The 56,942-nt window shown below is 71.9% G+C and carries 49 protein-coding genes (2 of these 49 cut by a window edge); 21 read left to right on the forward strand and 28 right to left on the reverse strand.

What is annotated here, in order from left to right:
- Positions 1-702, reverse strand: the 5' portion of a protein-coding gene (locus tag ACZ6NZ_RS31390; RefSeq protein WP_366613139.1) for a DUF3097 domain-containing protein. 111 nt of this gene lie to the left of the window's left edge; 702 of the gene's 813 nt are visible here — the first part of the coding sequence; it begins with the start codon at positions 700-702; the stop codon falls past the left edge of the window.
- Between the two features lie 306 nt (positions 703-1,008).
- Between ACZ6NZ_RS31390 and ACZ6NZ_RS31395 the strand changes: the two genes are divergently transcribed.
- Positions 1,009-1,803 (forward strand): hypothetical protein, encoded by a 795-nt coding sequence (locus ACZ6NZ_RS31395; protein WP_366613137.1) that lies wholly within the window; start codon positions 1,009-1,011, stop codon positions 1,801-1,803.
- A 120-nt stretch (positions 1,804-1,923) separates the two neighbouring features.
- Here ACZ6NZ_RS31395 and ACZ6NZ_RS31400 read toward each other — a convergent pair whose 3' ends face one another.
- From ACZ6NZ_RS31400 to fabG, 4 genes are all read right to left on the reverse strand, one after another.
- A complete protein-coding gene (locus ACZ6NZ_RS31400) occupies positions 1,924-2,703 on the reverse strand; it encodes an HAD-IIA family hydrolase (protein ID WP_357558003.1) in 780 nt (259 codons plus the stop codon).
- Positions 2,696-3,748 (reverse strand): ferrochelatase, encoded by a 1,053-nt coding sequence (locus ACZ6NZ_RS31405; RefSeq protein WP_465861475.1) that lies wholly within the window; start codon positions 3,746-3,748, stop codon positions 2,696-2,698. Before ACZ6NZ_RS31405 ends, ACZ6NZ_RS31400 begins: the two co-directional genes overlap by 8 nt.
- Positions 3,749-3,847: 99 nt before the next feature.
- The gene (fabI, locus tag ACZ6NZ_RS31410) at positions 3,848-4,615 is read right to left on the reverse strand and encodes an enoyl-ACP reductase FabI (protein WP_366613132.1); all 768 of its coding nucleotides are present in this window, start codon (positions 4,613-4,615) and stop codon (positions 3,848-3,850) included.
- 28 nt (positions 4,616-4,643) lie between these two features.
- Positions 4,644-5,348, reverse strand: coding sequence for a 3-oxoacyl-ACP reductase FabG (gene fabG / locus ACZ6NZ_RS31415; protein WP_355009692.1), 705 nt, complete (start codon positions 5,346-5,348; stop codon positions 4,644-4,646).
- Positions 5,349-5,502: 154 nt separating this feature from the next.
- Between fabG and ACZ6NZ_RS31420 the strand changes: the two genes are divergently transcribed.
- The 5 genes from ACZ6NZ_RS31420 to ACZ6NZ_RS31440 all read left to right on the forward strand — a co-directional run bounded on the left by ACZ6NZ_RS31420 (position 5,503) and on the right by ACZ6NZ_RS31440 (position 9,925).
- Complete coding sequence (locus ACZ6NZ_RS31420) at positions 5,503-6,729, forward strand: sensor histidine kinase (protein ID WP_465861477.1); 1,227 nt, start codon at positions 5,503-5,505, stop codon at positions 6,727-6,729.
- Entirely contained in the window at positions 6,726-7,388 is a 663-nt protein-coding gene (locus tag ACZ6NZ_RS31425; protein WP_357194423.1) for a response regulator transcription factor, read from the forward strand. The genes ACZ6NZ_RS31420 and ACZ6NZ_RS31425 overlap by 4 nt, the downstream gene beginning before the upstream one ends.
- A 99-nt stretch (positions 7,389-7,487) precedes the next feature.
- Positions 7,488-8,393: an alpha/beta hydrolase gene (locus ACZ6NZ_RS31430; RefSeq protein ID WP_465861478.1), complete on the forward strand. Its 906-nt coding sequence runs from the start codon at positions 7,488-7,490 to the stop codon at positions 8,391-8,393.
- Positions 8,390-9,646: an acyltransferase family protein gene (locus ACZ6NZ_RS31435; protein WP_465861480.1), complete on the forward strand. Its 1,257-nt coding sequence runs from the start codon at positions 8,390-8,392 to the stop codon at positions 9,644-9,646. The genes ACZ6NZ_RS31430 and ACZ6NZ_RS31435 overlap by 4 nt, the downstream gene beginning before the upstream one ends.
- Positions 9,647-9,709: 63 nt before the next feature.
- The gene (locus ACZ6NZ_RS31440) at positions 9,710-9,925 is read left to right on the forward strand and encodes a hypothetical protein (RefSeq protein WP_465861482.1); all 216 of its coding nucleotides are present in this window, start codon (positions 9,710-9,712) and stop codon (positions 9,923-9,925) included.
- A gap of 69 nt (positions 9,926-9,994) precedes the next feature.
- Here the strand turns inward: ACZ6NZ_RS31440 and ACZ6NZ_RS31445 are convergent, their stop codons facing one another.
- From ACZ6NZ_RS31445 to ACZ6NZ_RS31455, 3 genes are read right to left on the reverse strand one after another with little or no spacing between them, the layout of a single operon-like run.
- Positions 9,995-10,945, reverse strand: a complete 951-nt coding sequence (locus ACZ6NZ_RS31445; protein WP_366613120.1) for a VWA domain-containing protein — start codon at positions 10,943-10,945, stop codon at positions 9,995-9,997.
- Positions 10,942-11,943 carry a DUF58 domain-containing protein gene (locus tag ACZ6NZ_RS31450; protein WP_465861543.1) on the reverse strand — a complete coding sequence of 334 codons (1,002 nt, stop codon included), beginning with the start codon at positions 11,941-11,943 and terminating at the stop codon, positions 10,942-10,944. The genes ACZ6NZ_RS31445 and ACZ6NZ_RS31450 overlap by 4 nt, the downstream gene beginning before the upstream one ends.
- Positions 11,922-13,019 carry an AAA family ATPase gene (locus tag ACZ6NZ_RS31455; RefSeq protein WP_196924350.1) on the reverse strand — a complete coding sequence of 366 codons (1,098 nt, stop codon included), beginning with the start codon at positions 13,017-13,019 and terminating at the stop codon, positions 11,922-11,924. Before ACZ6NZ_RS31455 ends, ACZ6NZ_RS31450 begins: the two co-directional genes overlap by 22 nt.
- 241 nt (positions 13,020-13,260) lie before the next feature.
- Here ACZ6NZ_RS31455 and ACZ6NZ_RS31460 point away from each other — a divergent pair, with 241 nt between their 5' ends.
- The 3 genes from ACZ6NZ_RS31460 (at position 13,261) to ACZ6NZ_RS31470 (ending at position 15,795) form a co-directional block, all read left to right on the forward strand.
- Positions 13,261-13,491, forward strand: coding sequence for a hypothetical protein (locus ACZ6NZ_RS31460; RefSeq protein ID WP_465861483.1), 231 nt, complete (start codon positions 13,261-13,263; stop codon positions 13,489-13,491).
- A 224-nt stretch (positions 13,492-13,715) separates the two neighbouring features.
- Complete coding sequence (locus ACZ6NZ_RS31465) at positions 13,716-14,267, forward strand: PH domain-containing protein (protein ID WP_465861544.1); 552 nt, start codon at positions 13,716-13,718, stop codon at positions 14,265-14,267.
- Between the two features lie 43 nt (positions 14,268-14,310).
- Positions 14,311-15,795 (forward strand): PH domain-containing protein, encoded by a 1,485-nt coding sequence (locus ACZ6NZ_RS31470; protein WP_465861484.1) that lies wholly within the window; start codon positions 14,311-14,313, stop codon positions 15,793-15,795.
- A 154-nt stretch (positions 15,796-15,949) separates the two neighbouring features.
- Here ACZ6NZ_RS31470 and ACZ6NZ_RS31475 read toward each other — a convergent pair whose 3' ends face one another.
- Positions 15,950-17,017 (reverse strand): phosphatase PAP2 family protein, encoded by a 1,068-nt coding sequence (locus ACZ6NZ_RS31475; RefSeq protein ID WP_465861486.1) that lies wholly within the window; start codon positions 17,015-17,017, stop codon positions 15,950-15,952.
- Between the two features lie 128 nt (positions 17,018-17,145).
- On the opposite strand from ACZ6NZ_RS31475, the gene ACZ6NZ_RS31480 reads away from it, so the two are divergent.
- Both ACZ6NZ_RS31480 and ACZ6NZ_RS31485 read left to right on the forward strand, forming a co-directional pair.
- Positions 17,146-17,550, forward strand: coding sequence for a thioesterase family protein (locus ACZ6NZ_RS31480; RefSeq protein WP_030488289.1), 405 nt, complete (start codon positions 17,146-17,148; stop codon positions 17,548-17,550).
- Complete coding sequence (locus ACZ6NZ_RS31485) at positions 17,547-18,377, forward strand: MBL fold metallo-hydrolase (protein WP_465861489.1); 831 nt, start codon at positions 17,547-17,549, stop codon at positions 18,375-18,377. The genes ACZ6NZ_RS31480 and ACZ6NZ_RS31485 overlap by 4 nt, the downstream gene beginning before the upstream one ends.
- Before the next feature lie 4 nt (positions 18,378-18,381).
- Here ACZ6NZ_RS31485 and ACZ6NZ_RS31490 read toward each other — a convergent pair whose 3' ends face one another.
- The 3 genes from ACZ6NZ_RS31490 to ACZ6NZ_RS31500 all read right to left on the reverse strand — a co-directional run bounded on the left by ACZ6NZ_RS31490 (position 18,382) and on the right by ACZ6NZ_RS31500 (position 23,061).
- Positions 18,382-20,208, reverse strand: coding sequence for an alpha-galactosidase (locus tag ACZ6NZ_RS31490; protein WP_465861490.1), 1,827 nt, complete (start codon positions 20,206-20,208; stop codon positions 18,382-18,384).
- 627 nt (positions 20,209-20,835) lie between these two features.
- Positions 20,836-21,771, reverse strand: coding sequence for a PfkB family carbohydrate kinase (locus ACZ6NZ_RS31495; protein ID WP_465861491.1), 936 nt, complete (start codon positions 21,769-21,771; stop codon positions 20,836-20,838).
- Between the two features lie 114 nt (positions 21,772-21,885).
- On the reverse strand, positions 21,886-23,061 hold the full coding sequence (locus ACZ6NZ_RS31500) for an XdhC family protein (protein ID WP_465861493.1): 1,176 nt from the start codon (positions 23,059-23,061) through the stop codon (positions 21,886-21,888).
- Between the two features lie 368 nt (positions 23,062-23,429).
- Here ACZ6NZ_RS31500 and ACZ6NZ_RS31505 point away from each other — a divergent pair, with 368 nt between their 5' ends.
- Positions 23,430-24,509, forward strand: a complete 1,080-nt coding sequence (locus tag ACZ6NZ_RS31505; RefSeq protein WP_366613149.1) for a lytic polysaccharide monooxygenase auxiliary activity family 9 protein — start codon at positions 23,430-23,432, stop codon at positions 24,507-24,509.
- Positions 24,510-24,633: 124 nt separating this feature from the next.
- On the opposite strand, the gene asnB is transcribed toward ACZ6NZ_RS31505, so the two are convergent.
- Positions 24,634-26,595: an asparagine synthase (glutamine-hydrolyzing) gene (gene asnB, locus ACZ6NZ_RS31510; protein WP_366613104.1), complete on the reverse strand. Its 1,962-nt coding sequence runs from the start codon at positions 26,593-26,595 to the stop codon at positions 24,634-24,636.
- 132 nt (positions 26,596-26,727) lie between these two features.
- Between asnB and ACZ6NZ_RS31515 the strand changes: the two genes are divergently transcribed.
- The 3 genes from ACZ6NZ_RS31515 to ACZ6NZ_RS31525 all read left to right on the forward strand — a co-directional run bounded on the left by ACZ6NZ_RS31515 (position 26,728) and on the right by ACZ6NZ_RS31525 (position 32,646).
- Positions 26,728-28,209, forward strand: coding sequence for an aminopeptidase P family protein (locus ACZ6NZ_RS31515; protein WP_465861495.1), 1,482 nt, complete (start codon positions 26,728-26,730; stop codon positions 28,207-28,209).
- Positions 28,210-28,775: 566 nt separating this feature from the next.
- On the forward strand, positions 28,776-30,713 hold the full coding sequence (locus ACZ6NZ_RS31520) for a hypothetical protein (protein WP_465861496.1): 1,938 nt from the start codon (positions 28,776-28,778) through the stop codon (positions 30,711-30,713).
- Positions 30,714-31,005: 292 nt separating this feature from the next.
- A complete protein-coding gene (locus ACZ6NZ_RS31525) occupies positions 31,006-32,646 on the forward strand; it encodes a hypothetical protein (RefSeq protein WP_465861498.1) in 1,641 nt (546 codons plus the stop codon).
- Positions 32,647-32,727: 81 nt separating this feature from the next.
- Here the strand turns inward: ACZ6NZ_RS31525 and pulA are convergent, their stop codons facing one another.
- The 5 genes from pulA to ACZ6NZ_RS31550 all read right to left on the reverse strand — a co-directional run bounded on the left by pulA (position 32,728) and on the right by ACZ6NZ_RS31550 (position 41,200).
- Complete coding sequence (pulA, locus tag ACZ6NZ_RS31530; protein WP_465861500.1) at positions 32,728-38,223, reverse strand: pullulanase-type alpha-1,6-glucosidase; 5,496 nt, start codon at positions 38,221-38,223, stop codon at positions 32,728-32,730.
- A 108-nt stretch (positions 38,224-38,331) separates the two neighbouring features.
- Complete coding sequence (locus ACZ6NZ_RS31535; RefSeq protein ID WP_465861501.1) at positions 38,332-39,033, reverse strand: cellulose binding domain-containing protein; 702 nt, start codon at positions 39,031-39,033, stop codon at positions 38,332-38,334.
- Positions 39,034-39,175: 142 nt separating this feature from the next.
- Entirely contained in the window at positions 39,176-39,850 is a 675-nt protein-coding gene (locus ACZ6NZ_RS31540) for a hypothetical protein (RefSeq protein ID WP_366613092.1), read from the reverse strand.
- A 98-nt stretch (positions 39,851-39,948) separates the two neighbouring features.
- Positions 39,949-40,338, reverse strand: a complete 390-nt coding sequence (locus ACZ6NZ_RS31545; protein WP_357234833.1) for a hypothetical protein — start codon at positions 40,336-40,338, stop codon at positions 39,949-39,951.
- Positions 40,339-40,375: 37 nt separating this feature from the next.
- Positions 40,376-41,200, reverse strand: a complete 825-nt coding sequence (locus tag ACZ6NZ_RS31550; RefSeq protein WP_465861502.1) for a hypothetical protein — start codon at positions 41,198-41,200, stop codon at positions 40,376-40,378.
- A gap of 19 nt (positions 41,201-41,219) precedes the next feature.
- Between ACZ6NZ_RS31550 and ACZ6NZ_RS31555 the strand changes: the two genes are divergently transcribed.
- The 3 genes from ACZ6NZ_RS31555 (at position 41,220) to ACZ6NZ_RS31565 (ending at position 43,570) form a co-directional block, all read left to right on the forward strand.
- A complete protein-coding gene (locus tag ACZ6NZ_RS31555; protein ID WP_366613155.1) occupies positions 41,220-41,408 on the forward strand; it encodes a hypothetical protein in 189 nt (62 codons plus the stop codon).
- Positions 41,409-41,473: 65 nt separating this feature from the next.
- Positions 41,474-42,196, forward strand: coding sequence for an alpha/beta hydrolase (locus ACZ6NZ_RS31560; RefSeq protein ID WP_465861503.1), 723 nt, complete (start codon positions 41,474-41,476; stop codon positions 42,194-42,196).
- A gap of 714 nt (positions 42,197-42,910) precedes the next feature.
- Positions 42,911-43,570, forward strand: coding sequence for a C39 family peptidase (locus tag ACZ6NZ_RS31565; protein ID WP_465861504.1), 660 nt, complete (start codon positions 42,911-42,913; stop codon positions 43,568-43,570).
- A 91-nt stretch (positions 43,571-43,661) separates the two neighbouring features.
- Here ACZ6NZ_RS31565 and ACZ6NZ_RS31570 read toward each other — a convergent pair whose 3' ends face one another.
- The gene (locus ACZ6NZ_RS31570) at positions 43,662-44,363 is read right to left on the reverse strand and encodes a DedA family protein (RefSeq protein WP_465861505.1); all 702 of its coding nucleotides are present in this window, start codon (positions 44,361-44,363) and stop codon (positions 43,662-43,664) included.
- Positions 44,364-44,756: 393 nt separating this feature from the next.
- On the opposite strand from ACZ6NZ_RS31570, the gene ACZ6NZ_RS31575 reads away from it, so the two are divergent.
- On the forward strand, positions 44,757-47,609 hold the full coding sequence (locus ACZ6NZ_RS31575) for an aconitate hydratase (protein WP_465861506.1): 2,853 nt from the start codon (positions 44,757-44,759) through the stop codon (positions 47,607-47,609).
- A gap of 77 nt (positions 47,610-47,686) precedes the next feature.
- Here ACZ6NZ_RS31575 and ACZ6NZ_RS31580 read toward each other — a convergent pair whose 3' ends face one another.
- Both ACZ6NZ_RS31580 and ACZ6NZ_RS31585 read right to left on the reverse strand, forming a co-directional pair.
- Complete coding sequence (locus ACZ6NZ_RS31580) at positions 47,687-47,902, reverse strand: hypothetical protein (protein WP_465861507.1); 216 nt, start codon at positions 47,900-47,902, stop codon at positions 47,687-47,689.
- Positions 47,903-47,946: 44 nt separating this feature from the next.
- The gene (locus ACZ6NZ_RS31585) at positions 47,947-48,141 is read right to left on the reverse strand and encodes a hypothetical protein (RefSeq protein WP_278147061.1); all 195 of its coding nucleotides are present in this window, start codon (positions 48,139-48,141) and stop codon (positions 47,947-47,949) included.
- A 351-nt stretch (positions 48,142-48,492) separates the two neighbouring features.
- On the opposite strand from ACZ6NZ_RS31585, the gene ACZ6NZ_RS31590 reads away from it, so the two are divergent.
- Together ACZ6NZ_RS31590 and ACZ6NZ_RS31595 are read left to right on the forward strand one after the other, a co-directional pair.
- The gene (locus ACZ6NZ_RS31590; protein ID WP_465861508.1) at positions 48,493-49,260 is read left to right on the forward strand and encodes a Scr1 family TA system antitoxin-like transcriptional regulator; all 768 of its coding nucleotides are present in this window, start codon (positions 48,493-48,495) and stop codon (positions 49,258-49,260) included.
- Positions 49,251-49,439 carry a DUF397 domain-containing protein gene (locus ACZ6NZ_RS31595; protein WP_357717589.1) on the forward strand — a complete coding sequence of 63 codons (189 nt, stop codon included), beginning with the start codon at positions 49,251-49,253 and terminating at the stop codon, positions 49,437-49,439. Before ACZ6NZ_RS31590 ends, ACZ6NZ_RS31595 begins: the two co-directional genes overlap by 10 nt.
- Before the next feature lie 147 nt (positions 49,440-49,586).
- Here the strand turns inward: ACZ6NZ_RS31595 and ACZ6NZ_RS31600 are convergent, their stop codons facing one another.
- The 7 genes from ACZ6NZ_RS31600 to ACZ6NZ_RS31630 all read right to left on the reverse strand — a co-directional run.
- The gene (locus ACZ6NZ_RS31600) at positions 49,587-50,819 is read right to left on the reverse strand and encodes an RNA polymerase sigma factor (RefSeq protein ID WP_465861509.1); all 1,233 of its coding nucleotides are present in this window, start codon (positions 50,817-50,819) and stop codon (positions 49,587-49,589) included.
- Positions 50,820-50,848: 29 nt separating this feature from the next.
- On the reverse strand, positions 50,849-51,175 hold the full coding sequence (locus tag ACZ6NZ_RS31605) for a YciI family protein (RefSeq protein ID WP_465861545.1): 327 nt from the start codon (positions 51,173-51,175) through the stop codon (positions 50,849-50,851).
- A 95-nt stretch (positions 51,176-51,270) separates the two neighbouring features.
- Positions 51,271-51,882, reverse strand: coding sequence for a GTP-binding protein (locus ACZ6NZ_RS31610; protein WP_366613171.1), 612 nt, complete (start codon positions 51,880-51,882; stop codon positions 51,271-51,273).
- Positions 51,863-52,249: a DUF742 domain-containing protein gene (locus ACZ6NZ_RS31615; RefSeq protein WP_030337267.1), complete on the reverse strand. Its 387-nt coding sequence runs from the start codon at positions 52,247-52,249 to the stop codon at positions 51,863-51,865. Before ACZ6NZ_RS31615 ends, ACZ6NZ_RS31610 begins: the two co-directional genes overlap by 20 nt.
- A 5-nt stretch (positions 52,250-52,254) precedes the next feature.
- Complete coding sequence (locus ACZ6NZ_RS31620; RefSeq protein ID WP_091403761.1) at positions 52,255-52,677, reverse strand: roadblock/LC7 domain-containing protein; 423 nt, start codon at positions 52,675-52,677, stop codon at positions 52,255-52,257.
- An 81-nt stretch (positions 52,678-52,758) separates the two neighbouring features.
- Positions 52,759-55,302, reverse strand: coding sequence for a sensor histidine kinase (locus ACZ6NZ_RS31625; protein ID WP_465861510.1), 2,544 nt, complete (start codon positions 55,300-55,302; stop codon positions 52,759-52,761).
- A 124-nt stretch (positions 55,303-55,426) separates the two neighbouring features.
- Positions 55,427-56,942, reverse strand: partial view of a prenyltransferase/squalene oxidase repeat-containing protein gene (locus ACZ6NZ_RS31630; protein WP_465861511.1) — the 3' portion only. 101 nt of this gene lie beyond the right edge of the window; 1,516 of the gene's 1,617 nt are visible here — the last part of the coding sequence; its start codon lies off the right edge, out of view; the stop codon is at positions 55,427-55,429.

The following is a 56,942-nucleotide window of genomic DNA, read 5'->3' on the forward strand; positions in this document are numbered from 1 at the left end:
CGGCTCGGCCACCCCGAGGGCCGCGCAGACCCCCTCCTTCCACGGCCGCCCCGGTGGCACCACCGGCCAGGCCGCGATGCCCAGCGCGGCCGGCTTGACCGCCTGCCACACGTCCACGTAGGGGTGCCCGGTCACCAGCACGTGCGGGGAGTTCACCCGGGCGACGATCCGGCTCTCCTTGCTGCCCGGCACCAGGTGGTCGACGAGCACGCCGAGTCGTCGGGTCGGGCCGGGGCCGAAGTCGCGTACCTCGGCGTCGAGGGCGTCGATGCCGTCCAACGGCTCGACCACCACGCCCTCGATCCGCAGGTCGTCGCCCCAGATCCGCTCGACCAGCGCGGCGTCGTGGATGCCCTCCACCCAGATCCGGCTGGCCTTCGCCACCTGGGCCCGCACGTTGTCCACCGCGACCGAGCCGGACGCGGTCCGGCGGCGGGCCGTCGGCACCGTCGCCCGGCTGGGGCGGCGCAGCGTCACCGGGCGGCCGTCGAGCAGGAACGCCGCCGGCAGCAGCGGGAAGTTGCGCCGTTTACCGTGCCGGTCCTCCAACACGACCGCGCCGGCCTCGAAGCCCACGACCGCTCCACAGAACCCGGAGTCGGCATCTTCGACCACGAGATCCGCTTCGGCGTCCACCTCGGGGGTGACCTTGCGCCGTCGCCAGTCGCCCGCCAACACGTCCTCGCCGTATCGCCCCGCCATGTCGATCACGCTAGACCCAGCCCCCTCCCACCCCACCCCCGACACACCCCCCACCCCACCCCACCGAACCCCGCCCCAACCCCAACCCCCAACCCCGCCGCTGTCGATCATGGAGTTGTGGTGCTCCACGAAACGGCGTCAACCGGTGCCGATCACCCACCACGACTGCATGATCGACGCGACCCGGGGGGTGGAGGCAGGGGTGCGCGGGGGCGGGGATCGGGGCGAACAGGGCAGTTGGGGGCAGGCCGGGCGACCGGAGCGGCAGCCGAGACAGGGCCGGTCGTGACCACGTACCCTTTCGGCATGTCCACCCCCGCAACGGGCGCGGTCACACTCGCGCCGCGCCGGTCCAGCCGGTTCGTTGCCTGGGTGCGCGCGTGGCGCGCCGGGTTGGTGCCCTTCGACGAGGTCGCCGACGCCATCGCCGGCGACGAGGAACACCTCGTTGCGGACGCCCCGGGCACCTGGACCGACGTCCCGCTGGGCGCCGCGCTGCCCACCCTGGCCAAGCTCTCCCCGGACGAGATCCGCCTGGTGCTGCCCGCGCCGGGTGACCCGAGGGGTCTGCCCGGCCCCGGCGACTTCGCCGGTGCGGCGCTGGTCACGGGTGAGGCGGTGGTCGCCGGCGGGCTCGGGTTGATTCCCCAGGTGCGGCTGCACACCTCCGGCTCGGGAGACTGTTTCGAGACGGTGCTCTGGCGGGTCTACCCGCTGCCGGCCAATGCCCCCGCCGCCTCACTCTCGTTGCCCGGCGCCGCCGAGGCGGAGGCCGAGCTGGCCGCCGCGCTGGCCGAGACGACAGCCGTGCTGACCCGGCTCGACGTCGCCCAGTGGCGGCCCGAGTTGGCCGGTGCGCTGGCCGCGCTCCGCCGCCCGGACGGCACCACCGACCTCCCACCGGGCTTCGACCCGCGGGCCCGTCGGCTCTTCGCCCGGGCCGCGGTGCTCGACCGGGTGCTGGCGTTGGCCGGGCACGCCGCCCCCGGGGGCGCGATCAACAACTACGAGGCGCAGCAACGCGACGCGGCACTTCGCCCCCTGACCGCAGCCTGCCGGCAGGCGCTGGTGGCCGCCTGCAACGCCCCCCTGCGCCCCTGACCGGAGCCCCACAACCCCAGCCCTCGCCGATCTTGCAGTTTCGGTTGTCGACATGAGGGGGAATGCCCTTTATGTAACGACAGAAAGTGCAAGATCGCGGGACAGGACGGGTGGGGTAGGTCAGATCTCGTCTAGGAGGTCCGCGACGGAGTTGATGATGCGCGACGGGCGGTACGGGTAACGCTCCGCCTCGGTGCGGCTGCTGATCCCGGTGAGCACCAGGATGGTCTCCAGCCCAGCCTCCAGGCCGCACAGGATGTCGGTGTCCATCCGGTCACCGATCATCGCGGTGCTCTCCGAGTGGGCGTTGATGGTGTTGAGCGCCGAGCGCATCATCATCGGGTTGGGCTTGCCGACGAAGTACGGCTCGACCCCGGTCGCCTTGGAGATCATGGCGGCAACCGAGCCGGCGGCGGGTAGCGCGCCCTCCACGGACGGGCCGGTCACGTCGGGGTTGGTGCAGATGAACCGGGCGCCGTCGTTGATCAGGCGGACGGCCTTGGTGATCGCCTCGAAGCTGTAGGTGCGAGTCTCGCCGAGCACCACGTAGTCGGGGGCGAAGTCGGTCAGCACGTAGCCCACGGCGTGCAACGCCGTGGTCAGCCCGGCCTCACCGATGACGTACGCGGTGCCACCCGGGCGCTGGTCGGCGAGGAACTGGCCGGTGGCCAGGGCGGAGGACCAGATCGACTCCTCCGGCACGTCCAGCCCCATCCGGCTGAGCCGGGCCGTCAGGTCCCGGGGGGTGTAGATCGAGTTGTTGGTCAGCACCAGGAACGGCTTGCCGGAGGAGCGCATCCGGTTGATGAACTCCGGCGCGCCGGGCACCGGCTGGCCCTCGTGCACCAGCACGCCGTCCATGTCGGTCAGCCAACTCTGCACGGGCTTACGGTCATGCATCGGTTCCCCCAGCAGGCGTCGGACGACGGGTCGGCACACAACAGACGGTGGGGCAGGTGTCCCACATGGGCAGCTCGCCCAGGCGGCGGCGCAGCTGCGCGCCGTCCGGGTCGGTCCGCTCGGTGACCAGCTCCCGCACCATGGTCACGAAACGCGGGTCGGTGCCCGGCGTACCGGCCCGGACGAAGTCCAGGCCGAGCTGCTTCGCCGTCTCCAGCGCCTCGGTGTCCAGGTCCCACACGACCTCCAGGTGATCGGAGACGAACCCGATCGGGCTGACCACCACACCGGTGGTGCCGCCCTGCGCGAGGGCGGCCAGGTGGTCGTTGATGTCCGGTTCCAGCCACGGCACCTGCGGCGGGCCGGAGCGGCTCTGCCAGACCAGGTCGTACCCCAGGTCGGGTGCGGCGGCAGCGGCGACGAGCCGGGCGGTCTCGTGCAGCTGCGCCTCGTACCGGCCGCCGTGCGGGCCGGCGTTGGCCGCCATCGAGTTGGGGATGGAGTGGGCGGTGAAGACCAGCCGGGTGGTGTCCCGCTTTGCCGGGTCGAGCTGGCTCAACGCCGCCCGGACCGCGTCGACGTGCGGCTCGACGAAGCCGGGGTGGTCCCAGAACTGACGCAGCTTCTCGATCACCGGGGCGTCCGGGCCGACGGCGGCACGAGCGGCGGCGATGTCCTCCTGGTACTGCCGGCAGGAGGAGTAGCCGCCGTACGCGCTGGTGACGAAGGCCAACGCCCGGGTGACCCCGTCGTCGCGCATCTGGGTCACGGTGTCGGCGAGCATCGGGTCCCAGTTGCGGTTGCCCCAGTAGATGGGCAGGTCGACACCGTGCGCGGCGAAGTCGGCGCGGACGGCGGCCAGGAGGTCCCGGCACTGCTGGTTGATCGGGGACACCCCACCGAAGTGCTGGTAGTGCTCGGCGACCTCGGCCAGCCGCTCGGGAGGCACACCCCGGCCCCGGGTCACGTTCTGCAGGAACGGCATCACGTCTTCGGGCCGCTCGGGCCCGCCGAAGGACACCAGCACCACCGCGTCGTACGACATGGGGTCATTCTCGCCCCTCGGCCTCGACGCCCGGGCGACGCCCCCTGGTCCGGACGTGTGGGTCACGCGGACGGTGGCCAGGGGGCGACGTGGGAAGCGTCAGGCGCCGATGGCGTGGTAACCGCCGTCGACGTGCACGATCTCGCCGGTGGTGGCCGGGAACCAGTCGGAGAGCAGCGCCAGGCAGGCCTTCGCGGCGGGCTCCTGGTCGGTGAGGCTCCAGCCCAGCGGGGCCCGCTCGGTCCAGGCGTCCTCGAACTGGTCGAAGCCGGGGATCGACTTCGCGGCGATGGTACGCAGCGGCCCGGCGGCTACCAGGTTGCTACGGATGCCCTGCTTGCCCAGGTGCAGCGCCAGGTAGCGGGAGGCGGACTCCAGGCCGGCCTTGGCCACGCCCATCCAGTCGTAGACCGGCCACGCCTTCGTCGCGTCGAAGGTCAGGCCGACCACCGCGCCGCCGGGCGACATCAGCGGCAGCGCCGCCATCGCGAGAGACTTGTACGAGAAGGTGGAGACGTGCAGGGCGGTCGCCACGTCCTCCCAGGGCGCGTCGAGGAAGCCGCCACCGAGGCAGCTCTGCGGGGCGAAGCCGATCGAGTGCACGACACCGTCGAGGCCGTCGACGTGCTCGCGTACCCGGTCGGCGAGGCCGGCCAGGTGCTCGGTGTTGGTGACGTCGACCTCGATGACCGGCGCGGGCTCGGGCAGCCGCTTGGCGATCCGCTCGACCAGGGAGAGCCGGCCGTAGCCGGTGAGCACGACCTGCGCGCCGTTCTCCTGAGCGAGCTTCGCCACCGAGAAGGCGATCGAGGCGTCGGTGATGACACCGGTGACGAGCAGCCGCTTACCGGCGAGCAGTCCGGACATCGCTGATTTCCTCCGTAGTCAAAAGGGGTTAGTGGCCCATGCCGAGGCCGCCGTCGACCGGGATGACGGCGCCGGAGACGTACCCGGCGCTGTCCGACGCCAGCCAGGTGACCACGTCGGCGACCTCGTCCGGGCTGGCCATCCGGCCGGCCGGGATGGACTTGAGGATCTCCGCCTTGCGGTCGTCGGTGAGGCCGGCGGTCATGTCGGTGTCGATGAAGCCGGGCGCCACCACGTTCGCGGTGATGTTGCGGCTGCCCAGCTCCCGGGTGATCGAGCGGGCGACGCCGACGAGGCCGGCCTTGCTGGCGGCGTAGTTGACCTGCCCGGCACCGCCGGCGAGGCCGACCACCGAGGAGATGAAGATCATGCGACCCCACTTGGCGCGGAGCATCTTGCCCGAGGCCCGCTTCGCGACCCGGAACGCCCCGGTGAGGTTGGTGTCCACCACGTCGGTGAACTGCTCCTCGGTCATCCGCAGCAGCAGCGTGTCGGCGGTCATGCCGGCGTTGGCGACCAGCACCTCGACCGGCCCCAGCTCGGCCTCGACGGCGGCGAAGGCGGCGTCGATCGAGGCGGCGTCGGTGACGTCGGCGCGGACGCCGAACAGCCCCTCGGGCGCCTCGCCGCTGCGGTGGGTGACCGCCACCCGGTCGCCCTGCTTGGCGAAGGCCTGCGCGATGGCCAGGCCGATCCCCCGGTTGCCCCCGGTCACCAGCACGGTGCGAGCCACTGTTCCCCCTTGCTCAGCTGATCTCAGTCGCAGGCGAGCCTAGGCGTTACCGGCAGGTAAGCGCTAACGGGAGCCGTGTCACACCGGGGTACGACACCGGAATCAACCCCTGGTGGCACGCCCTGCGGCGGGGTCGCCCCGTAGCCTCCGGGTGGTGAACTGGCGACCGATCACCGTGGCCCTCGGGGGCCTCGGGCAAGCCCTGTGGGGCCGGGACGCCCCGCCCGGTCGGCCGCTGCTGGCCCGCTGGCCCAGGCTGGCCCCGTACGCCGCGCCGGTCGGCCTGCTCGCCGCGCTCGGCCTCTTCCTGATCACGCTGACCGTGGAGACCGAGTGGGGCCTGCCGACGCCGATCGCGGTGCTGTTCGCGGCGATGACCGTGGCGCCGCTGCTGGCGCTGCCCCGGCGTCCGCTGCTGGCCTGGCGGCTGACGGTGCTGGCCCTGCTGATCTGTACGTTCGACGCCCCAGCGGATCAGGACTGGCGGTGGACCCCGCCGCTGGCGCTCGGCTCGATCGCGGTGCTGGCGGTGGTCGTCGCACGGGTCGACCGCCCGGCGCTGGCCTGGGTGGTGCTGATCAGCACGGTGCCGGTGCTCACCATGGTGCACCCGGACAACCGGGTTCCGGTCCTGCTGCTGCTCGGCGCGCTGGCGATCGCCGGCGACCTGATCCGGCGCAACCGGCTGTCCCGGAGCGCGCTGGCCGCGCAGACCGAGCTGAGCGAACGCGAGCAGGAACGTCGGGCGGTGCTGGAGGAACGCACCCGGATCGCCCGGGAACTGCACGACGTGGTGGCCCACCACATGTCGCTGATCGCGGTGCAGGCGGAGACCGCCCCGTACCGGCTGACGGACGTGCCGGCCCCGGCAGCCGCGGAGTTCGTCGCCATCGCCGCGTCGGCCCGTGACGCGCTGACCGACATGCGACGGCTGCTGGGAGTGCTGCGCAGCGAGACGAGCGACCCGCAGACCGCGCCGCAGCCGGACCTCACCGACCTGGGCGCGATGGTGGACGCGGCCCGCCGGGCCGGGCTGCCGGTGACCCTGGACGTCGAGCCCGTGGACGACGACCGGGTGCCCGCGCCGGTCGGGCTGGCCGCGTACCGCATCGTGCAGGAGGGCCTGGCCAACGCGGCCCGGCACGCGGCCGGCGCCGCGGTGCGGGTCACCGTCCGCGCCGGTCCGTCCGGTCTGGGGGTACGCGTCGAAAACTCCCCGGCCGACGTCCGACCGACCGCCGGGGGCTCCGGGCACGGGCTGACCGGTATGCGGGAGCGGGCCACCTCGCTGGGCGGTACGTTCACCGCCGGGCCGCTGCCCGACGGGGGTTACGCGGTGGCGGCCGAGTTGCCGTACGACGCGGAGGGCGGGGACCGATGATCCGGGTGCTGATCGCCGACGACCAGGCGATGGTCCGGCAGGGTTTCGGCGCGCTGCTCGCCGCCCAACCGGATCTGCTGGTGGTGGGGGACGCCGCCGACGGCGCGCAGGCGGTGGCCGCCGCCCGTCACCTCGACCCGGACGTGGTGCTGATGGACGTGCGGATGCCGGTGATGGACGGGCTGGAGGCCACCCGCAAGCTGCTCGGTGACCGGTCGACGCAGCGGCCCCGGGTGCTCATCCTCACCACCTTCGACCTGGACGACTACGTGTACGAGGCGCTGCGCGCCGGGGCCAGCGGGTTCCTGCTCAAGGACGCCCCGGCGGCCGACCTGGTGCAGGCGGTGCGGGTGGTGGCGGCCGGGGACGCGCTGCTCGCCCCGGGGGTGACCCGCCGGCTGATCGCCGAGTTCGCGGCCCGTCCGGACCGCCGCAGCCCGCGCCCCACCGACCTGGCCGGGCTCACCCCACGCGAGACCGAGGTGCTGCGGTTGATCGCCCGGGGCCGCAACAACGCGGAGATCGCGGGCGACCTGGTGGTGGCCGAGCAGACGGTGAAGACGCACGTCGGGCGGATCCTGGCCAAGCTGGGTCTGCGCGATCGGGCCCAGGCGGTGGTGCTGGCGTACGAGACGGGTCTGGTGGCCGCCGGCGAGTAGCCCTGTGGAGCCAGCTCGGAAACGGCTCTGTGGGACGACGACCGGGCCCCGCCCCCGGGCGCACTCTCCCTCCGGACGACATTCCGGAGGGAGACCGTGATGCGACGACGAGGTGCCAGCCGGGTGGCGGTGGCCGCGCTGCTCGGCGTGAACCTGGTTCTGCCGACCCGACCCGCGCCGGCCACGGCGGTGGGGTTCGTCGAGGCGTACCCGGTGACGGCGGCGACGATGCGCGCGGCCGGCCCCCCGTACGCGGACTGGGCGGCCGACGGACGCCGGTTCCTGCTGTTCGACGAGCGCGGTGACGGCCGCGCGGTCGAGGTTCTCGGCGACCTCGCCGACGCGGACCGGATCGCGGTGCTGGTGCCGGGGGTCGGCAGCACTCTCGCCGACTTCGACCGGGGGTTGGGCGGGGTGGCCCGGCGGGCGCCGGCGGCGCAGGCCGGGCAGCTCTACCGGGAGTTGCGGGCGATCGACCCGGCGGCACGGGTCGCGGTGCTGGCCTGGCTCGGCTACGACCCGCCCGACGGGGTCCTGACGGCCGCCGGTGGCGTCAGCGCACGGCGCGGCGCGGCCGGGCTGGCCACGCTGCTCAGGGAGCTGACCGCGCGCCGTCCGGCGGCGACGATCACGCTGGTCGGGCACAGCTACGGGGCGCTGGTGGTGTCGCTGGCGGCGGCGGACGCCCCGGCCCGGGTCACCGACGTGGTCAGCCTGGGCGGCGTCGGCGCCGGGGTGCAGCGCGCCGACGACCTGCCCGGCGGGCGGCGGTTCTGGGCGGCCGAGGCGACGACCGACTGGATCCGTCGGGTACCGCCGGTGCGGCTGCCCGGCCTGGGTTTCGGCCGGCGACCCGGCGACCCGGCGTTCGGTGCCCGACCCCTGCCGGTGGGTGGGGTGGCGGGGCACGACGGCTACCTCGCCCCGGGCAGCGCCACGCTGGTCGCGGTGGCGGCGGTCGTGCTGGGCGGCGTCGGCACCGACGGGATCGGGGACGCCCGGTGAGCCGGGACCGGGCCGTCGACGCCTTGCGGGCGTACGCCATCGGCGGGGTCGTGCTGGGGCACTGGCTGGTCACCGGGTTGGTGCTGACCGGCGACGGTGGGCTGCACCAGGCGAGTCCGCTGACCGCCCTGCCCGACCTGGCCCCGATGACGTGGGTGTTGCAGACGCTCGGGTTGTTCTTCTTCACCGCCGGGTTCGGCTCGACCCGGTCGCTGGCCCGTCACCCGGGCGGCGCGGGTGGTTGGCTGGCCGGTCGACTGTGGCGGCTGCTGCTGCCCGCCGTGGCGCTGCTCGGTGTGGGGGCCGCCGTGCTGCTGGCCGCGACCGTCGTCGGCACCTCGGACGACACGCTCGCCGTCGCGCTGCGGCTGGCGGTCAGCCCGCTGTGGTTCCTGCTACCGCTGGTGATCCTGGTCGCGGTGACCGGTCCGCTGCGCGTCGCCGTACGCCGGTGGGGGGTGATTCGGTGCGTGGCGCCGGCGGTGGCCGTGGTGGCCGCGGTCGACCTGGCCGTCCGGCTGCTGCCGTCCGGCACCGACCTGCCCCCGGTCACCGTGCTGGCGGCCTGGTCGGTGCCGTACCTGCTGGGAGTGGCGCACGCCGACGGGCGGTTGGACGGCCGGCGGGCGGGCGCGACGGTGGCGGCCGGTGGGGCGGTCGCGCTGGCGGCGCTGGTGGCGCTGGGCTACCCGGTGAGCGCGGTCGGCGTGCCCGGGGCCGGGGTGTCCAACCTGAACCCGCCGTCGCTGCTGGTCGTGGCGTTGGCGGTGACCCAGGTGGGGCTGGGGTTGCTCGCCCGGCCGGCGCTGCACCGGCTGCTGACCCGGCCTCGGCCGGGCCGGGCGGTGACCGAGGTGAACCGGTCCGCCGTCCGGATCTACCTGTGGCACCAGCCGGTACTGGTGGCGGTGACCGCGCTCACCGCCCGCGGCGGGCTGGCCCTGCCCGGTCTGCACACCGCCCCGGACGGCCCGGGGTGGGTGCTGGCGCGCTGCTGCTGGCTGCCGTTGCTGGCCGTGGTGCTGGTCACCGTGGTGCGGGTGGGGCAGCCGGGTCGAGGCGTACGGGCGGGTGCCGCGCGGCGTCGGCAACCGGGCGGAGGAGGGCTTCCGGACCGGTCGGCCGAGTGCGTCCCTGCGGCACCGCAGGTGTACGATCATCGACGTTCCGGCCCGCCCGACTTGCAGGAGGTGATCGCTGTGCGAGATAGCGATCCTCCCAGTCGTGGCCGGGCCGATGGTCAGTCCCGCTGAGCCACGACTCAGTCTGGTGAGCTGACCCCGCTCCGCTCCCCCACCGCGTCGGCACCTGCCGAGGTGAGTGTGCCGCGCCGCCCGATCCCGGGCGGTCGCCGGGAGCCGCCCGGTCACGACTTCGTGTGCGCGTCCCCACCCCCTGCGGTCCGCCCCCGCGCGCGGACCGTCCAGCCGCCACCCGGAGCCGTCATGAGCCGCTACGTCGCCCCGCTGGGCTTCACCCTCGCCGCCGTCTGGGTGGCCATCGTCTTCGTGCTCGCCGGTGGCGGTCACTGACCGCTGCGGGCCGGCAGCTCGCGCTGCCCGGTGCCGGCGGCGATCCTCGACCGCCGCCGGCGCAGCCGTTCACAGCATCCGGGACGACCACAGCAGACTGAACGCGCCCGCGCAGAGCGCCAGCAGCAACGCCACCCCGGCGTACCACTGGGTCACCTCACGCGGCTCGGTGCGGAACCCGATCGAGCTGCCCATGTCCTGGTAGACCTGCTTCAACTCACTCACCGAGGCCGCCTCGTAGAAGTAACCCTCGGTGGTCTCGGCCAGCTCGGCGAGGGCCATCCGGTCCACCGGCACCCGCTGCAACTGCCCGCCGATGTCGACCTGGCCGGTGTCGGTGCCGAAGGCGATGGTGGAGACCGGCACGTTCGCGGCCTGCGCGGCCGCCGCCGCCTCCTCCACCGCCCGACCGGAGGTTCGGAAACCGTCGGAGAGCAGCACGATCCGGGCCGGCGGAATGCCCGCCGCGCCATCGGTCGGCACCGACCGGATCGCCTCCAGGCAGGTGAACACCGCCTCGCCGGTCGCGGTCGCCTCGGCCAGCACCAGCCCGTCGATGGCGCTGGTCACCGCGTCCCGGTCCTTGCCCGGCGGCACCAGCACGTTCGCCGCCTTGGCGAACGACACGAGGCCCAGGTTGTAGCTCTCCGGCAGCTCATTGACAAACTGCTTGGCCGCCTCCTGGGCCGCCTCCAGCCGGTTCGGCGCCACGTCGTCGGCCTGCATCGACAACGACACGTCGATGGCCAGCATCACGGTGGCCCGCTCCAGCGGCTCCTTGGTGTCCACAGCGGGACGGGCCAGCGCGGTGGCCAGCACCAGCAGGCAGAGCAGGAAGGCGGTCGCCGGGACGTGCCGACGCCAGCCCAGGCCCTTCGGCGCGACGGTACGCAGCAGGTCCACATTGGTGAACCGCATCGCGTACGCCCGGCGGTGCAGCTGCCGCCAGACGTAGAACGCGGCGAGGGCGAAGACCGGCAGCACGGCCAGCAGCCACCACGGTTGCAGAAAACGGATCATCGTGTCGTCCCCCGGGTACGCGCGTGCCGCTGCGCGGCCACGAATCGCACCATGTCCAGCAGCCAGTCTCGGTCCGTACGCAGACGCAGGTGGGCCGCGCCGGCGCCGCGCAGGGCGGCGGCGATCGTGGCCCGTTGGGCGGCGGCGGCCTCGGCGTAGCGCTGCCGCAGCCGTGGGTCGGCGGTCTGCACCTCGTGCAGCTCGCCGCTCTCCGGGTCGACCACCGGCAACACGCCCACGTCGGGCAACTCCAGCTCACGCGGGTCGACCACCTCGATCGCCAGCACGTCGTGGCGGACGCGCAGCTTGCGCATCGGCCGCGCCCACTGCTCGGCCGGCGCGAGGAAGTCCGAGACCACCACGGCCACCCCGCGACGGCGGGGCGGACGGTTGAGCATCTCGACCAGGGCGCCCAGGTCGCCACGGCCGGGTTGGATGGCGGTGCCGGCGACGGCGCGCAGCAGGCCCTGCGCCTCCTTGCGCCCGGAACGGGCCGGCAGCCGGGTGAGCACCCCGGGCCCGGCCGGCGGTGGTCCGCCCCGCCAGCGTCGGGCCGGGGCGGACACCCCGCCGCCGGTGCCGATCACGGCGCCGATCCGGTTGCCCCCGCGCACGGTCAGGTGGGTGATGGCAGCCGCGGCGGCCACCACCACCTCCCGTTTGAGCCACTGCCCGGTCCCGAAGTCCAGGCTGGCGGAGAGGTCCAGCGCGAGCCAGGTCTCCAGTTCCCGGTCGGCGACCGTACGCCGCACGTGCGGTGTGGTGGTCCGGGCCGTGACCGGCCAGTCCATCCGGCGTACGTCGTCGCCGGGGCGGTACTCCCGGGACTCACCCGCCTCACTGCCCGGTCCGGGCAGCAGGCCGGCGTAGTCGCCTTGGAGCAGACCGTCGAGCTTGCGGGTGACGAGCAACTGAAGCCGGGACAGCACGGCCTCGCTACGGTCGGCCAGGGGGGCCGGACGAGGGGTGGGTGAGGTCACGGGCGCTGCCCGGGCCAGCCAGCGCCCGGCGGCGGCGCGATCGACGGCGGGGTGGCCTGCTGCCGGGGAGCGACCGCCGGCAGCGGGATCGTCGACATCACCCGCTGCACGATGTGGTCGGCGGGTACGTCGTCGGCGAGCGCGTCGTAGCTGAGCACCAACCGGTGCCGCAGGATGTCCGGCGCGATGTCCTGAACGTCCTGCGGCAGCGCGTAGTCACGCCCGCGCAGCAACGCCAGGGCACGGGTGGCCCGGACCAGACCCAGCGAGGCACGCGGGCTGGCCCCGTACTGGATCAGTTGCGCGACGTCGGGCATGCCGTGCTCGGCCGGGGCCCGGGTGGCCAGCACCAACCGGACCGCGTAGTCGACCAGGGCGTTGTGGACGAAGACCTGGTCCGCCTTGCGTTGCAGGGCGATCAGCTCCGGCGTGTCGAACACCGCGGTCGGCTCGGGCGCGGCCACGCCCATCCGGTAGACGATCTCCCGTTCCTCCGCGTCGGTCGGGTAGCCCACCACGATCTTCATCAGGAACCGGTCCCGCTGCGCCTCCGGCAGCGGGTAGACGCCCTCCTGCTCGATCGGGTTCTGAGTGGCCATCACCAGGAACGGGTCGGGCACCCGGTGGCTCTCCCCACCGATGGACACCTGCCGCTCGCTCATCACCTCCAGCAGCGCGGACTGCACCTTCGCCGGCGCACGGTTGATCTCGTCAGCGAGCAGGAAGTTGACGAAGACCGGGCCCAACTCGACGTCGAACTTCTCGCTCGACTGCCGGTAGATCCGGGTGCCCATGATGTCGGCGGGCACCAGATCCGGGGTGAACTGGACCCGGGCGAAGGACCCACCGACGACCTTGGCGAGGGTCTCCACCGCCAGGGTCTTGGCCACCCCGGGCACGCCTTCGAGCAGGCAGTGACCTCGGGCGAGCAGCGCGACGAACATCCGCTCCACCATCCGGTCCTGCCCGACGATCACACGTTTGATCTCGAACAGGCCCTTCTCCAGCAGGGTGGCGTCCTGCGCGGGTGTGGTCACCGGGGCAGGTGCCGCTCCGTTCGGCGTCGGGGCGTCGGGCATGGTCGGCTGGGCCACCGGTCCTCCACAGCGTTCGTCGGTCGTCGCGGCTCGTGCGGTAACAAGACTCGCACGCCTTGCTGAGTGTCGAGGTGGGGAGAAGCCGATTTTGGGCGTGCCGTCCCCGGCGGCCGAATCACACATCTCGGGTGTGCACACACCGGCCTGTCGCGTGTACGATTCACCCCGTCGCCGGGCGGCTCCCCCCGTGGTCGCCCGGCGCTCAACCTCTCCGTCCCGCCGCCCTAGACTGGCCGGGATGAACACCCCCTCCCCCGCCGACGAGTCCCTGATCTGTTCGGCCCGGGGCTGCCGGTCCGCCGCCGTCTGGGCGCTGGAGTGGAACAATCCCCGCCTGCACGACGCCGATCGGCGCAAGACCTGGTTGGCCTGCGCCGGGCACCGGGGCAGCCTCGGCGACTTCCTCGACGCTCGAGGCTTCCTGCGTGCCGTCACTCCGGTGCCCGGATCGCCTACGCTCGACGTGTGAGCGGCGACCCTCCGGCTTCCCCCGGCCCCACCTCCCCGTCCTGGCCGCCCACCCCGGCCACCGCGCCTCCCGGCGTCGACCCGCCTCCCGGCGCGTTCCCGGCACCCGGCACGCTCGGCCCGGAGCCCACCGCGCCGGACGTCTCGACGCCCGCCCCGCTGCCACCGGGCGCGCTGCCACCCGGTCACCGGCCGGCGCCGGGCGCCGACCAGCGCCCACCCGACCTGCCGCCTCCCGGCCTCCTGCCGCCCGACTCCCACGTGCTGCCGACGGCCGTGCCGGGTGGCCGGGGTCCGCTGGAGCCCTGGCCGGACACCGTCAACTGGCAGCCGATCTCCACCGACCTGATCTGGGTGGAGCTGATCCGGCTGGCGATCGTGGTCGCCATCGGGCTGGCGGTGACCGGGGTCGCCTGGGCGTTCAGCGGTCACTGGTTGTTCGGGCTCGCCGTGGCCGTCGTGCTGGTGTTCGGCGCGTGGCGGGCCGTCGCGATCGTCCGCGCGGTCCGGGCCTGGGGGTACGCCGAGCGGGAGAACGACCTGCTGGTCCGGCACGGGTTGCTGGTGCGCCGGCTCTCCATCGTGCCGTACTCGCGGATGCAGTTCGTCGACGTGAGCGCCGGGCCGTTGGAGCGCGCCTTCGACCTGGCCACCGTGCAGCTGCACACGGCGGCGGCGGCGAGCGACGCCCGGGTGCCCGGGCTGCGCCCGGCGGAGGCGTCGCGGCTGCGCGATCGGCTCACCGCGCTCGGCGAGGACCGGGCGGAGGGCCTGTGAACACCCGCGCCGGCAGCCGCCCACCGCACCGAGGGCCGCTCCGATGAGCGACAGGCCCACCGAGCCGAGCACCGTGCCACCCACCGGCGCTGTTCCCCAAGGTGCGACGCCGCCTGAACGGGTGCCGCCCGGCGCGACGCCTGGTGGGCCGGTGCCGCCCGGCGCGCCCGCGCCGTGGCCGGCACCGCCGGGCGGTGGCGAGGGCGAACCCCGGCAACGACTGCACCCGCTCAGCCCGGTGCTGCACGGCGCCAAGTCCCTGGTCGTGGTGATCGCCGGGCTGTCCTGGTCGACGCTGTCGCGGGTGGGCTTCGGCTGGTTCGCCGCCATGGTGGCGGTGCTGGCGCTCGGCGCGACAGTGCTGTCGGTCATCAGCTGGTACAACACCGGCTACCACGTCGTCGGCCGGGAACTACGGGTGTACGAGGGGCTGCTCTGGCGGCGTACCCGGGCCATCCCGTTGGAACGGTTGCAGGCCGTCGAGGTGGTCCGGCCGCTGCTCGCCCAGCTCACCGGCCTGGCCGAGCTGCGCCTGGAGGTGGTCGGCGGAGGAAAGACCGAGGCGCCACTGGCGTACCTCGGGGTGGCCGACGCGGCCCTGCTGCGCGAACGTCTGCTGGCGCTGGCCGGGCGGGTGGGGCCGCAGCCCGCGCCCGCCGACGCGACGGCCCCGGTGACCCCGGGTGCGACGGTGCCGCCGGCGGCCGTACCCGGCCGACCACTGCACGCGGTGAGCAACCAGAACCTGCTGATCAGCCAACTACTCACTCCGCAGGCGTTCCTGCTCCCGTTCGGTGTCGCCTTCGTCGTGGTGCAGTTCCTCACCGCCGGTTCGTGGTCGTTCGTCGCGGTGGCGAGCACCCTGACCGCGATGGCGGGTGTGCTGCTGCAACCGATCCGCCGCGTCCTCGACGACTGGAACTTCCGGCTGGCCCGCGACGGCGGCACGCTGCGGGTGCACAACGGCCTGCTGGAGACGCGGGCGCAGACCGTGCCGCTGGAGCGGGTGCAGACCGTGCGCGCCACCTGGCCCCTGTTGTGGCGGGTCAAGGGCTGGCTGCGGCTGCGGCTGGAGGTGGCCGGCTACTCCGTCGCGGAGGCCGACGACCGTAACCGGCCCGACCGGCTGCTGCCGGTCGGCGACCTGCCGACGGCGACGATGATCGTCGCCGAGGTGCTTCCCGGGGTACGCCTCGACGCTCTCACGCTGAGCCCGCCGCCGCGCCGGACCCGTTGGCTGCACCCGTTGGGCCGTACCGCGTTCGGCGCGGGGCTGTTCGAGCGGGTGTTCGCCACCCGGTCGGGCCGGGTCACCCGGCAACTGGTGATCGTGCCGTACGCCCGGATCCAGAGCGTGCGGGTGGTCCAGGGACCTCTCCAGCGCCGTCTCGGGTTGGCCACCGTGCACGCGGATACGGCGGGCGGCTCCGGCGCCACCGCCCAGGACCGTGACCTGGCCGAGGCCTGGGCCCTGGCAGCCGACCTGACCGCCAGAGCCCACCACGCCCGCACCACCCCCCACCCCTGACCCCGCCCGCCCCCGGCCCTCCGTGCCCCGCCGTGCCCCGCCGTGCCCCGCCGTTCTCCGCGGTGATCATGAAGTTATTGCCCCGACACGCCGTGCGGGAGGGCAATAACTTCATGATCACCGGGCCGAGGGGGCGGGCCTTGGGTGGGAGGGGTTAGTGGTCGGCGGGGACCGGGGGGTGGGTGGTGGCGGTTTCCGGGCCGCGGGGGGTTGGGGGCTCCGGCTGGTTGTGCGCGGGGTCGGGGGGCGGTGGCGTTCCGGGCTTCGGGTGGCGGACACGCCACGCCGCCCAGCCACGCTCCGCCAGGCCGACCACCAGGAAGGTCAGCCCCACGTAGGCCCAGCCGACCAGCACGTCGATCACGTAGTGCTCACCCGAGTAGACCAGGGTGAAGGTCATCGCCAGCGGGTACGCGAGCAGCAGCGGCCACCAGCGACGACGGGTGCCGGTCAGGAAGAACAGCACCACGAACAACGCCCAGGCGGTGTGCAGCGACGGCATGGCGGCAACCGGGTTGGAGGCGATCTGGCCGGCGTTGAGGACGTTGCCGGCGCCGTGCATGCCGAACGCCTTCCAACCCCGGGTGGAGATCCGGGCGACCTCGGTGAGCAGGCCGTTCTGCGCCGCCCACCAGGGCGGGGCCGCCGGGTAGATGAAGTAGGTGACCAGGCCGGCCGCGCAGAGAAAACCCCACCGCCGCATGTACGCGGCCCAGCGGTGCCGGTCGCGCAGCCAGAGCACCGCGGCGGCGGCCAGCGCCACCACGAAGTGGGAGAAGTACACCCAGCTCGCCGCGACATCCCACCAGTGCACCTGCGGGTGGTAGAGGTGCTGCTGCAACCAGACGGTGGGCACCTCACCGCCGGTGGCCCAGCCGAACATGAACCGGTCGGCGACGATCAACTCCATCGCGTGCGGCGTCGCCCCGTTGTCGGCGAACCCGCGCGAGAGGTTGTAGATCACGAACAGCAGCACCACCGGCACCCAGTCCCGGGCGAAGCGCAAATGGCTCCGCCACGGCCGATCGCTGTTCCAGGCGATGGTCGCCAGCCAGATCCAGACGAAGGCGTACGCCGGGTCGGTGGGCAGCCCGATGGCCAGCCACGCGGCGACGAAGGCGACCGCCCAGACGGTCATGGCGACGACGCGCCGACGACCCCCGTCCGGGGACGCGGGCGGGTCGGTCCGGGCGGGGGGCTGGGGGTCAGTCGCGACGGCCATCGGGGTCAAGGTTAACGACGGGTACGGCATCGACCGACGGGGACCACCCGTTGCGCGTCCGGGGGTGGTCGCGTCCGGATCGTCGGGCGCGTGCTCGACGGGTCCAGCGAGCACCTAGGCTGACGACCATGCAGGAGCAGCCCGAGCCGGCCTTCGCGCCGGGTCTGACCGCCCAGGTCGAGTTGACCGTCACCGACGCGGACACCGCCCAGGCGGTCGGTTCCGGGGACGTACCGGTGCTGGGCACCCCCCGGGTGCTGGCGCTGGCCGAGGCGGCCACCGTCGCGGCGACGGCGACCGGGATGCCGCCCGGGTCCACGACAGTGGGCACCCGGGTCGAGTTGGAGCACCTGGCCCCGACAGTGGTCGGCCGGACGGTCCGCGCGCAGGCGCTGCTGGCGACCGTCGACGGTCGCCGGCTGTCGTTCGAGGTCACGGTCAGCGACGGCGACCAGACGGTGGCCCGGGGCCGGGTGGACCGGATCCTGGTCGACCGGGGACGCTTCGTCGAACGGGCCGGGCGGGCGTCGTGAACGCCGCTTTCGTCGAGGTCGCCGACCGGGTGCACGTGCTGGCCGAGCCGCTGCTGCGGGTCAACGTCACACTGGTCGTCGGCGACGACGAGGCGCTGCTGGTGGACACGCTCTCGTCGGCCGCCCAGGCGACCGAGCTGGCTGCGGCCGTCCGGGCGGTCACCGACCGTCCGCTGACGCTTGTCAACACCCACCACCACTACGACCACTGCTTCGGCAACGCCGTCCTGGCCGGCGACCCACCCCGCCCGGTGTACGCACACGAACTGGCCGCCGCCGCCCTGCGCGAGGAGCCGGAGCGGCTGCGCCGGGAGGCGTACGAGGAGGTGCGCACGGAGCACCCGACGCTCGCCGCCGAGCTGGCCGACACCCCGCTGCTGGCTCCCACGCACACCGTGCACGTCGAGACGGTCCTCGACCTGGGCGGTCGACAGGTGCTGCTGCGCCACCCCGGGCGGGGGCACACCGAGGCCGACCTGGTGGTGCACGTGCCGGACGCCGACGTGCTGGTGGCCGGGGACCTGGTGGAGCAGAGTGGCCCGCCCGCCTTCGAGGACTCGTACCCGTTGCGGTGGCCGGACGCGGTCGCGGACCTGCTGCGACTCACCACCGCGCGCACCGTGGTGATCCCGGGCCACGGCGACCCGGTCGACGTCGACTTCGTGCGGGCCCAGCACGCGGAGCTGGCGAAGCTGGCCTGGCTGATCCGGGCCGCGCACACCGGCAGCGCCCCGCCGGAGCGGGTGGCCGCCGAGGCCCCGTTCGGGGCTCGCCCGGCTCTGGTCGCCGCCCGCCGCGGCTACCTGGAGCTGAACGGCACGGGCTGACCGCCTACACCGACGTGCGTCGCCACTGCTGGTTGGCGCCGGTGCCACACGTCCACTGCACCGCGCGGGCACCGTCGGTGGTGGCGGAGTTGAGCACGTCGAGGCACTTGCCGCTGTGCCGCGCGACGAGCTGTACGTAGCCCGTGCCGAGGTCCTGCACCCGCCACTGCTGGTTGGTGCCGCCGTTGCAGGTCCACTGGGTGACCCGTACCCCGTCGGCGGTCGCGCCCGCGCCGCCGTACACGTCGAGGCACTTCCCGCTGTGCGCGCTGACCACCGTCTGGTAACCCCCACCCGCGTCCTGGAACCGCCACCGCTGGTTGGGCTGACCGTTGGCGGCCCACTGCACCACGTCGGCACCGTCGGTGGTCGCGTTGTTGTTCACGTCCAGCAGCTTGCCGCTGTGCCGCGCGGCGAGGGTGTACGCGCTCGGCACCGGCACCGTGGTGTCCGGGGCGAGCCGGTACAGCCCGGCACCGTGGGCCGGGAACGACCGGGTGAGGGTCCCGGTCGCCGTGCCGAGGGCCGCGCCGGACCACAGGTCGGTCACGGCGGCCGACCCGATGCCGAGGTCGGCGAGGTTCACCGACACCTGCGCCGCGCTGCTGTCCCGGTTGAACAGGGCGACGTACCGGTGGTCGCTGCCCGGCACGTCGGCGGTCCACACCTGCCGGCTCCCACCGTAGAGCTGACGGTTGTTCGCGCTGTTCTGGTTGACCCCCAGGACCGCCGCGTTGGTCATCAACGCCAGCTCGGCGGCGCGGTTCTCGACCAGGTTGCCGCCCCACATCAGTGGCGCCCGGTTGATCGCCCACAGTGACATCAGGGTGCGCTGCTCGTCCGGGGTCAGGTTGGAGTATCGCGGCGAGCCGACCGGCCCGTACTTGGAGAGCCGCCCGATCGGGATCATGTCGGCGTCGGGCCAGGCGCCGGTGGCGCGGTACGGGGTCCAGTTGCGCAGCTGGTCGAAGAGCGCGTCCACCGACGACCAGTTGTCCCACAGATCGTTGACGATGCGCCACATGTGCGCGTTGGCCTGCACGTGCGCGCCGCTGGACAGCGAGGTCGGGCCGGGTGACAGGCTGAGCACCATCGGGCGGCCGCTGCGCTGGATGGCCGTCCGGTACCCCTCGACCTCGGACTGCCGGTACGTCGGGGCGGCGATGTCGTCCACCTTCACGTAGTCGACGCCCCAGGACGCCAGCAACTGGAACATCGAGTCCAGGTACGTCTGCGCGCAGGGGTTGGACATGTTCAACCCCCACATCAGGTTGAGCCAGGCCGCGGTGGTGGTGTTGTTGATCTGGTTGGCGCGGCAGTTGGTGCCGAGGATCGGGACGTTGTCGGCGACCGCCTGACGGGGAATGCCCCGCATCAGGTGGACACCGAACTTCAGGCCCTTCGAGTGGACGTAGTCGGCGAGCGGCTTGAACCCGTTGTCACCGGCGGCGGAGGGGAACCGGGTCGTGTCCGGCAGCAGCCGGCCGTTGGCGTCCATCCGGAGCCGGGGTTGCAGGTTCGCGTCCTGGTTCGGGCTGTTGTTGTGTTGACCGGGGTAGTACCAGGCCCAGTCGATCACCACGTACTCCCAGCCGAACTGCCGCAGGTTCGTAGCCATGTAGTCGGCGTTGGCCCGGACGTCGGTCTCGGTGACCCGCCAGTTGAACGAGTCGTAGCTGTTCCACCCCATCGGTGGGGTGTCGGCCACCCCGTTGTCCCACGCGGCCGCCCGCTCCGGCGGGTGGGCGACGACCATCCCGGCAGCCACGAGCAGCACGACCAGCAGGGCCGCGACGTGCCGGAACGCCAGAGGTACCAGAACCACCCGCATCAGAACCTCCCCGACGACGCCCACGTGTCCATCGTGCGTCATCGATGTTAACGTTCACAAATCCCCGAGGTCAACCCTCACCCCACTCCCACCCCGCGACCCGCCTTCACCCCGCCCCCGTCTTCACCCTGCCTCCGCGCCCCGCCGCGCCGCACCCCGCCCCGCCCGCGCCTCCGCCCCACCTCCGCCCCGCCCGCGCCTCCGCCCCGCCTCCGCCCTGCCACGCCCCGCCCGCGCCTCCGCCCCGCCTCCGCCCCGCCACGCCCCGCCCGCGCGCGCGATCTTGCACTTTGTGCGGGACAAAAGCAGGACATAGCCGACGAAACGTCGACAGAAACTGCAAGATCGACGCCGGGAGAAGGGGTACGCGGCGGGGCGGGAGCCGGGGCGGGGCGGGGTTGGGCGGGGTTGGGCGGCGCGGGGCGGGGCGGGGCGCGGCGGGGCGGGGCGCGGCGGGGCGGGGCGGGGCGGGGCGCGGCGGGGCGCGGCGGGGCGGGGCGGGGCGGGAGCCGGGGCGGGGCAGGGCAGACCGGGCAGGGCAGGGCCAGGCCGCGCCGGGGCCTGGCAGGGGCAGGGTGCGCGCGAGGGCGCGGCGAAGGGGCGCGGGGGCCAGGGGGTACGCCGAGGTTAGGAGTTGAAGCGGTGCTGGACGGCTGCACGGGTGGGCATGGCGGTGGCGCCGCCCGGGGATTCGCAGACCAGGCCGGCCACCCGTAACGCGAAGGCCACCCGGTCGACCCAGCCCGACGGGGTGTCCGGCTCGCCGTCGACGAGCAGGTCGGCGATCAGCGCGGCCATCACCGAGTCACCCGCGCCGGTGGCGTCGATCGCGTTGACCTTGGGGGCGGGCACCCGGACCGGGTCGGCGTCGGCGGCGGCCAGCACCGCACCGGCCGCGCCGAGCGTCACGACCACCGTGGCCGCCCCCAACTCACGCAGGTACGCCGCCACTCCCTCGACGGGCTCACCGGGATAGAGCAGCACCGCGTCGGCGGCGCTGAGTTTGACCAGGTGCGCGCCGGCGGCGAACTCGGCCACCACCTCCCGCAGCCCTTCCAGCGCGCCCGGCCCGTTCAGCAGCCGGGAGCGTACGTTCGGGTCGAAGACCCGCAGGCCGGCGGCGAGCGACCAGGCACGGCGGGCGGCGGCCAGCGTGGCGGGTCGGAGCAGCACGATCGAGCCGCAGTAGAGCACGTCGGCGCCCTCCAGCAACGCCAGGTCCAGATCGTCGGGCCCGAGCAACCCGTAGGAGGGCGGCTCGCCGTAGAAGCGGAAGTCCGGCTCCGGCCCGGCGTACGTGACGACTGCGAGCGTCGTCGGCGCGGGGACCGTGATCGCGCCGGCCACTCCGACGTCGGCCGCGGTGAGGAAGGCGCGGATCCGGCCGCCCAGCGCGTCGTCACCGAGCGAGCCGACGAACTGTGCCGCACCGCCCAGGCGGGCCACCCCGACGGCGACGTTCAGCGGCCCGCCGCCGATGGCCTGCCGATAGACCCGTTCCCCATCGAGATCGCTGTCGAGCAGGTCGACGAGCGCCTCACCGAGCACCACCGCGTATCCCATGCCGATCCTCTCGTCGTCGCCACCGGCCGCCGATCGCCGATCCGATCACCGTGGCACCAGGCTGGCACAGCGCACGGCCCGATGGGCGGCGAAGGCCACGCACCGGCGGGCGCGCTACCCCGGCTGGTGGATCGGTCCGTCGAGGTCCGCGAGGGGGCGACCGGTGCCGCCCCACCGGGCCGCGACAATCTGCGCGGCCACGCTCACAGCGGTCTCCTCGGGGGTACGACCACCGAGGTCCAACCCGATCGGGGAGGCGAGCCGGGCGAGTTGCGCCGGGCTGAGCCCCGCCTCGCTGAGCAGCTTGTGTCGCTCGTCGTGGGTACGTCGTGAGCCCATCGCGCCCACGTACGCCATCCGGTGGCGCAGCGCCAACTCCAGCAACGGCACGTCGAACCTGGGGTCGTGGGTGAGCACGCACACCACCGTCCGCTCGTCGAGCCGATCGGCCGCCAACTCGGTACGCAGGTAGCGGTGCGGCCACTGCACCACCACCTCGTCCGCCTCGGGAAAGCGCCGGGCGGTGGCGAAGACCGGCCGGGCGTCGCAGACGGTGACCCGGTAGCCGAGGAACCCGCCGATCCGGGCCACCGCGGCGGCGAAGTCGATCGCACCGAAGACGATCATCCGGGGCGGGGTGGCGTACGCGGTCACGAAGAGGCTGACGCCGCTGCCTCGGCGCTGCCCGTGGTACCCGTACCGGAGCATGCCGCTGTGCCCAGCGGCGAGCAGCCCGCGGGCGTCGGCGCCGGCCGCGGCGTCGAGCCGGTCGTCGCCGAGCGAGCCGACGGACCGCTGGCCGGTCAGCACCAGCCGACGGCCGAGCCGACGGGCCGGGTCGGTCGGTCCGGTGCGCGGTGAACTGCCGACGCCGACGGGTGGATCGTCGCCTGCGTCGGCGGCCACGCAGGTGACGATCGCCGCCGGGTGGCCACCGCTGCGGGCCGCGGCGACCGCGTCCAGCGCCGGCAGGGCGCTCGCGTCGACGCGCTCCACGAACACGTCGAGGATGCCGCCGCAGGTCAGGCCCACTGTGTACGCGTCGTCGTCGCTGATCCCGTAGCGGCGCAGCTCGGGTTGGCCGGTGTCGAGCACACCGCGGGCCCGTTCGTAGAGATCGGCCTCGACGCAGCCGCCGGAGACACTGCCGATGACCGTGCCGTCGGTGGCGACCACCATGGCGGCGCCGGGTGGCTGCGGGGCGGAGTGCCAGGTGGCCACCACGGTGGCCAGCGCGACCGCCTCGCCGTCGCGGCACCGGCGGTGCACCTCGTCGAACACGTCCGGCACCGGCGGCCGCCTCTCCGTCCCTGCTCCCCGTACGCAGGATATGACGTCCCACGACGACCGGCGGGTCTTCTTACGCATCGAGGAATGACTATTGCGCTCGGTCGCCGCGGCATGGTGGGATGACGCGTACCGGGCGGTGCGAGGGCTGCGGCGCCGCCGGTTGCCGGGTTGGTTAGACGCGAGGGCACCGGTCCAGGACAGGACCGTCGACGGCGCACGTCCACCGGCTGATTCCCGCCGGGGCACGTCGCCGTGATCGTCGCACCGCTCACGACAGCGGGGCGATCACGCCACATCCCACCCGATTGCGGCGGGGCGGCTCAGCCAGCGCCCCTCGCGAGTCAGGAGAACCTGTGAACCGTTCCCGTATGGCCGCCTTGCTCACCGCGGCCATGACCCTCGCGCTCGGCGCTGTCGCCCTGGCGTCCACTCCACAGCCGGCCGCCGCGCACGGCGCGGCGATGACGCCCGGCAGCCGGACCTACCTGTGCTGGCAGGACGGCCTCAGTACGACCGGTGAGATCAGGCCGACCAACCCGGCGTGCTCCGCCGCTGTGGCCCAGAGCGGGACGAACTCGCTCTACAACTGGTTCAGCGTGCTGCGCTCGGACGCGGGCGGCCGGACCACCGGCTTCATCCCGGACGGGCAACTGTGCAGCGGCGGCGCCACCGGGTTCCGCGGCTACGACCTGCCCCGCACCGACTGGCCGCTGACCCACCTGACCGCCGGGGCGCGGTTGGACTTCAAGTACAGCAACTGGGCGCACCACCCGGGCACGTTCTACTTCTACGTGACGAAGAACAGCTGGAGCCCGAACCGGGCCCTGGCCTGGAGTGACCTGGAGGAGCCGTTCCTGACGGTGACCAACCCGCCGCAGCGCGGGTCGGTCGGCAGCAACGACGGGCACTACTACTTCAGTGGCAACCTGCCCTCGGGCAAGAGCGGCCAGCACATCATCTACTCCCGCTGGGTCCGCTCGGACTCACAGGAGAACTTCTTCGGCTGCTCCGACGTGGTCTTCGACGGTGGCAACGGCCAGGTGACCGGCATCCGGGGCGGCACGACGTCGCCGACCCCCACGCCGACCACGCCGACGCCGGGTCCGACCGACCCGCCGCCGACCACCACCCCGCCGCCGGCCGGCGGTAGCTGCGCGGCCAGCTACAAGACGACGAGCTCCTGGCAGGGCGGCTTCCAGGGCGAGGTCACGATCACGAACAACAGCAGTTCGGCGATCTCCGGCTGGACCGCCAGCTGGACCTGGCCCAACGGCCAGTCGATCAGTCAGATCTGGGGTGCCACCCAGACGACGTCCGGCTCGTCGGTGACAGCGACGAACGTCAACTACAACGGCACTGTCGCACCGTCGGGAACCGCGACGTTCGGCTTCCTGGGCAGCTCCACAGGGACCAACGGCGCCCCCACGGTGAGCTGCGCCGCCCGCTGAACCCCCCGCCCCAATAGTTGATCAAGAGGTTTGCGTCACCGGAACGGCTCCGAGTGACGCAAACCTCTTGATCAACAGGGTCGGGCAGGGTCGGGCAGGGTCAGAGTTGGGCGGGGGCGGCCGGTCAGCGGACCATGGAACCGACCACCGGCTTCGTGAGCAGGGCGGACTGGTTGCGCTGGATACCCGGGTCGAGGGTCTTGGCCACGAAGATCGCGTGCCAGATGCAGAAGATCAGCACCGTCCACACCTTGCGAGAGTGGTCAGCCTCCTCCCGCTTGTGCTCGTCGAGCAGCCGCAGCGCGTACGACAGGTCCAGCAGGTCACCCGCGCCCGAGGTGCTCAGCACGTGCCGGGCCCACTCGTACATCTCGCCGCGCAGCCAGACCCGGGTGGGGGTCGGGAAGCCCAGCTTCTTGCGGTTGACGATGGCTGGCGGCACGACACCCTGCAACGCCTGACGCATCGCGTACTTGGTGGCGTCGGAGCGCGGCGGCAGCTTCAGGTCGACCGGGATCTTCGCCGCGACGTCGAAGACCTCGCGGTCGAGGAACGGCACCCGCACCTCCAGCGAGTGCGACATCGAGATCCGGTCGGCCTTGACCAGGATGTCGCCGCGCAGCCAGGTGTAGAGGTCGACGTACTGCATCTTGGTGACGTCGTCCAGCTCCGTGCACTCGGCGTAGATCGGGGCGGTGACGTCCGTGTAGCGCACCGAGGGGTCGTAGCGGCGCATCAGCTGCTGCTTCTCCTCCTCGGTGAACATCCGGGCGTTGCCGTAGTAACGCTCCTCGATCGGGGTGGTGCCGCGCTCCAGGAAGCTCTTGCCCTTGACCCCCTGCGGAATCGCCTTGGAGACCGCGCGCAGCCCCTTCTGCACACCGCCGGGCAGACCGTTGACGGTGCCCAGCGACAGCGGCTCCCGATAGATCGTGTAGCCGCCGAAGAACTCGTCCGCGCCCTCACCGGAGAGCACCACGGTGACGTGCTCGGCGGCCTTCTTCGCCACGAAGTAGAGCGGTACCAGCGCCGGGTCGGCCACCGGGTCGTCCAGGTGCCAGACGATCTTCGGCAGCGCGTCGATCATGTCCTGCGGACCGATCTTGGTGGGGATCGTGGTGACGTCGAGGTGCCGGGCCGAATCCTGGGCGACGTCGATCTCCGAGTAGCCCGGCACGTCGTAGCCGACCGTGAAGGTCAGGATGTTCGGGTTGAACTCCCGGGCCAGCGCCACCACCGCCGTGGAGTCGATGCCGCTGGACAGGAACGAGCCGACCGGCACGTCGGAGCGCATGTGCATGCGCACGCTCTCCCGCAGCGTCTCGCGGATCTCGTGGTAGAGCCTCTGCTCGTCGTCGACCGGCGCCGGCCGGAACACCGGCCGGTACCAGCGGCGTACGTCGATCCGACCGCCCGGGGTCCAGTTCAGGTACTCCCCGGAGCCGATCCGGCTGATGCCCTTGTGCAGGGTGCCGGGCTCGGGGACGTACTGCAGGGTCAGGTAGTGGCTCAGGTTCGCCGTGTCGACGCCCGCGTCGCCCTGGTAGTTGCTGTGCGCGAACGGCAGCAGCGCCTTCTTCTCCGAGGCCAGGTAGAGGCCGTCGGCGGTCTCCAGGTAGTGCATCGGCTTGATGCCGAAGTAGTCGCGGGCACCGAACGCCCGCCGTTCCTGCCGGTCCCAGATGACGAACGCGAACATGCCCCGCAGCCGGGTGAGCACCTGCTCACCCCAGTAGTGGTAGCCCGCGACGATCACCTCGCCGTCACCGGCGGTGGCGAACTGGGCACCGAAGTTCCTGATCAACTCCTCGCGCAGCTCGATGTAGTTGTAGATCTCGCCGTTGAAGGTCAGCAGGTAACGGCCGTTCGCGTAGGGCAGTGGCTCGTGACTCGACGCGACGTCGATGATGGCCAGCCGCTTGTGGGCGAACACGCCGTCCGCGTACCGGCCGGAGGCGTCGCCGACCACCTCGACCCCGGTCTCGTCGGGGCCGCGGTGGTGCAGGCATTCCAACGCTCCGGCGATGTGGTCGCGATGCGCCGCGGCGTTGCCGTTCGCGCTGAAGAAGGCCAGAAGTCCGCACATGGTGGCCATCTTTCCACGCGCGATGTCGGCCCTTGCAGCCGTCCGTCGATCCACCCGGGTGCGAGGGGGCGTCACCGCCAACCGGACGCGCGGTACCGTCGGGACCAGCAACGAAGCGGAGGGAGCGGCGCAATGACCGAGGGACAGACCGACGGTACGCCGACGGACGGTACGGAATCGCACGATCCGGACTTCCCGGAGGCGTTCCTGTCCTTCATGCGGCAGGGTTGGAGCGACACCGCGCTTCCCGTGACGCCCCGCCCGGAGACGCCCAACTACGCCAAGCGGCGGGCGGCCCTCTCGGCGGCGTTCCCCGGCGAGACGCTCGTGATCCCCACCGGCACCGAGAAGGTCCGGGCCAACGACACCGACTACCCGTTCCGGCCGGGCAGCGACTTCGCCTACCTCACCGGCGACCACGACGCCGACAGCGTGCTGGTGCTGCGCCCGAACGGCTCGGGGCACGACGCGACGCTCTACATGCGGCCCCGGTCCTCCCGGGAGACCGACGAGTTCTTCCGCAGCCGCAACGGCGAGCTGTGGGTGGGCCGGCGGCACACCCTCAGCGAGAAGTCGACCGAGCTGGGCCTGCCGACCGCCGACCTGACCGGTCTGGACGCCACGCTCGCCGACCTGGCTCCGAGGCGTACCCGGGTGCTGCGCGGTTTCGACGCCCAGGTGGACGCGGCCGTCCGCCTCTACGACGGGCCCCGCAGCGAGGGCCAGCCGGCCCGGGACCGCGAGCTGGCCATCGCCATCTCGGAGATGAAGCTGGTCAAGGACGAGTGGGAGATCGGCCAACTCCAGGACGCGATCGACGCCACCGTACGCGGCTTCGAGGACGTCGCCCGGATCCTGCCGGCCGACCGGGCGGTGTCCGAGCGGCTGCTGGAGGGCGTCTTCGCGCTGCGGGCCCGCCACGACGGCAACGACGTCGGGTACAGCTCGATCGTCGGTGCCGGCGAGCACGCCACGATCCTGCACTGGGTGCACAACCACGGCGCCACCCGACCGGGTGACCTGCTGCTGATGGACATGGGCGTCGAGGGCCGCAACCTCTACACCGCCGACGTCACCCGGGTGCTCCCGGTGAACGGCCGGTTCACCGCCCTGCAACGCCAGGTCTACGACATCGTGTACGCCTCGCAGCAGGCCGGCATCGAGGCCATCCGCCCCGGCGTGACGTTCAAGGACGTCCACCTGACCTGTATGCGGGTCCTTGCCGAGGGCCTGTCCGACCTGGGCCTGCTGCCGGTGAGCGTGGACGAGGCGATGGACGAGAAGTCGACCGTCTACCGGCGGTGGACGCTGCACGGCTTCGGCCACATGCTCGGCATCGACGTGCACGACTGCTCCAACGCCCGCAAGGAGACGTACCGCGACGGTGCGCTGGGCGAGGGTTACGTGCTCACCGTCGAGCCCGGTCTGTACTTCCAGCCGGAGGACGAGCTGGTCCCCGCCGAGCTGCGGGGTGTGGGCATCCGGATCGAGGACGACGTGCTGGTCACCGCGACCGGCGCGACGAACCTGTCGGCCGGGCTGCCCCGCACCTCCGACGAGGTCGAGACCTGGCTGGCCGAGCAGCGCGAAGCCGGCCCCCGCCTGCCCGGCTGACCCGCCGACCGCCGACCGCCGACCGCCGGACCAGGGTGAGCTGCCCGCTCACCAGACCAGCCTGACCCGTCTGGCCGGCTGGCCCGTCTGATCCGGCTGAGCCGCCCGCACGGCTGACCCGCCAGACCAGGCTGACCCGCCAGTGCCCTCGCTGGGGGCGCTGGCGGGTCACGCTCCGCCCCTGGCCGCCTGTCCCCTCGCTGAGGGCCGGCGGCCAGGGGCTTTTGTCGTGATCAACTCGGTTTCCGTGAAGTCGCGCTGTCCCGGTCGCCCGGATGCCGCGTTTTCAGCGGAGCCGAGTGGATCACGCCCGGAGCGCGGGCACCGTTCGGCACCCGTGGACCTGACGGCGGTGTATGGCGCTGCTCAGGTCTTTCCTGCTAGCCCAGACTGGTTGGCCGCCTCTCAGCTGACCTGCGCTGAATGCGTGGTTATCTCGGATACGTCCGCATCGCGAAGATGGTTCTCATACGGTGAGGATCAGAGGCTACAACCCATTTGTAGCTGGTCGTGGCGCCTCGGGCGGTGCGATCCCGTCTGGTAGCAGGAAAGGGCGGAAGGCTCTGATGTCCAACGACGTAACGAGTACCGACGGCGGGGCCTTGACAGCTCCGCCACCACGGCGAAGGCGGGCGCTCTGGGTCGCCGGCGTAGCCGGGCTGACCGGCGTGGTCGGCCTGGCGGCCCTCGGCGGCGTCGCCGCTCGGGACGACAAGCCCAAGTCCGACCAGGTGTCGGACGCGCAGCCATCGACCAACCGGCAGAACGTCAGCGACGACGGCGGCGCGGACAAGGGCGGCGCCAAGGACGACGGCGGTCAGGACGACGAGTGGGGCGGCGATGACTGGAGCGGCTTCGACGACCGGTCCGGCAAGGACGGCAAGGACCGCGAGGACGGCAAGCACGACGAGAAGGACCGCACCAGGCAGGTCCCCTGCGACTCCGACAAGCTGATCCAGGCGATCACGTTCGCCAACAACGACGACGGCGGCGTGCTGGAGCTGGCCCGGGGCTGCACCTACACCCTGACCCGCAACCAGGACGGCAACGGCCTCCCGGTGATCACCGAGCGCATCACCCTCAAGGGCGAGCACACCACCATCGGCCGCGAAGCCACTGCCGACTATTTCCGCATCCTCAACGTCGGGGCCGGTGGTCACCTCACCCTCAAGGGCCTGAGCATCAGGGGTGGCCAGACCCTTCAGTTCCCGACAGCCGCCGATCCGGCGACGGTCTGGGCCCCGTACTCGGCCCAGGTCCGCTCGACCAGGGCCACGCCACCGGCGGCGGCACCCGCCGCGAAGCCGACGACCGCTGCCGCGCCCGGCGCCAAGCCAGCGGCAGCGAAGCCGGCAGCAACCGCTGCCAAGCCAGCCACCAAGGCAGCGCCGGCCAAGCCGGCCACCAAGGCAGCGCCAGCCAAGCCGGCCACGAAGGCAGCGCCTGCCAAGGCCACCGCAAAGGCAACGCCAGCCAAGGCAGCCGCCAAGCCGGCCGCGACGGCAGCGCCAGCCAAGCCCGTGGCGGCAGCACCAAAGGCGGCCCCGACCGCCACCAAGGCTGCCCCGGCCAACCCGGTGGCCGCTACGGCGAAGCCGGTGGGTGCCGCTACGGCGGTCGTGCCGCTGGTGGAGCAGCCTGGGTTCACCGACGGCGCCGGGGTGCTGGTGCAGCCCGGTGGTCGCGCGGAGATCCTGGACAGCGAGTTGCTCTACAACCAGTCCGGCGGCAACGGCGGCGGGTTGGCCAACTTCGGCAGCACCAGGCTCAGCAAGACGACGGTTGCGCACAACACCGCCTTCTTCTTCGGCGGCGGCATCTTCAACGCCGGCGTACTCCAGATCGACGAGTCGAAGATCAAGGACAACACCGGGATCGTCGGCGGCGGCGGCATCTCCAACGGCGCTCCCGACATCTTCACCGAAGACGTGGACGGCGGCTCGGTCTGGGTCTACAAGAGCGAGGTCACCGACAACGAGACGCTCGGCTTCGGTGGCGGCGTCCTGGATGTCGAGGGCACCACGACGTTGCACCAGACGACGGTCAGTGACAACACGGCGGTCCTCGCCGGTGGTGGCGTCGCGGTGGCCGACAGCCAGCTCACCCTCAAGGACGCCTCGGTGGTCAAGAACAGCACCGCTGGCGTGGGTGGCGGCCTGGCCGTTGCCTTCGACAGCGTCGCGACGATCGAGAACAGCAGGATCAAGGACAACACCGCGGGCTTCTTCGGCGCCGGCCTCTACAACGAGGACAGCATCACCACGCTGCGCGAGAGCGAGGTGACCGGCAACCGGGCCGTCGGCCCGGCCGGCAGCGGCGGCGGCATCTACAACACCGACGGCGGTGAGGTCAGCCTCCACCGGACGAAGGTGACGCACAACTTCGCCACTCTGCCGCCCGGCGGGATCTCCAACGGCCTCTTCAGCCTCGTACGGCTGGACGACGAGTCCGTCGTGTCCGCCAACCGCCCCACCAACTGCCTGAACGTTCCCGACTGCTTCTGACCGGAACGGGTGGCTGATCCACATAGAGGGTGCGCCCCTCCGAGCCGTGACGGCGCGGAGGGGCGTACCCATTTGGGCAGGTCAGGCGGTTGCGGGCCGGCTTGGGTGGCGTGTGTCGTTCGCGGCCCCACTGGGGGCAACATGAACCGAATGTGGGCTTCTCTCGGATAAGCCCGCGAGGCGAGGAACCTTCTCATACGGTGGTTTTGGGAGCTACAACCGATTTGTAGCAGGGGACGCCCGTCTGACGGCGGCGACCCTGTCTGGTACGAGGAGAGGGCAGAGAGCTCCGATGTCCAACTACCTAACGAACAACGAAGCCTCCGGGCGAGCGACGGCCAAGAGCCGCCGCAAGCTCTGGCTCGCCAGTGGCGTGGCCGGTTTGACGGGCGTGATCAGTCTCGCGGCGGTGGGCGTCGCGGGCAGCGCCGGAGCGGTCGGCCTGAACTGGAACACCGCGCAGGTCAGCAAGGACGGCGACCAGCGGGGTGACGAGGGACGCGACTGGAACAAGGACGAGGACCGGGACAAGGGCCGGGACAAGGACAAGGACAAGGACCACGAGCGCGGGAAGGAGGTGCCCTGCGACACCGACAAGCTGATCCAGGCGATCGTGTTCGCCAACAACAAGCACGGCGGTGTGCTGGAGCTGGCCAAGGGTTGCACCTACAACCTGACCCGCAACGACTACCAGGGCAACGGCCTGCCGGTCATCACCGAGCGGATCACGCTCAAGGGCGAGCACACCACGATCTCTCGGGAAGCCACGGCGGACTACTTCCGCATCCTCAACGTCGGCGCCGGTGGTCACCTCACCATCAAGGGCCTGACCATCAAGGGTGGTCAGACCCTCGAACTGGAGAACGGCGTCGAGCCGGCCGCGGTCTGGGCGGCCTACTCGGACTCCGAGGCGCTCGCCGCGCAGGTGAAGGCGGGCACCCCGTTGGCCCAGGCGCTCACCGCGCGTCAGGCCAACCCGAAGGCGGGCCTGAAGGCCGCTCCGAAGGTCACCCCGAAGGCCAAGCCGGGCGTCGTCACGCCGCTCGTCCAGCAGCCGGAGGAGAACGACGGTGCCGGGATCCTGGTTCAGCCGGGTGGCACCGCCGAGATCCTGGAGTCCGAGGTCGTCCTGAACCAGTCGGGTGGCAACGGTGGTGGTGTGGCCAACTTCGGCACCACGAAGATCTGGCACAGCACCGTCACCCGTAACACCGCCTTCTTCTTCGGCGGCGGTGTCTTCAACGCCGGGCTGCTCAAGGTCGAGGAGTCGAAGATCAAGGACAACACCGCTGTCATCGGTGGTGGCGGTATCTCCAACGGCGCCGCGGAGATCTTCACCGAGGACGTCGACGGCGGAACGGTCGAGCTCAAGAAGGCCGAGATCACCGACAACGAGACGCTCGGCTTCGGTGGTGGCTACCTCGACATCGAGGGCAACACCACGGCGTACGAGACCAAGTTCGTCTCGAACACCGCGGTTCTCGCCGGTGGCGGTCTCGCTGCGGCGGACAGCCAGCTGAACCTGCACAACGTCACGGTCGAGAAGAACAGCACCGCCGGTGTCGGTGGCGGCGCGGCCATCGCCTTCGACAGCGTGGCCACCTTCGAGAAGAGCAGCATCAAGGACAACACCGCCGGCTTCTTCGGCGGCGGGCTCTTCAACGCCGGCAGCGTCACCACGCTGCGCGACAGCGAGGTCGTCGGCAACCGGGCCGTGGGCCCGATCGGGGTCGGCGGCGGCATCTTCAACATCTTCGGCGAGGTCAACCTGTCGAAGACGAAGGTCGCCCACAACTTCTCCACCTTCGAGCCGGGCGGTGTCTTCAGCTTCTTCGGAGACGTGAACGTGGACGACAAGTCCGCCATCACCGCGAACCGTCCGACCAACTGCCTGGCCATTCCGGGCGCCACGATCGACAACTGCTTCGCCTGATCACCTCCGGGTGACGACGGCGTAGCGCCAGCACAACGGGCCGGCCCCCTTCCGCGAGACGCGGAAGGGGGCCGGTTCACGTCACTTCTGGACGAAGACCGCCACGCTGCGCGCCGGTACGGTGAACGTGCCGGCCACCCGGTCGAACGAGGCGGTACGCAGCACCGGGTCGGCCGAGTCGACAAGCACCGGGTGCAGTGCCACGTCCGCTCCGCGCAGGCCGGTCACCGTCTGGTCGGCCGCCGACGGGGTGCTGTTGAAGACGACGGTCAGTGACGTCCACGGCCCGCCCAGCCCCCGAGCGTCCAGGGTCATCGTCAGCACGCCCGGCGTCTCCTGCGCGCCGGACAGCGGGAACGCCACCCGCCGCTGCACCTGCTCGGCCGTGGCCAGCCCGAACACCGGCGACGACGCCCGGACGCGCAGCAACTCGGCGTACCGGGCGTCGGTGGTGGTGATCGCCGCGCAGTCCGGGACCAGCGCCGGGTCGGCCAGCAGCGGCCTCGCGTACGGCCACTTGTCCTCGTTGTCCGGCGCGGGCGGCAGACCCGCGCCGAACCCGTTGCCCTCGGCGCAGTCCCAGCGGATCTGGTTGAACCAGTCACCGGAGTTGTACGAGTTGCGGTCCAGCGACTTCGACCGCAACCGTTCGGTGCCGGCGGTGACGAACCCGGTGCCCTGCCCCAGCACCACAGTGCCCAACGCCAGCACCTGCATCCGGGAACGGTCCGCCGCCGAGGTCGCCTGCGGCAGTTTGTACGCCAACGCGTCGTACAGGATCTCGTTGTCGTGCGCGTCGGCGTAGGTGACGGCCTCCCCGGGCGCTGCGGTGTAGCCGGCCGGGGAGCCGTTGTAGTCGACCTGCGCCCCGGTGACCTCGTGCCCGGCGCTGTCGGTGAACCGGTAGTCGCGCAGGTTGCCGGTGAGCCCCACCTTGATCAAATCGTGGGCGCGCAGCAGGCGGGCCTTCTGCTCGGTCGGCGACCCGTTGACCGGGTCGCCGTTCGGGTCGGTGTAGAGCCCGGAGGCGAAACCCTGCACCCTCGGGTTCTCGTCGAACGGTCCGCCGCCGCGCACGGCGTCGCGCAGCCGGTCGTTGAAGGTGCCGATGCCGGTGCCGGCCATGTTGGCCTGGGTGGCCTGGACGAAACGGGCATCGTTGGCGACCTCGCCGAAGTTCCAGCCCTCGCCGTAGAGCATGATCGCCTTGCCGTCCACGCCGTCGCGGGCGACGGTCAACCGGTCCAGGGCCGCCCGGACGGCCAGGATGTTCGCCTTCGGGTGGTGGCCCATCAGGTCGAACCGGAAGCCGTCCACCTTGTACTTTCGCGCCCAGGTGACCAGCGAGTCGACCACCAGTTTGCCCATCATGGCGTGCTCGGGGGCGGTGTTGGCGCAGCAGGTGGAGTTGGCCACCGCGCCGTCCTCGAGCAGCCGGTGGTAGTAGCCGGGCACGATCTGGTCGAGCACCGACGTGGCGTCGGTGCCGGCCGCCGACGTGTGGTTGTAGACCACGTCCATGACCACCCGCAGCCCGGCGTCGTTCACCCCGGCGACCATCCGCCGGAACTCGGTGGTCCGCGCCGCGCCGACCGGGTCGACGGCGTAGCCGCCCTCGGGCACTGTGTAGTGCAGCGGGTCGTACCCCCAGTTGTAGCCGTCGGTCTCGGCGACCGCCGCCACGCATTGCTGCTGCTCGGCCGAGTCCGGCGGCAGCGTCGCCAGGTCGCAGGCCGGCTGCCGCTGGTCGGCCCGCTTCTCGGGGATCGTCGCGAAATCGAACGCCGGCAGCAGGTGCAGGTAGTTGACCCCGGCGTCGCCGAGCTTGCGCAGGTGGGTCATGCCGGCGCTTCCCGGCTCGGTGAACGCGAGGAAGGTCCCCCGCCGCCCGGCCGGCACGGTGTCGTCGGCGATGGAGAAGTCCCGCACTGACAACTCGGTGATCTGCGCCTTCGCGGCCGGCACCGGTGCCGGTTTGCGCAGCGTGCGCCACCCGGGGGGTGCCAGCGCCGGGTCGTTCAGGTCGACGAGCTGGCTGTGCGTGGAGTCGGCGGCGAGGGCCACCGAGTACGGGTCGGTCACCGACGCGGTGACCATCCGCTGCGCCGCCGGCTGCCACGCCCGGACCTCGTACCGGTAGAACGTGCCGGTCCAGGTGTGGTCGCCGCGCACCGACCAGACGCCGGTACGGTCGTCGCGGCGCATCGGCACCGTCTTCGGTGCGGCGGTGGGCGAGTCGAACAGGTGCAGGCGCACACTGTGCGCGGTCGGCGCCCAGAGCGCGAGGCTCGGCGTCCGCCCCGCGAAGGTGGGCCCGAGCGTGGCGTCGGCCGCCCGGGAGTACACGTCGTCGAGCACGCCGGGGATCTGCACGCCGGTCGCGGCGAGCAGCCCGCCCTCGGCGTCGCGCTCGGTGACCAGCAGCTGCCCCCGCAGCGCCGCCGGGACCGTGGCCAGGTCCGCCCGGCCCAGGGCGAAGCTACGGTACGACCACAGGTGCGGGAACCTGTCGCGTTGGGCCTCGGTGAGCCCGTTGCGCTGCGCCCGCAGCGGCATCGTGGTGTACGTGCCGGTCAGCTCGCCGTCGACCACGCTGACCCCGCCGGTGGGTGCGCTGACCAGCGCGTACGTCTTGCCGTCGGTCGGCGGTGTCTGCCACGCCACAGTGGACCTGTCGATCCAGTGCGCCTTCTGCTTGCTGATGTCGGTGTCTCCGCTGGCGGTGGTGGCCGTCGACGGCAGCAGGCGTCCGGGTGTGGCGGCGAGCAACCACACCTCCCGGCCGGCGCTGGCGAAGTCGAGCCGCTGGTCGTCGGGCAGGTCCTTGGTGTCGCCGTTGTGGATGATGTAGTTCAGCCCGGTGGCACCGGCGGCCAGCGGCACCCGGAACACCGCCCCGAACGCGTCGACGGTGCTCGGCCGCAGCGGGGCGGACCACTCGGTCGGGTTGGCCGCGCCGTCCCACAGGTGCAGGCCCCAGCCGTCGTAGTTGCCGTCGGCCCGCCGATAGTGGAGCACGGCGGTGCCCTCCTCGACCGGCGGTTCCGGTTCTCCGGCGGCCGCCTGCCTGCTCGGGTAGATCGCCGGGTCGCCCTGCTTGAGCCAGATCTCGCCGGTCTGGGTGACGTCGATGCTGCGGTCCTGGGCGACGTCCTTCGTACCAGCCTTGTCGACGACCAGGAAGTTCACCGACGTCGCGCCCGGCTTGAGTTTCACCCAGGCGAACCGGCCGTAGGAGTCCTCCCCGGCGAACGGCTGCCCCTTCGGCCACTCGGTGACGTACGCCGGGTCGATGTCCCCCCAGGCGTACAGCCCCCAGTCGTCGTACCCGCCGGCCGGGCGCTGGTAGTGCACCACCGCCCACTCCCGGGAGCTGCCCTGCGGCGGGGTTCCCACGACAGCGGTGGACCGGGCGGTCGCGGTACGGCCCCGGCCGTCGCGCACCACCGCCTTGTACTCCACCCGGGTGCCGCCGGCCAGTCCGGTCAGGTCGTGCTGCACCGTGTACGGGGCGTGATCCGCGCTGCCCAGCAGTGTCCACCGGCCGCCGGCCACCCGCGCCGCGACGGTGACGGTGGCCAACGGGTCGCCGGTCACCCGGGCGGTGACCGCTGCCCTGGTGGCGACCGCCGCGTCCGGAACCGGGCTGGTGATGGTGATGGTCGGCTTGTCGGCCGCCGGTGCGACGGGCTTGCCGGCCCGGTACACCGCCGCCGACAACGGCGGCACGGTGAGGGTCAGTTCACCGTCCCCGCCAGCGGTGGCGCGGTCGGTGCCGCCGTAGATGCCGGTGAAGGTGGCGCCGGCCGACCAGGTGTCCACCGTGACAGTCTGCGCGGTGTCGGCGTTGTTCACGGCCACCACGTACTCGGTGCGGTCGGACGGGGCGATCCGGGAGGCGGCGAAGACGCCCGGCCCGTCGGCCGCGTACCGGGTGACCTGCACGCCGTCGCGCAACGCCGGGTGGGCCTGGCGCAGCCGGCCCAGGTCGGCAATGGTCCGGTAGAGCGGGTGGGTCGGGTCGAACTGGTCGCTGGCGTGCGTGCGGTCGGTGCCGAGCAGGTCGTCGTCGAGGTAGTCGGCAACCGTCGACGCGAACATGTCCTGCCGGGCGTCCTTGTCCCCGCCGGGGCCGGTGAAGCCCTGTTCGTCGCCGGAGTAGACCACCGGCTGGCCCCGGGTCAGGAACATCAACTGGTGCGCGAGCTGGTCACGACGCAGGTGGCTGGCCGGGTCGCTGCCACCACCGGCGATGAACGAACCGATCCGGCCCATGTCGTGGTTGCCGAGGAAGGTGGTCAACCGACCCGCGTCGGTGTCCCGGGCCGCGTAGAGGTCGTCGCGGGCGTACACGTCGGCGAGCGCCTTCGCGGAACCGGCGCCGGCGGTGAAGCCCCGGGCGGCCTCCTGGAAGGCGAAGTCGAGGGTGGCCGGCAGGCCGCCCTGGCGGACGTAGCTGGAGGCGATCTCCGGGTCGGCGCTGTAGACCTCGCCGAACATGAAGAAGTCCTTCTTGCCGGCCTTCTCCGCGGCCCGCTCGATGCCCTGGCTGAACTGCGGCCAGAAGTCCATGTTGACGTGCTTCACGGTGTCCAACCGGAAGCCGTCGACGCCGGTCGCGCCGATCCAGTCCCCGTACGCCTTGGTCAAACCCCGCACCACCTCGGGACGCTCGGTCCACAGGTCGTCGAGGCCGAAGAAGTCGCCGTACTCGCTGTTCTCGCCGGCGAAGGTGGAGTCACCCCGGTTGTGGTACATGGTCACGTCGTTCAGCCACGCCGGGACCTTGACGCTCGCGTCCGAGGGGTCGGCGAACGTCGGCGTGTACGGGAAGGAGTCCGTGTCGACCGGCGGGAACGCCCGGGAGCCGTCGGCGTAGTTGCGGTCCTCGAACGCCCGGCCCTGCGCGTCGGTGTACGGCGAGGTCGCCTTGTCCACGTACGCGTACCTGTCCTCCGCGTACTTGATCACGTCGGCGGTGTGGTTGACGATCACGTCGAGGTAGATCTTGAGGCCGCGCTGGTGGGCGAGCTTCACCAGCCGCTTCATCTCCTCCATCGTGCCGAAGTGCGGGTCCACCTGGGTGAAGTCGGTGATCCAGTAGCCGTGGTAGCCGGCCGAGATGTCGTTGCCGGCACCCTGCACCGGCCGGTTCTTGAAGATCGGGGCGAGCCAGATGGCAGTGGTGCCCAGCCCCTGGATGTAGTCCAGCTTGTCGATGACGCCCTTGAGGTCGCCGCCGTGGTAGAAGCCCTTGTCGGTCGGGTCGAGGCCGGTCCGTAGCCGGTCGCCGGTGAGGCCGCCCCGGTCGTTGCCGGGGTCCCCGTTGGCGAACCGGTCCGGCAGGACGAAGTAGAACTGCTCGGCTCGGGCAGCGGTGCCGCCGGCCTTCAGCAGCGCCTCGGCGCTGGGTTCGGCACGCCACTGGGTCGCACCGCCGATCGCGGACGGGGCGTCGTCGGACGGTCGGGGGCCGGCGGCGGCGGGGTGCACGGCGACCGGAGCGCCGACGAGCGTGACGGTGAGCAGGGAGGCAAGGGCCAGCAGGGCGGTGCGCGGTATCGGCGGGGGTCTCATCGACGCCTTCCTCTGGTCGCGGATGGCCGCACGCTAACCCTCGCCGAAACAATCTGCAATACCTTGCAAACATGGTCGCAACAGAGCACGTCCTTGCGGAAGCGTCGGTCAGAGCCCGTTGCAGCGCGTCCCGTCGACAGTGCACTCCCGTGGCGTGGTGGGGGCCCGCTCCATGTGGAACCGCAACGACACCGAACCGCCCGGCGGCACGTCGACCCCACTGACGTACGTGAAGCCGTCGTCGAACTGGCGGATCGTCCCCTGCGGGACGCCCTCCACCCAGGAGGTCACCAGCCGTCCACCGGCGAACTCCAACCGCACCGTCCAACCTCGGCTGCGGTTGGACGTGTTGACCATCGCCACCTCGCCGATGAAGCCCCCGTCGAAGCTCTGCACCACCCGGTACCGCCCGATCATCGCCGGTTGCCCCGGCGCGACCCGGCTCGGCGACAGCATCGGCGACGGCTTCCCGGTCGGACCGGCCGTCGGACCGGCCGAGGGTGACCCGGACCCGGCCGCGGCACTCGACGGCAGCCCACTCGCACGGCCGGATATCCCCGGCAGCACCGGCGCCGGAGACGACGCCGAAGTGGACGCGCTCGGCACCGGTGGCACCGACGGCACCGGCAGCGCCGGCGGCGCCGGCGGTTGCGCGCCGTCCGGCGCCGGGCTCCGTCCCCGGTACGCGCCCAGGGCCACGATGAGCAGGACCACCATCACGACGACACCCGCGCCGACCACGACCCAGGGTGACGTGGCGATCGCCACCGGACCGTGCGATGGGCGCGGAACACGGCGCATGCCGGACATGTACCTCCTTCAGCGGACTGTCCGCGCAGCGTAGCGATCGGCGGCCCGGCCCGGAAAGCCTTGGCGGTGCAGCAGTCTGGCGGCGCGGCGGCGCGGGGGCCTGGCGGCGCGGGGGCGCTGGCCGCGGCGGCGCGGCGCTGGCTCAGCCGATCCGGCAGTCGACCCCGTTGACAGTGCACTTGACCGGTCGCTGCGCCGAGTCACCCCAGCCGACGCGCAGCCGCAGCGTCCGAGAGTCGCCCGCGTCCAGCGAACGGGTGCCGCGCAGGACGAACTCCCCGTGCCCGCGCCCCCGCACCGAGACGCCCGAGTCGTCACCCACCCGCACAGTCCAGGTGTCGTCGTCGAACACCAATTCCACCTGCCAGTCCGCCGACCGACTCGACTCATTGGCGATCGACAGGACCGCCGCGTCCCCGTCCCAGCCGTTTGAACCGACCTCGTACCGGGCGCTCACCGCTTCTTGCGCCGACGGCGCGATCAGGACGCTCGTCCGCCCCGGAGTCGGCGAGCCGGTGACAGTGGCCCGCGGTGACGGCGTCCGGCTACTGCGTGACGGTCGCGGCGACACCGAGCGCCGCTCCACGGCGGCCGGAGTCGGCCCACCGGTGGCCGACGTGGCGGCCGGCACGGTCGGCAGGAACACCGGAGGCGCGGCCTGCGGCGGCGCGTCCCGCTCCCTGGTGCGAAACGACAGCAGCGCGATCACCAGGAGCACCACCAGCGCGCAGACACCGAGCAGCACCACGATCCACGGCACCGACGCCATCGCCCGCGCCGCCCGCGAATCTGCCGCACCGTCCGGCCGCACCGCCATCAGGTCTCCCCTCGTCCCCCACCGACGCGACAGCGTAGCCAGCGCCGCACGGGCCCGAAACCGGGTGGGTACGGATCGGGCCAACCGGCCCCCGTCGGTCAGCCCGTCCGGACGACAGTGCAGATCAGTGGTCCGTCATCGGAGATACGCAGCAGGTAGCGGTACCGCTCCCCCGGCACCGCCTGCCCTCGGCAGTCCAGGAACTCCCACTCCACCGCCACCATCGTCAACAGCGCGGACACCGCCTGCACGTCCTCGATCCGGGCGTGGGCCGCGACCAACTCCCGGTCCTGGTAGTCGGGTGCGGCGCCCACGAAGGACAGCGCCACCGCCGCCGCGGACGTGAACGAGAAGCTGTAGGTGTCGGCCACCACCAGCCCCGGCAGGGCGTAGCAGCCGGCGATGGCCGGCAGGTCACCCGAGGTCAACGCCACGCCGTACCGGTCGAAGAAGTCGGCCAACGTGTCAAGATCCGTGGAGGCGTTCACGGTCACAGCAATTGCCGGTGACCGCACAGGTCAAACCTCAGCGCCGCGGTACCTGAACCTCGATCTCGGAACCCAACCGGGCGTCAGCGGCCAGCCCCAGGTCGTCCCCGCTCCAGAACCGCCCCGGGTCGTACCAGTTTGGACGTCGACCCGCCGGCAGCAAACCCATCGCCTCATAGGTCACCGCCACCACCTCGGCGCAGTACGCCGTCTCCAGCGCCCGGTCCCGCTCCCCCGCCGACCGGGCCGAGCCGACCGCGCCGGAGGGTTTGGCGCGGTCAGCCGGGTTGGCGCGTTCGGTCGGGTTGGGACGGTCAGTCGGGTTGGGACGGTCAGCGCTGTCGGTCGGGTTGGGACCGGGTGCCGGCTGGCCGAGGCGTGCCAACGCCGACAGCCCACCGAGGTGCGGCAACGCGGGAAGCCGACCGGGACGCGGCAGCGCCGGCACCCGACCTCGCACCCAGCGCCACGCCAACTGGGCGGTCGACGGGAACGGCGTGCCGTCCAGCCGCGCGATCGTCCGCAGCACCGCCTGCTCCATCTCCGCGTCGGCCGGCGGGTCGAGCTGCCGCAACCAGGCCCGCTGGCCGTACCGGTTGGCCCAGACGCAGACCGCGTCCCGCAGGTCGTGCAGCTGGACGCCACGTTGGTGGCTGCCCGACCACAGGTCCGGCAACGACCTGCCCAACTCCGCGTGCCACATCAGCGGCGGCATGTCGTCCAGCACCACCGCCATCCCGACGTGGTTCACCGGGCTGTTGGTGGTGAACTGGATCGCCCGGTCCGGCACGCTGCGGCCCCGGAACACCCACACGTCGCCGGTGCGGGTCAACTCGACGGCCTCATCCAGGCTGATGCTCATGAGGGTCTAGCCTAGGCCGATGCGGCAACGAATGCGGTGGTGGAAGGTTCTCGGGCTGGCCGGGCTCGCCGGTGTCGCGGCATCCGGCGTGGTCATCGCGCGGGCCGAACGGCGTCGGCGGGCGTACACCCCGGAGGAGATCCGGCAGCGGCTGCTGGAGCGGCACGCCCAGGCCAGCGACGCCGCGAAACCCGCTGACCCGACCTGACCCACCGTCCTCTGTAGATCGTCGTCGGGGCAACCGGACAGGTCGATGATCGTTACGATGAGGCGATGACGACGCCCGTCGCACAACGGCCCTTCGTCCTGTCCATCCCGGCCGCGCCGGTCGAACGACACGGCAACGTCGACCTGCACCTGCCCACCCACACCGACCGCGCTCCCGCCGTCGTGGTGGTGCACGGCGCTCCGCTGCCGCCCGACGCTCCCGACCCCCGCGACTGGTTGCTCTACCGCGGCTACGGCACCCTGCTCGCCGCGAGCGGTGCGGTCACCGCACTGGTCAGCTACCAGGTGTCCGACCTGTCCGCGCTGCCCGCCGCAGCCGACGACATCGCCGCGATGGTCGAGCAGGTCCGCGCCGATCCGCGGGTCGACCCCGAGCGGGTGGTGCTGTGGTTCTTCTCCGGCGGCGGCCTCTTCGCGGCCGACTGGCTGCGCGTCCCCCCGGCCTGGCTACGCGGGATCGCACTGACATATCCGCTGCTCATCCCGTTCCCTGGCTGGGAGGTCGACGCCCGCTTCCTGCCGGTCGAGGCCCTCAGCTCCGGCACCGGCGTGCCACTGGTGCTGACTCGCGCCGGTCAGGACATACCGCCGGTCCTGGCCGGTATCGACGCGTTCGTCCCCGCTGCGACCGCCCAGGGCTGGCCGATGCGGGTGATCGAGGTGCCGGACGGGCAGCACTCCTTCGAGATCCTCAACCACGGCCCGCAATCCGAGGCAGCCGTCCTGGCCGCCCGCGACGCCGTCCTGGAACTGCTCGACGCACCCTGACCACTCCCGCCCCACCGACGCAACCGGACCACTCCGCCCCACCTCGGTCGGGTCGGTAGCGGACCGACGATCGGTGCGCACGGGCATGATCCACTCGGGTTCCGTGATGTCGGGGCATCCCCGGCATCGGGACACCGCGACTTCCATGAACCCGAGTGGATCATCCCGGCCTGCCGCCATGCCGGCCTTTCCGACCGCGGGAGGCGAGTGTTTTGTCGGGTTCGGGGTGAATGTCGGGTGGTCGGGGCCACCCCGGCGGCGGAATCGGCGGCCGGTCGGGGTCGTTATACCTGGCAGATCACCGCGACCGGCGAGTCGCAGAGCGCGGGCAGCGGCCCCCTCCGGGAACACCCGCCAGGCCGCCCCGGTTACACCCCCCGCACCGGCTGAGCACCACACGGCCGCCACGGTAGCCCTCTGGGAACACCCGCCAGGCATCCCCGGTTACACCCCCGCACGGCCGAGCACCACACGGCCGGCGGGCTGCCGTCGGGAACACCCGGCAGCCCGCGCCGGTTACACCCCCGGAGCGGCCGAGCACCACAACAGGCTGATCCCCTCGCGGTCAGGCCGGAATGACCGGCCACCGCGAACGGTTACATCCCTGTCCCGACGCCGACCCCCTCGTTGCGGGGTCGCCGGGCAAGAACTTTCCCGCGCCACCATCCCCCGCTGTGGTGTGGGTTTCCCCCTAAGGCAGAGGAGCACGCCATCATGCGTACCGATCTGATCCGTAAGACCGCCCTGACCGCCGCTGGGCTCGCGTTCGCCGGTGGTGCGATCGCCGGGCCGGTGACCGCCGCTTACGCCATGTCCGATGCCAAGCCCACCACTGGGACGCAGGCTGACCGCAAGGGTCATGGTGAGCGGGAGTTGGGTGTGCGGTACGAGGCGCAGCCGAACTTCTACTACTGCGGGCCCGCCGCGACCCGTAACGCTCTGAGTGTGCAGGGTAAGAACATCAACGTCGATGACATGGCCAAGGAGATGGGCACCACCGAGGCCGGCACGAACTCGATCAACGACATCACCCCGGTGCTGAACAAGGAGACCGGTAAGAACAACGCCTACCGGTCGGTGGAGATCAGCACCCCGGACGCCGACGCGAAGCAGACCGACCGGCTGCGCGCTGACATCGTCCGCACCGTCGACGACGGCAGGGCCGTGGTCGCGAACATCGCCGGGACCAGCACCGACACCACCGGTGTGAGCCACTCCTACGAAGGCGGGCACTACATCAGCGTCGTCGGCTACCGCGACAACGGTGACACCGTCACCATCGCCGACTCCGCCGACGCCAACCAGGCCGCCTACCAGATCAGCGTCGAGCACCTCGCCGACTGGATCGCCACCCGCGGCTACGCCACCAGCTGACCCCCGACAAGCACCACCACCACCACCAGCACACACCGAAGGGCCGGACCCCCACCACGGGGCCCGGCCCTTCGGCATGACCAGTCGAAGATCAGTGCTCGTTGCCCGCGCGGACCGGATCGCCGTCAGAGGTGATCGCAGCCGACGGACCGTCGGCGGCCACCTCCCCGCCGGACGCGCTGTCGGTCGACGCGACGCGGTGGGCGCGGCGGCGCAGCCACCAGGTGCTGCCGAGCCCGGTGAGCACCGCGAGGACCAACCCGGCCCAGGAGATGTCCTTCAGCCAGTGTTCGGCCGCCTTGCCCACCGAGTAGAGCAGGTACGTCGTGCCGAAGGCCCAGACCAACCCGCCGGCCGCGTTCGCTAAGAGGAAGCGGCGGTACGGCACGTGCAGCGCACCGGCGAGCGGCCCGGCGAGGATCCGCAGCAGTGCCACGAACCGACCGAAGAAGACCGCCCAGACGCCGTACCGAGCGAAGCTCTGTTCGGCACGGGCGAGTTGCGCCGGGCCCAGGTGTTTGGGGAACCGTCTGCCCAGTCGGGCGAGGAGCGGGCGACCGCCGCGTCGGCCGACGGCGTACCCGACGGAGTCGCCGACGATGGCGCCGAACGCCGCGGCGCTGGCCACCCACTCCGGCTCCACCACCCCGGTGGCGGCCAGCAGGGCGGAACTGACGAGCACGATCTCTCCGGGCAGCGGGACGCCCATGCTCTCGACGCCGATCACGCCGGCGACGATGAGGTAGACCACGCCCGGAGGCAGGGCCGAGAGCCAGTGCTGGACGTCGACCACTCGGCACCCCTTCCGATCCGGCCTCAGACCCTACCCCGGGACCTGGTGAACCGGCGTGCTCGCGGACTCCGCCTGGCCGCCGCCGTCCCGGCTCCACCGCGGGTTTCTAGGGCTGGCATCAGCCGGCGGGCGGGGCGGTTTCGGTTTCTCGACCAGGCCGAGCAGGCCGACGTAGAAGGCGCGCGAGACCTCCTCGGTGCCGCACCGACGGGGCAGCAGCACGTGGTGGATCATTGCGGTACCTCCTGTCTCGAACCCTGGCGCTCGCTTGCGCAGATAGCAAGACGGACGTACGGTTTTGTTGGAAGCGGATTCGGGCGGTAAGTGTCACCTAACCTCGGCGGCACCCCGACCGGTGCGACAGACTGCTCAGGACTACTCACGGTCGCTGGTGTGAAGGAGTACGACGTGGCGAGCCTCGACACCTTCGGTGCGAAGACCCAGCTACGCGTCGGAGACGCGAGCTACGAGATTTTCAAGATCGACAAGGTGGACGGCCACGCGCGGTTGCCGTACAGCCTGAAGATCCTGCTGGAGAACCTGCTGCGGACCGAGGACGGCGCGAACATCACCGCCGACCACATCCGCCAGCTCGGCGGGTGGGACTCCACCGCCGCCCCGAGCGTGGAGATCCAGTTCACCCCGGCGCGGGTGCTGATGCAGGACTTCACCGGCGTGCCCTGCGTGGTCGACCTGGCCACCATGCGCGAGGCGGTACGCGACCTGGGCGGCGACGCCACCAAGGTCAACCCCCTCGCCCCGGCCGAGCTGGTCATCGACCACTCGGTCATCGCCGACCTGTTCGGCCGCGAGGACGCGTTCGCCCGCAACGTCGAGCTGGAGTACGAGCGCAACAAGGAGCGCTACCAGTTCCTGCGCTGGGGTCAGACCGCGTTCAACGAGTTCAAGGTCGTCCCGCCGGGCACCGGCATCGTGCACCAGGTCAACATCGAGTACCTGGCCCGCACGATCATGGAACGCAACGGCCAGGCGTACCCGGACACCGTCGTCGGCACCGACTCGCACACCACCATGGTCAACGGCCTGGGCGTGCTGGGCTGGGGCGTCGGCGGCATCGAGGCCGAGGCCGCGATGCTCGGCCAGCCGGTCAGCATGCTGATCCCCCGCGTGGTGGGTTTCAAGCTCTCCGGTGAGATGCCGGCCGGCACCACCGCGACCGACCTGGTGCTGACCATCACCGAGATGCTGCGCAAGCACGGTGTGGTCGGCAAGTTCGTCGAGTTCTACGGCCCCGGCGTGAGCGCCGTGCCGCTGGCCAACCGGGCCACCATCGGCAACATGTCCCCGGAGTACGGCTCCACCGTGGCGATCTTCCCGATCGACGCGGAGACGATCCGCTACCTGGAGCTGACCGGCCGGGACGCCGCGCAGGTCGCGCTCGTCGAGGCGTACGCCAAGGAGCAGGGTCTCTGGCACGACCCGGACGCCGAGCCGGAGTACTCCGAGCGCCTGGAGCTGGATCTCGGCTCCATCGAGCCGTCGCTCGCCGGCCCGAAGCGCCCGCAGGACCGGGTGCCGCTGGGCAGCGCCAAGACGCTGTTCCGCTCCGCGTTGACCGACTACGTGGCCGACGACTCCGCCGGTGAGCGCGACCTGAAGCCGAGCGTCGCCCGTGAGGAGCTGCCGCGCGGCGCCAACGGCCCGGCCGACGAGGCCAGCGCCGAGTCCTTCCCGGCCAGCGACCCGCCGGCCAACGAGTTCAGCGACCCGGCCGACGAGCCGCGTGACCTGGAGACGGCCGCGGCCGGGGCCGGTGGCCGGGCCACCAACCCGATCCGGGTCACCGGCACCGACGGCGTCGAGTACGAGCTGGACCACGGCGCGGTGGTGATCGCCGCGATCACCTCCTGCACCAACACGTCCAACCCGCAGGTGATGATCGGTGCCGCGCTGCTGGCGCGTAACGCGGTGGAGAAGGGCCTGTCCCGCAAGCCGTGGGTGAAGACCACCCTGGCGCCCGGGTCGAAGGTCGTCATGGACTACTACGAGCGCGCCGGCCTCACCCCGTACCTGGACAAGCTCGGCTTCAACCTGGTCGGCTACGGCTGCACCACGTGCATCGGCAACTCGGGCCCGCTGCCCGAGGAGGTGTCCGCCGCGGTCAACGAGCACGACCTGTCGGTGGTCTCGGTGCTCTCGGGCAACCGGAACTTCGAGGGCCGGATCAACCCGGACGTCAAGATGAACTACCTGGCGTCGCCGCCGCTGGTGGTCGCCTACGCCCTGGCCGGCACCATGGACATCGACCTGGCCAACGAGCCGATCGGTGAGGACTCCGAGGGCAACCCGGTCTACCTGCGCGAGATCTGGCCGAACAGCGCCGAGATCCAGGACGTCATCGCGCAGGCGATCGGCGCCACCGGTTTCAGCGCCGCGTACGCCGATGTCTTCGCCGGCGACGAGCGGTGGCAGTCGTTGCCGACCCCGACCGGCGACACCTTCGCCTGGGAGAACGACTCCACCTACGTGCGGAAGCCCCCGTACTTCGAGGGCATGCAGCAGGAGCCGAGCCCGGTCGTCGACATCTCCGCCGCCCGGGTGCTGGCCAAGCTGGGCGACTCGGTGACCACCGACCACATCTCGCCGGCCGGCGCGATCAAGGCGGACTCCCCGGCCGGCACCTACCTGGCCGAGCACGGCGTGCCCCGCCACGAGTTCAACTCGTACGGTTCCCGCCGGGGCAACCACGAGGTGATGATCCGGGGCACCTTCGCCAACATCCGGCTGCGCAACCAGCTGGTGCCCGGGGTGGAGGGTGGCTTCACCGTCAACCACCTCACCGGCGAGCAGACCTCGATCTACGACGCCTCGATGGCCTACCAGGAGGCCGGCATCCCGCTGGTCATCCTGGCCGGCAAGGAGTACGGCTCGGGCTCGTCGCGGGACTGGGCGGCCAAGGGCACGATGCTGCTGGGCGTCCGGGCGGTCATCGCCGAGTCGTACGAGCGGATCCACCGCTCGAACCTGATCGGGATGGGCGTACTGCCGCTCCAGTTCCCGGTGGACGTCACCGCCGAGTCGCTCGGCCTGACCGGCACCGAGACGTTCACCATCACCGGGGTGACCGCCCTGAACGACGGTGACACCCCGCGCACCGTGCAGGTCAACACCGACACCGGCGTGGAGTTCGACGCCGTGGTGCGGATCGACACCCCCGGTGAGGCGGACTACTACCGGCACGGCGGCATCCTGCAGTACGTGCTGCGCCGCATGATCGCCAACTGACGTCGTACGGCTGGTGGAAGGCCGCTCCCGCTCCGGCGGGGGCGGCCTTCGCCGTTCCAGGCGAGGGAGGCTCGCTGTCAGAGCGCCCGTAGTCGCTCGGCTACCGCGTCATCCACGGCGCGGCACGCGTAACCCCGTAACCGCCGTCGCAGGGTGGTCGCCCGAAGCGTGTCTCGCGCGGCAGCCCGCAACACGGCGCTGTCGGCGGCCAGAGCCTCATCCACCTCGGCGAAGAGACTCTCGACCTGACGCATGTCGTAACCGCGCAGAGTAACCACGAACGGCAGTGTCATGTGACCACCATATCGATCGCCGCCTGCGCCGTCAGGGTGAGCGCTCAGCGCAGCCGCAGTGCGACAGCGCGGGCCTCCTCGTCCGTGAGTGGCAGAAACCAGAGGAAGCGGCGGACGATGGCGACCGGGTCGGGGCCGCCGGGCTGGCCGCGCAGGTCGCGGATCGCCCGGCGGGTGATCCGGGAGAACTCGGGGATCAGGGTCGCCCGGCGGGCGGCGTCCGTCGGGGTCGCTCGCAACGCCGGGCAGGGCCAGTCCTGACCGCAGGCGTCGCACGTCCAGAGCGGGCCGTCGGCGGTGTGCGCGACCGGCGGACCGCCCCGGGAGCGCCAGCGTGAGGCGGGTACGACGTTCCCCCCGCGACCGGGACCACGGTACGGAGGGTGCCGTGGTCCGGTCGGGCCGGCGGTGTTCACCCGGGGCGAAGCCGGTTGGCTCGGTCGATGTGGGCGGTGGCAGGGCGTGTCGTCGGGCATCCTGTGCTCCCTCCTCGATGCTGTCTACACAGCACCCTGCCGAGGGTTGCCAAGCGATCACACCGCGTAGACGTATTTCCTGTCGACGTCTGGAACGTTCTGAAGGGCTTGGAGATGAATCGAGCAGTACAGGCGGCGATGGCTGAGCGGGGCCACACAGCGGACAGTCTCGCTTCTCAGATCGGCGTCGATCCGAAGACGGCGGCGAAGTGGGCGAGCACGGGACGAATCCCGCAGACGCGTCATCGTGCGCGGGTCGCCGAGCTGCTCGGGCGGAACGTCGAGGAGCTGTGGCCCGACGCGCTGAAGCGCCGGACGCCGGCCTGGTTCCGCCCCTGGGCCGAGATCGAGCGCGAGGCGCTGTCGCTACGGTCGTTCCAGCTCGCGTGGATACCTGGCCTTCTTCAGACGAAGGCGTACGCGCTGGCGACGCTGGTCGGCGAGGCGCTGACACCGGCCGAGGCCGACGACCTCGCCGAGGCGCGGCTGAGCCGACAGGCCATCCTGCGCCGGGAACGTCCGCCGCTGCTCGTCGCGGTCCTCGACGAGGGAGTCCTCCGGCGCACCCTCGACGGCGACCGGGCCATGATGCGGGAGCAGTGCGAACGGCTGGCCGAGCAGGCCGCCCTGCCGAACGTGTCGCTGTTCGTCGTGCCCGTCGACGTGGGCATGTACCCGGGCCTCGGTGGGCCGTTCACGGTGGCCGAGATGCCGGACGGGGCCCGGGTCGCGCACGTCGACAGCCAGGCGCAAGCGCAGCTCATCGACAAGGTTGCCGACGTTGCTACGCTCGACCGACGGTGGGAACGCATCCGCGACGGCGCCCTGTCGCGGGCGCAGTCCCTCAATCTCATCAGGGAAGCGGCAGCCTCATGGACCTGACCGGCGCTCGGTGGCGCAAGAGCAGCAAGAGTGGCAACAACGGCGGCGACTGCGTCGAGGTGGCCGACAACCTCGCGGGCGTCATCGGCGTACGCGACTCGAAGGACCCGGCCGGTCCGGCGCTCGCGTTCGACCCGGCGGCCTGGACCAGGTTCGTGGCAATGGCCAAGCGCTGCTGACCCTCCCCGCGGTCGTGTGTCGAGCGACAGATCGCGCCGATCTTGCAGTTTCGGTCGTCGACATGAGGGCTTCTGTCCCTTGTGTCGGGACAGAAAATGCAAGATCGCGGAGCGGGGGATGACCGACGGTGCCGTGCGGCCGCTCCGCTACCGGTCGAGTTCCTCGGCCCGGTCGAGCAGCGCGCGGCGCTCGGCGGTGGAGCCCACCGCTGCCGCCGCCTCCCGGAACAGTCCTGCCGCGCGTCTCCGGTCGCCCTGCCGGGCCACCAGGTCGGCCTGCACCGCCACGGCGAGCGGGTAGCCGTCCAGCCCTCCCCCGGCACGCGCCGCGTCGAGCAGCACCAACCCGGCGGCCGGCCCGTACGCGTACCCGTGCGCGACCGCCCGGTTGAGCGCGATCACCGGTGAGGGGCGCAGGTCGGCGAGCGCGTCGTAGGCCCGCGCGATCGTCGGCCAGTCGGTGTCGTCGGCCGAGGCGGCGGTGGCGTGGCAGGCGGCGATCCGGGCCTGCCACGCGTACGGCCCGTCCTGGCGTACCCGATGGAGGGCATCCAGGCCCTCGGCGACGGCGGCGTGGTCCCACAGTGAGCGGTCCTGCCGCTCCAGGGTGACCAGGTTGCCGGCGGCGTCGCGGCGGGCGTCCCGACGGGAGTGTTGGCACAGCAGCAGCGCCAGCAGCGCGGCGACCTCGGACTGGTGTGGCATCAGCCGGTCGAGCAGCCGGGCCAGCCGGACCGCCTCGTCGGCGAAGGCCGGTTCGCCGTCGGCGACGTAGCCCCGGGTGAACAGCAGGTACAGCACGGCGAGGACGCCGGGCAGCCGCTCGGTCAGCGCCGGCCCGCTCGGCACCCGGTACGGGATGCCGGCCTGCGCGATGCGGGTGCGCGCCCGGGTCAACCGGCGGGTCATCGTCGAGTCGCTGACCAGCAGCAGGCGGGCGATGTCAGCGGTCGGCACACCGCAGACCGTTCGCAGCGTCAACGCCACCCGGGCCTCGATCGCGAGCGCCGGATGGCAGCAGGTGAAGATGAGACGCAGCCGGTCGTCCACCACGTCCTGCCCCGTCTCGGGCTCGGGGTGCGCGCCATCGGGCGTGAGCAACGCCAGGTCATGCAGCTTGCGCTGCTCCACTGTGGCCCGGCGCAGCACGTCGATCGCCCGGTTGCGCGCCACGGTCATGAGCCAGCCGCCCGGGTTGGCCGGCACACCGTCGGTGGGCCAGCGTTCCAGCGCGACGGTCAACGACTCCTGGGCGCAGTCCTCGGCCAACGCCCAGTCACCGGTGACCCGGATGAGGGTCGCGACGATCCGGGGGTACGCCTCGACGCCGGCGACCGCGACGGCCTCCGCCGCCGCGCCGGCCGCTGCTCCCGTGCGCATCGGCCGGCGCTGCGAGGTGGACACCTTCGTCAGTCGGGCAGGTCCGCGAACGGACGCAGTTCCAGTCGCCCCTCACGGGCCATCGGGTGGGTGCGGGCCACCTCGATCGCCTCGTCCAGGTCGGCGCAGTCGAGCAGGTCGAAGCCCACGATCACCTCGGCGGTCTCCGCGAACGGCCCCTCGGAGACGAGCAGCGCGCCGTCGCGAACGCGGACGGTGGTGGCCGCGCTGGTCGGCCCCAGCACGTTGCCGCTCAGGCGGCGGCCACGAGAGTCGTTCTCCGCCACCCACTTGTCGATGTCGGGAAGCTCGGTGGGGTCGGTGTCCGGCTCGGTGTCGCTGCAAACGAACATCATGTACTTCATCTGATCGCTCCCTTGGTTTCTCGGGGTGTCGCCAGCATGACGATCGGCCGGGAGCGTTCCGGACACCCTCCCCGAAAAAAATCCGGTCAGTCTCCGCTGGCGGCGCGGCGACGGGCCTCGCGGGTCTTCATGGCGTGCTCCATCAGCGTGACGAGCACCTCCTTGCTGGACTCACGCTGCCGGGCGTCGCAGAGCAGCACCGGCACACCCGGGTCCAGGTTCAGCGCGGCCTGCACCTCGTCGAGCCGGTACTTGCGGGCGTCCTGGAAGCAGTTCACCGCCACCACGAAGGGCGTGCCCCGACCCTCGAAGTAGTCGATCGAGGGGAAGCAGTCGGCTAGCCGGCGGGTATCGGCCAGCACCACCGCACCGATCGCCCCCAACGCCAACTCGTCCCAGACGAACCAGAACCGGTCCTGCCCCGGCGTCCCGAACAGGTACAGCACCAGGTCGTCGCTGATGGTGATCCGGCCGAAGTCCATGGCCACGGTGGTGGTGGTCTTGCCCTCCACCCCGGACAGGTCGTCGATGCCGACCCCCGACTCCGTCAGCACCTCCTCGGTGCGCAACGGCCGGGTCTCGCTGACCGCGCCAACCATCGTCGTCTTGCCCACGCCGAAGCCACCCGCGACCAGGATCTTGATCGCGGTGGGCAGTGGCGCCGCTCCCGCCGGCCGGTCAGAGTGCCCGTAGTCCATTGATTACCGCCTCGAAGATGCTGTTGTCGGGAAGACCGGCCGTGGTCTGCGGCTCGCGGACCTGCACCAGGCTGCGGGCCGCCAGATCACCGAGGAGCACCCTGATGGTGCCCACCGGCAGGTCGAGATGGGCGGCGATCTCGGCGACGGACTGTATGCGTTGGCACAGCCCGACGATCGCCAAATGCTCGGGACCAAGACCGACCTCGGGCGTCACCTCGGCTCGGGTCGCCGTTACCAGGGAGATCAGGTCGAATGTGCCGGTGACCGGGCGGGCCCGACCACGCGTCACCGCGTACGGACGCACCACCGGACCGGCGTGGTCATCCACCCACTGATGGTCTGCGGACTCCCCCTGGACCGTCATCGCCGCTACCTCTCGCCGACCTGCTGATCAGTGCCGCGTGACGGTGATGCGACGTACTTGCCGACCCGGGTGACCAGCATCGCCATCTCGTAGGCGATCAGGCCGACGTCGGCGTCCTCACTGGCCAGTACCGCCAGACAGGCATTGCGGCCGGCCGCGGTGACGAACAGGAACGACGACTGCATCTCGATGATGGTCTGCTGCACCTGCCCGCCACCGAAGCGCTTGCCGGCGCCCCGGGCGAGGCTCTGGATGCCGGCCGCCATCGCCGCGAGGTGCTCGCCGTCGTCCCGGCTCAACCCCTGGGAGGAGGCCATCAGGAGGCCGTCGGTGGAGAGCGCGACCGCGTGTTCGGCCTGCTTCACCCGGCCCACCAGGTCATCCAGCAACCACGTCAGGTCGGCGCTCGAAGCCGTCTTCTGGGTCACTTCGTCGTCCTCTTCTCACCCGGCTGTGTGCCGTTGTTCGTCTGGGGCTCGACCGTCACACCGCGCATCGTCGGTGCCCGGTCAGGTCGCTTGTGGATCCTCGTCGGTCGGCTCGGACGGCGTCGTCGTCGCCGGTGCGCCGGAGGCGCCGCCGAGCAGCCGCGCCGCGTCGGTCCGCCCACGTCGGGTGCCGGTCTGGTAGGAGCTCATCATTCGGCGAACCTGCTCCGGTGGGCGCACCACATCCTCGTCGTCGGTCTCGGACACCGCCGGGTCGTCTCGCAACTCGGGAACGATGTTCGCCTGTCGGACCCGGACGGGCAGGCCGGAGTCGGTCCGCTCCGCATCGGCGCGGGCGGGCACCGGGCCACCGTCGCCGGCCGGGGCCGGCTCCCCGTCGGCGGTCGCCGAGCGGCTGGTGTCGACGGCGGGCAGGCCGGTGGGCACCGTCGGGGCTTCCAAGGCTGGCTGAGCGGGCCCGCGCCGGGCGCGGGTGGGCAGGTCGGGGGCGCTGGTTGCCGGGGTGGTCCGCTGTCGGGTGGGGAGAACGGTGTCCGCCTCAGCCTCCCCGTCCGCCGTCGGATTCGACGCCGCCGGGGTCACCGCCGCCTCGGACGTGGTGGTCGCCGGTGTGGCGAGCGCGACCGGCGCGAGGGACGCCGGACGGCCGCTGTCCGTGGCGGGCGCCGACGGCAGCGGGATGGCCGAGCCGGTCCGGAACGAGCCGGAGTCCTCCGGGGAGGCGTCGGCCTCGGTGACCAGCTCCAGCGGGATCAGCACGACGGCGGTGGTGCCGCCGTACGCGGACTCCTTGAGCCGTACCCGCACGCCGTGCCGTTCGGTCAGCCGGCTCACCACGTAGAGCCCGAGGCGGGCGGCGTTGGCGAGGTTCAGCTCGGACTGGTCGACGATCCGGTGGTTCGCCGCGGCCAGGTCCTCCTCGCTCATGCCGAGGCCCCGGTCCTCGATCTCGATGGCGAAGCCGTTGGCGACCAGTTGACCGCGGACCTCGACCGTCGTGTGGGGCGGGGAGAACGACAGGCCGTTCTCGATCAGCTCGGCGAGCAGGTGGATGACGTCGCCGACCGCGCGGCCGGCGAGCGAGACCGGTCCGAGCGGCAGCACGTTGACCCGGGTGTAGTCCTCCACCTCGGCCACGGCACCGCGCACCACGTCGACCATCGGGACGTTGCGCCGCCAGGCCCGACCAGGGGTGGAGCCGGAGAGCACGATCAGGTTCTCCGCGTTGCGCCGCATCCGGGTGGCCAGGTGGTCGACCCGGAACAGGTCCTCCAGCTCCTCCGCGTCGTGCTCGCGGCGTTCCATCGCGTCGAGCAGGGTGAGCTGACGGTGGACGAGCGCCTGCGTGCGTCGGGCCAGGCTCAGGAACACCTCGCGGACGTTGCGACGCAGGTCGGCCTGCTCGACGGCGGTGCGCAGGGCGGTCTCCTGAACGGCGTTGAACGCCTTGCCGACCTGACCGATCTCGTCGGTGCCGAACTCCAGCGGGGGCGCCTCGGTGGCCACGTCGACCTCCTCGCCGCGCCCGAGCCGGTTCACCACCCGGGGGAGCCGCTCGTCGGCGAGCTGCCAGGCGGCCTGCCGCAGCCGCTCCAGCTGGCGCAGCAGGTTCCGCGCGGTGGTGATGGAGACGACGACGGAGGCGATGACGGCGAGCAGGCCCAGACCGGTGGCGAGCACCAGCCGGACGACGACCATCACGGCGACGCCGGTGGCCCGGCCGACGATGCCCTCACCGCCGTCGAGCACGACGTCGTTGATCTCGGCCAGCGCGGGTTCCACGGTGCCGCGCCACTGCTCGGCGCCGACCGGTAGCTGCGTCGACGGCCGGCCCTCACGAATGATGCTGTCCTGCACGGCGCGCAGTCGGGTGAACGCCTCACCCTCGACGAGCTGCTGGTACCGGCGCTGGTCGGGGTCGGCGAGCCGGACCCGGGCCTCCTCACCGACGAACCGCTCCGCGCCGACCAGCGCGACGTAGCGGGCGTACTCGGCGCCGCTCATCCGACCGTTGCCGAAGAGGCCGCTGAGCAGAGCGTCCTCCTGCGAGATCAGCTCCTTCATCCGGTTGAGCTGGATGAGGGCCGCCGCCTCGCCGGCGATCTGCTTGTCGTCCAGGCTGCCTGTCACGTCGTAGATCTGGAAGATCGACTCGATCGCGTCGGTGTACGCCTCGGCGGCGGCGATGCGATCGATCTTGCGGTCGAGCACCTCGGCGCGGGTCTGCTCCAACGTGTCGACCTGGGCGATCGTCATCCGGAGCTGGTTGTCCAGTGCGGAGCTGCCGGCGATGTCGACCTGCCAGTTGCGCACCGAGTCGGCGAAGGCACCGGCAAGCTCGGTGGTCTTGCGGTGTTCGGCCTCGAGGGCCGTCCGCTGCGCGGCCTCGGGACTGCTCAGGTACGCCTGGGTCAACCGCCGCTCCACCTGGAGTTCCTGCAGCAGCGGCTCGCTCGGCACATAGACCTTGCTGTTGAGCAACTGGACACCGAGAAGGTTGAAGCCGTCACGCAGAGTGACCCACGCCGCGAACATCCAGAGCGCGACCAGGGAGAGCAGCAGGGCGACAACCTTGGTGCGGATACTCGTACCGCGAGAACGCATTGAACCGTCCCAGGCCGGGCGTTGACTCAGCTCATCAACGAATGATCAGAGGGGGCGACGTCCCACCACAGCGGGGCATCCGGGGCTGAGGCTCTGCGTACGCTAGCAGTGTCCACACAACCCCTCAAGTCGCTGTTTTTGTTGACTGGTAACCGCAATCCACCACCGATCGGTCCACGCCGGCGGCACGGATACCGGCCAGTCGGCAGGCGGCGAGCACCGCGGCGCGAACGATGAGGATTGGACAGTACAGCTCCTTGCCGTACCACAGTGGAGGGTGCTCCCGCGCGGCGGATCCGTGCAGGTAGGCGTGCCCGCGCGCCACGGCGTCATCGACCCGGGGCACCGTCGTCGGCACCGTCAACAGCACCTGGAGGGCGTACGCGGTCTCCTCGACGGTGCCGTCCCACCGGCCCCACGAGCCGTCCGGGCGCTGGCTGTTCAGCACCCAGCCGGCCGCCCGATCCACCGCCTCGGCGGCGGCCGCGCCCCGCCCGAAGTCGGCAAGCGCCAGCACGCAGCAGGCGGTGGCGTAGTACGGCGACGCGTGCCACCTGTCCTGCCAGGCACCGTCCACGCGTTGACGCCCGGTCAGCACCGCGCTCAGCCGGTCGACCGCCCGGTGACAGCGCGCGTCAGCGTCCGGTTGCCGGCTCACGTGCTGACCGAAGGCGTTCAGCACATGGGCGTTCGTGGTGACCGAGAAACCGTCCTCCCCCGGCCAGGTGCAGAAGCCGTCCGCCGTCTCGTACGCCCAGAGGCTGGCCGGGTCCGCCGGGCGGCCGAGTCGAGCCAACGCGTCGAGGGACACCGCCGTGGTGTCGGCGTCGGTCGGCAGGCCCTCGCCGGTGGCGATGCCCTGGCCCGTGGTGGCAGCGGTCAGGCTCTGCAGGACGGAGCCCGGCGGGTCGATCGTAAACCCGGCCCGGTGCAGACCGCTCAGCACCCAGGCGCGCTCGAAGACGGTGATCGGTGCCGGGCAGGGCACCGGACCACCTCCGTCGCTGATCAACGCCCGCAGGAAGGCGTACGCGGCGGGACCGGCAGCCGGGCCGGCGACGCTCAGCCAGGCCGCGGTCGCGGCCGGTGAAGCGCCGACCGAGGTGAGCGTGGGGCCGGCGTCGGAGGGCACCGCGTCCAGGATCTCGTAGAAGTGGGCCAACTTCGGCGGCAGCACCGCTCCGGCAGCCACCGCGGACCGCACCGCGCGCAGCCGGTCCCGGTTCAGCCCGGCCGGGAGCGGCAGTGGCGCGCGGGCCAGCCGGTCGGCGACGCCTCGTTCCAGCCCGGCGAGTCGGCCATTGATCGTGTCGACCAGCGCCGGAACGATGAGGTCCAGCGCGGGGGTGTCCGGCAGGGTCCGGGCGTCCATGCGGAGCAGCGTGTCGACGAGCGCGCGGAGCCCACGGGCCACCGGGGCGAGCAGCTGCGTCCCGGTCCTGCCGTCGGACAACACGGCGAGCAGCGCGTCGGTGGCGCTCAGCGTCGGCACCAGGGCGTACCCCTCGGGTGGACCCCAGGCCCCGTCCGGACGCTGGCTGCGCACCAGGAACGCGATCCGCTGGTGGTGCCCGTCGAGCCAGGGGGCGACGGCGACCAGCCGCCCGGTCTCGTACACCGACGCCGCGACCTTCCCCCAC

The organism is Micromonospora sp. NPDC047756 (assembly GCF_055587245.1).

Excerpts from the sequence above, each read along its gene's own strand:
- ACZ6NZ_RS31425 (WP_357194423.1), top strand. The coding sequence starts at position 6,726 with ATGATCCGGGTGCTGATCGCCGACGACCAGGCGATGGTCCGGCAGGGT.
- ACZ6NZ_RS31580 (WP_465861507.1), bottom strand. The coding sequence starts at position 47,902 with ATGACACTGCCGTTCGTGGTTACTCTGCGCGGTTACGACATGCGTCAG.
- ACZ6NZ_RS31525 (WP_465861498.1), top strand. The coding sequence starts at position 31,006 with ATGTCCAACTACCTAACGAACAACGAAGCCTCCGGGCGAGCGACGGCC.
- asnB (WP_366613104.1), bottom strand. The coding sequence starts at position 26,595 with ATGTGCGGACTTCTGGCCTTCTTCAGCGCGAACGGCAACGCCGCGGCG.
- ACZ6NZ_RS31625 (WP_465861510.1), bottom strand. The coding sequence starts at position 55,302 with ATGCGTTCTCGCGGTACGAGTATCCGCACCAAGGTTGTCGCCCTGCTG.
- ACZ6NZ_RS31600 (WP_465861509.1), bottom strand. The coding sequence starts at position 50,819 with ATGCGCACGGGAGCAGCGGCCGGCGCGGCGGCGGAGGCCGTCGCGGTC.
- pulA (WP_465861500.1), bottom strand. The coding sequence starts at position 38,223 with ATGAGACCCCCGCCGATACCGCGCACCGCCCTGCTGGCCCTTGCCTCC.
- ACZ6NZ_RS31535 (WP_465861501.1), bottom strand. The coding sequence starts at position 39,033 with ATGTCCGGCATGCGCCGTGTTCCGCGCCCATCGCACGGTCCGGTGGCG.
- ACZ6NZ_RS31470 (WP_465861484.1), top strand. The coding sequence starts at position 14,311 with ATGAGCGACAGGCCCACCGAGCCGAGCACCGTGCCACCCACCGGCGCT.
- ACZ6NZ_RS31405 (WP_465861475.1), bottom strand. The coding sequence starts at position 3,748 with ATGTCGTACGACGCGGTGGTGCTGGTGTCCTTCGGCGGGCCCGAGCGG.
- ACZ6NZ_RS31480 (WP_030488289.1), top strand. The coding sequence starts at position 17,146 with ATGCAGGAGCAGCCCGAGCCGGCCTTCGCGCCGGGTCTGACCGCCCAG.
- ACZ6NZ_RS31400 (WP_357558003.1), bottom strand. The coding sequence starts at position 2,703 with ATGCATGACCGTAAGCCCGTGCAGAGTTGGCTGACCGACATGGACGGC.
- ACZ6NZ_RS31430 (WP_465861478.1), top strand. The coding sequence starts at position 7,488 with ATGCGACGACGAGGTGCCAGCCGGGTGGCGGTGGCCGCGCTGCTCGGC.
- ACZ6NZ_RS31595 (WP_357717589.1), top strand. The coding sequence starts at position 49,251 with ATGGACCTGACCGGCGCTCGGTGGCGCAAGAGCAGCAAGAGTGGCAAC.
- ACZ6NZ_RS31560 (WP_465861503.1), top strand. The coding sequence starts at position 41,474 with ATGACGACGCCCGTCGCACAACGGCCCTTCGTCCTGTCCATCCCGGCC.
- ACZ6NZ_RS31520 (WP_465861496.1), top strand. The coding sequence starts at position 28,776 with ATGTCCAACGACGTAACGAGTACCGACGGCGGGGCCTTGACAGCTCCG.
- ACZ6NZ_RS31540 (WP_366613092.1), bottom strand. The coding sequence starts at position 39,850 with ATGGCGGTGCGGCCGGACGGTGCGGCAGATTCGCGGGCGGCGCGGGCG.
- ACZ6NZ_RS31490 (WP_465861490.1), bottom strand. The coding sequence starts at position 20,208 with ATGCGGGTGGTTCTGGTACCTCTGGCGTTCCGGCACGTCGCGGCCCTG.
- ACZ6NZ_RS31605 (WP_465861545.1), bottom strand. The coding sequence starts at position 51,175 with ATGATGTTCGTTTGCAGCGACACCGAGCCGGACACCGACCCCACCGAG.
- ACZ6NZ_RS31515 (WP_465861495.1), top strand. The coding sequence starts at position 26,728 with ATGACCGAGGGACAGACCGACGGTACGCCGACGGACGGTACGGAATCG.
- ACZ6NZ_RS31505 (WP_366613149.1), top strand. The coding sequence starts at position 23,430 with ATGGCCGCCTTGCTCACCGCGGCCATGACCCTCGCGCTCGGCGCTGTC.
- ACZ6NZ_RS31395 (WP_366613137.1), top strand. The coding sequence starts at position 1,009 with ATGTCCACCCCCGCAACGGGCGCGGTCACACTCGCGCCGCGCCGGTCC.
- ACZ6NZ_RS31460 (WP_465861483.1), top strand. The coding sequence starts at position 13,261 with ATGAACACCCCCTCCCCCGCCGACGAGTCCCTGATCTGTTCGGCCCGG.
- ACZ6NZ_RS31610 (WP_366613171.1), bottom strand. The coding sequence starts at position 51,882 with ATGGACTACGGGCACTCTGACCGGCCGGCGGGAGCGGCGCCACTGCCC.
- ACZ6NZ_RS31550 (WP_465861502.1), bottom strand. The coding sequence starts at position 41,200 with ATGAGCATCAGCCTGGATGAGGCCGTCGAGTTGACCCGCACCGGCGAC.
- ACZ6NZ_RS31445 (WP_366613120.1), bottom strand. The coding sequence starts at position 10,945 with ATGATCCGTTTTCTGCAACCGTGGTGGCTGCTGGCCGTGCTGCCGGTC.
- ACZ6NZ_RS31475 (WP_465861486.1), bottom strand. The coding sequence starts at position 17,017 with ATGGCCGTCGCGACTGACCCCCAGCCCCCCGCCCGGACCGACCCGCCC.
- ACZ6NZ_RS31555 (WP_366613155.1), top strand. The coding sequence starts at position 41,220 with ATGCGGCAACGAATGCGGTGGTGGAAGGTTCTCGGGCTGGCCGGGCTC.
- ACZ6NZ_RS31615 (WP_030337267.1), bottom strand. The coding sequence starts at position 52,249 with ATGACGGTCCAGGGGGAGTCCGCAGACCATCAGTGGGTGGATGACCAC.
- ACZ6NZ_RS31495 (WP_465861491.1), bottom strand. The coding sequence starts at position 21,771 with ATGGGATACGCGGTGGTGCTCGGTGAGGCGCTCGTCGACCTGCTCGAC.
- ACZ6NZ_RS31565 (WP_465861504.1), top strand. The coding sequence starts at position 42,911 with ATGCGTACCGATCTGATCCGTAAGACCGCCCTGACCGCCGCTGGGCTC.
- fabI (WP_366613132.1), bottom strand. The coding sequence starts at position 4,615 with ATGTCCGGACTGCTCGCCGGTAAGCGGCTGCTCGTCACCGGTGTCATC.
- ACZ6NZ_RS31590 (WP_465861508.1), top strand. The coding sequence starts at position 48,493 with ATGAATCGAGCAGTACAGGCGGCGATGGCTGAGCGGGGCCACACAGCG.